The sequence below is a fragment of the Microbacterium aurantiacum genome (assembly GCF_002872075.1).
GTDB classification, from domain to species: domain Bacteria; phylum Actinomycetota; class Actinomycetes; order Actinomycetales; family Microbacteriaceae; genus Microbacterium; species Microbacterium aurantiacum_A.
On record NZ_PGGU01000006.1, the window covers coordinates 227259 to 284239 of the forward strand.

A 56981-nucleotide genomic window follows, 5' to 3' on the forward strand; every position below is an offset into this window, starting at 1 on the left:
CGACGGCACCGACGTCACTCTCCTCGCCTACGGCGCGGCGGTTCCGCTCGCACTGGAGGCGGCCGACGCCGCCGCCGAAGAAGGCCGCAGCGTGCAGGTCGTCGACGTCCGCTCGCTCTCGCCCTTCGATGACGCGACCGTGACCGCGGCGGTGCGATCGACCGGTCGCGCCGTCGTGATCGCCGAGGCCCCGGGATACGTCTCCGTGGCCTCCGAGATCCAGGCGCGGGTGTCCGAACGCTGCTTCGAGTACCTCGAGGCTCCGGTGCGCAAGGTCACCGGATTCGACGTTCCCTTCGCACCGCCCAAGCTCGAGCACTGGTACCTCCCGGATGTCGATCGGGTACTGGATGCCATCGACTCCCTGCACTGGGACGAGGAAGCATGAGCACTCTCCTGACACAGGTATTCCGGCTGCCGGATCTCGGTGAAGGCCTCACCGAGGCCGGTCTCGTGCAGTGGCTGGTGGCCGTCGGCGACACGATCGTCACGGACCAGCCGATCGCCGAGGTCGAGACCGCCAAGAGCGTGGTCGAACTGCCCTCGCCCTTCGCCGGAGTCGTGACCGCGCTGCACGGCGCGGCCGGTGACACGATCGACGTCGGTGCGCCGGTTCTGGAGGTCGCGGCCGCAGGCGCCCCCGACGGAGATCTGCGCGTTCCTCGGACGGATTCCGGCGAAACGTCCGAAGAACGTGCGGAAGTCCGCAGAACGGATGCCGCGAGGGCGCCGTCGAACGAGCAGGAGGCGTATCGCGAGGAGGAGCGCGCCGGCTCCGGCAACGTCCTCATCGGCTACGGCACCTCCGAGCGCTCGGCGAAGGGTCGGCGGCGGCGACCGGCATCCGCATCCGCATCCGCTTCCGTCACGGCATCCGCACCGGCACCGGCAACGCCATCCCCCGTCGTCGAGCGAGCTGCTGTCGAGACCGAGCGCGCAGCTCCCGCGGATCGCCGGCCGGTGGCCGTCCGCTCTCCGCTGGTGCGCCGGCTCGCGCGCGATCTCGGCCTCGACGTGCACGCGCTCACCCCCACCGGACTCGACGGGGTGATCACCCGCGCCGACGTTCTGCGCGCAGCCGTCGACGACGCCGTGGACGGCGTGGCCGCGCACCATCGCGGCACCTCCTCCGCTACCGCCGGCGAGCTCGACGGGCTCCCGATCCTTTCCCGCGAGCGGATGTCGCCGCTGCGCAAGGCCGTGAGCGCCAAGCTCAGCCGCAGCCGCGCCGAGATCCCGGAGGCCACCGTCTGGGTCGACGTCGATGCGACGGCACTGTGGGAGCTTCGGGGCCAGATGGCGCCCGACGGCGGAAAGGCGCCTTCGCTCACCGCGCTCATCTCCCGCTTCGTGCTGCTGGCCCTCGAGGAGCACCCGGTGCTCGCCTCCCGCCTGAGCGAGAGCGGCGACGAGCTGATCACCTTCGACGGCGTGAACCTCGGCGTCGCCACAGACACCGAACGCGGCCTGATGGTTCCGGTCATCCCTCGGGCGCACGCCCTCACTGTCGAGCAGTTGGACGCGGCGCTGCGAGAACTCAGCGCCACCGCCCGCGCGGGTGCGATGCCGCCGCAGCGCCTCCGCGGCTCGACGTTCACGCTGAACAACTACGGCAGCCTCGGCGTCGACGGCTCGGCAGCGATCATCAATCATCCCGATGTCGCCATTCTCGGGATCGGCCGGATCATGGAGCGGCCCTGGGTCGTCGAGGGGCAGATCGTCGTGCGCCGCATCGCCCAGCTCTCGCTGGTCTTCGACCACCGCGTCTGCGACGGCGGCTACGCGGCCGGGTTCCTTCGCCGCGTGACCGAGCTCATCGAGCATCCCCTCCGCGTGTTCGGGAGGGTCTGATGCCCACCCACTCGCCCTGTCGACGAACGGAGGCGCGATGACCGAGGTGTTCCTCGTCGGCGGTGTGCGCACACCGATCGGGCGGTACGGCGGTTCGCTCGCGAGCGTGCGCGCGGATGATCTCGCGGCGCTCGTCGTCCGTGAGGCCGTGGCCCGCGCCGGCCTGCCCGGCAGCGCGATCGACGAGGTCATCCTGGGAGCTGCGAACCAGGCCGGCGAGGACAACCGCAACCTCGCCCGGATGGCCGTCCTGCTCGCGGGGCTGCCCGATGACATTCCCGGGATCACCGTGAACCGCCTCTGCGCCTCCGGTATGTCCGCGATCGCCATGGCCGCACAGGCGATTCGCGCCGGTGATGCCGAGGTCATGGTCGCCGGCGGCGTCGAGTCGATGACACGCGCTCCCTGGGTGCAGGCCAAGCCGGAGCGCGCCTGGGCGAAACCGGGCGAAGCCTTCGACACCTCGATCGGATGGCGCTTCACCAACCCGCGCCTCGCCGCGCGTGACAAGGCGACGTTCTCGATGCCGGAGACGGCGGAGGAAGTCGCCCGCCGCGACGGGATCACCCGCGAGGACGCCGACGCCTTCGCCCTGCAGAGCCAGCGCCGCGCGATCGACGCGATCGACGCGGGGCACTTCGAGGCCGAGATCGTCGGCGTTCCGACGCGCACCGGCGACGTGACCGTCGACGAAGGACCACGCCGCGACACCAGCCTCGAGGCGCTGGCAGCGCTCCGCCCTGTCGTCGCGGGTGGCGAGGTCGTCACGGCCGGCAACTCGAGTTCGCTGAACGACGGCGCCTCGGCGATCGTCGTCGCGAGCGCTGACGCCGTCCGCCGCTACGGTCTGGTCCCCCGCGCCCGCATCGTGACCGCGACCTCTGCGGCGCTGGCGCCGGAGATCATGGGCCTCGGGCCGGTGCCCGCGACCGAGAAGGCGCTGCAGCGCGCCGGCCTCCAGGTCGCCGCCATCGGCGCCGTCGAACTCAATGAGGCCTTCGCCACGCAGTCGCTCGCGTCGATGCGCCGTCTCGGTCTGGATCCGGCGACGGTCAACCGCGACGGCGGCGCGATCGCCCTCGGTCACCCCCTGGGATCGAGCGGATGCAGGATCGTGGTCACGCTCCTCGGAAGGATGGAGCGCGAGAACGCCGGGCTCGGCCTCGCGACGATGTGCGTGGGCGTCGGCCAGGGCACGGCCATGATCGTGGAGCACCTCTGATGACCCTGCACATCGACGGGCACGATGACCGCGTCGTCGCCACACTCAACCGCCCGGAGAAGCGCAATGCGATCGACCAGGAGACGATCGACGCGCTGCACGCGCTGTGCGCAGAGCTCGAGGAGAAACCGCGCACGCTGATCCTCGCGGGCGCTGGCGGTGTCTTCGCGGCCGGTGCCGACATCGCCCAGCTGCGTGAGCGCACCGCTGCCGACGCTCGCAGAGGGATCAACGCGCTGGCGTTCATCCGCATCCGCGAGCTTCCGATGCCCGTGATCGCCGCGATCGACGGCTATGCACTCGGCGGCGGCGCCGAGCTCGCCTACGCCGCCGACATCCGCATCGGCACCCCGGCGCTGCGTATCGGCAACCCGGAGACAGGACTCGGGATCATCGCGGCCGCCGGTGCCACCTGGCGTCTGCCCGAGATCGTCGGCGAGGCTCGTGCGGCCCACCTGCTGCTCACCGGTCGCACCCTCGACGCCGACGAAGCCCTGGCCTGGGGGCTCGTCTCGGCGATCCATCCGGCGGACGAGCTCCTCCGAGAAGCGCACGCCATCGCCGACCGCATCGCGGCGAACGATCCGCTCGCGACGCAGTACACCAAACGCGCGCTGCACGCGCCTCGTGCCGGGCATCCGGCAATCGAGCTCGCGCTGCAGGCCGAGCTGTTCGAGTCCCCGGCGAAGCACGAGCGGATGACCGACTTCCTGGAGAGACGAGCACGAGCATGAACCTTGAGAAGCAGGCGCCCGCCGATGTCGGCGTGCTGGGAGGCGGGCGCATGGGGGCCGGCATCGCGCACGCGTTCCTCCTCGCCGGATCGCGCGTGCGCGTGGTCGAGCAGGACGCGAGCAGTGCGGATGCCGCCGCGCAGCGCATCGTCGAGAGCGTCGGCCGCTCCGAGGAGAGGGATCACGCTCTCGACGCCTCGGAGATCCTCGGGCGCCTGGAATGCGGTGCCGATCCCGGCGCGTTCGGCACCTGCGACCTCGTCATCGAGGCCGTGCCGGAAGACCGCGCTCTGAAGGAGTCCTCGCTCGCTCGCGCCGAAGCCGCCATGCCCGAGGGCGCCGTGCTCGCCTCCAACACGTCCTCGATCTCCATCGATGATCTCGCCTCGACGCTCCGGCACCCCGGCCGCTTCCTCGGGCTGCACTTCTTCAATCCGGTCCCGGTCTCTCTCCTCGTCGAGATCGTGCACGGCGAGACGACCGATCCGATCGTCGTGGACGATGCCCGCCGCTGGGTGCGAGCGCTGGGCAAGACCCCGATCGTGGTGCGCGACTCCCCCGGCTTCGCCTCGTCGCGTCTGGGTGTCATGCTCGGGCTCGAGGCCATCCGGATGCTCGAGGAGGGCGTCGCGAACGCCGAAGACATCGACGCGGCCATGACCCTCGGCTACCGGCATCCGGTGGGCCCGCTGCGCACCACCGACATCGTCGGGCTCGACGTGCGACTCGGCATCGCCGAAGAGCTGGCCGCGACCCTCGGCGCACGCTTCGAACCCCCGGAGCTGCTGCGCGCGCTGGTCGCCGAAGGAAAGCTCGGCCGCAAGAGCGGTGAAGGCTTCTACACGTGGATCTCAGCACGATCCGAGAACGGAGATGGACAATGACCGGCATGCTCCCCAGCTATGTGGAAGGCGACTGGTGGACCCCCGCCACGGCCGCAGCAGCGACCGAGGTGCGCGATGCATCCACCGGCGAGGTCGTCGCCCGCGTCAGCACAGAGGGGCTCGACCTCGACGGGGCCCTGGAGTATGCCCGCACCGTGGGGCAGACGAGCCTCGGGGCGCTGACCTTCCACGAGCGTGCCGTGCTGCTGAAGAAGTTCGCCCTCGCTCTGACCGAGCGCAAGGCCGAGCTGTATGCGATCTCCTCGCGCACCGGGGCCACGAAGACCGATTCCTGGGTCGACATCGACGGCGGCATCGGCGTGCTCTTCTCGTACTCCGGCAAGGGCCGGCGGGAACTGCCGAACGGCACGGTGTACGTCGACGGCCCCGTCGAACAGCTGTCCAAGGACGGTTCATTCCTCGGACGGCATATCTACACGCGACTCACGGGCGTCGCGGTGCAGATCAACGCCTTCAACTTCCCCGTGTGGGGGTCGCTGGAGAAGTTCGCCCCTGCCTTCCTCGCCGGCATGCCCACGCTGGTCAAGCCCGCGACGCCGACCGGCTACCTGGCCGAGGCATTCGTGCGGATCCTCGTCGAATCCGGACTGCTGCCGGATGGTTCGCTGCAGCTGGTGAGCGGCAGCGTGCCGAGTCTCTTCGACCATCTGCGACTCGGTGACATCGTCGGCTTCACCGGCAGCGCCTCGACGGCGGAATCGCTGCGCGCGCACCCGGCCGTGCAGACCGGCGGCGTGCGCTTCACGGGTGAGACCGATTCGATCAACGCCTCGGTGCTCGGCACGGATGCCGTCGAAGGCACCCCGGAATTCGACGCCTACGTCCGCCAGCTCGTCACCGAGATGACGACGAAGGCCGGCCAGAAGTGCACGGCGATCCGGCGGGCGATCGTGCCGACGGGGTCGGCGGATGCCGTGATCGACGCCGTGCGGGCGCGCGTCGCCGACAGGGTCGTGCTCGGCGACCCCCGTGCGGACGGCGTCACGATGGGGCCGCTCGCGTCGACCGTGCAGCGCGACGAGGTGCTGCGGCAGGTGCGGAAGCTGACGGAGGCCGGCGGGCGGATCGTCGTCGGCACCACGGATGCTCCCGCGGTGCGTCATGAGGACGGCACCACCGCACCTGCCCCCGACGGCGCCTTCCTCTCGCCCGTGCTGATGCAGTTCGACGATCCGGCCGCCGAGGCGGTGCACACCGTCGAAGCGTTCGGACCGGTCTCGTCGCTGCTCACCTACGACACCACCGCTGAGGCGGCGGCTCTCGTCGCCCGCGGTGGCGGCTCACTCGTGACGAGCATCGCGACGCACGACCCGCTGCAGGCAGTGGAGCTCGCGGCCGCGATCGCGCCGTTCAACGGACGGATGCTGCTGCTCGACCGCGACGACGCCCGTTCGTCGACCGGTCACGGATCTCCCCTGCCGAATCTCGTGCACGGCGGGCCCGGCCGCGCCGGCGGCGGCGAGGAGCTCGGCGGCATCCGCGCGGTGCTGCACCACATGCAGCGCACCGCCGTGCAGGGATCGCCGGAGATGCTCACCGCCCTCACCGGCGTCTGGCACGCCGGTGCGGCCGCGAACAGCGACGGTCGGCATCCGTTCCGCAAGTCGCTCGCAGAGCTCCGCATCGGCGACCAGATCGTCTCGGCATCACGCGAGGTGACGCTCGACGACATCGAGACCTTCGCGCACTTCACGGGCGACACGTTCTACGCGCACATGGACGAGGAGGCCGCTGCCGCGAACCCGTTCTTCCCCGGCCGGGTCGCGCATGGCTATCTGCTCGTCTCCTGGGCGGCCGGCTTGTTCGTCGATCCGGAGCCGGGGCCCGTGCTCGCGAACTACGGTCTGGAGAACCTGCGCTTCCTCACTCCGGTGTCGCCGGGCGACAGCATCCGCGTCGACCTGACCGCCAAGCAGATCACCCCGCGCGAGACCGACGAGTACGGCGAGGTGCGCTGGGACGCCATCATCCGCAATCAGAACGACGAGACGGTCGCCACGTACGACGTGCTGACCCTGGTGTCGAAGGAGTAGCCGCGGGGGCAGATCTCAGCCGTGCAGCGCGAGGACGAACGGCAGCACCTCGGTCGCGCCCGCCTGCCGGAGATTGCGGGCGGCCACGGTCAGCGTCCACCGGCTGTCGGCCTGGTCGTCCACGAGCAGCACGGGTCCCGGTGGCACGTCGAGTCCCTCGGCGGTGAACCGGTCCCAGAGCCCGGCGAGCCGGAACGCGCTGTTGCCGCCCGGCTGGCCGGTGGGGCCACCGCCCGCGTGAGCGAGCGCGCCGAGATAGGGCAGGCGGCCGACCTCGGCGATTCCGCGGGCGAGCGAATCGACCAGGAGCGGCCGTGACCGCGACGGCATCGCGACGACGGCGACCGGTCTCTCCGCCCAGCCCCAGTCGGCGAGAACCCGCACGCAGGCGGCGAGCACCTGGGGCGAGACGGCCGCATCAGGGGCGCCCGACGCGAACAGCTCGCGCAGGGCACCGCCCCAGCCGAGGTCGGTGAGACGGGCGAGGGCTCGGCCTTCGCCGGCCTGCTCGGCGGGAGGGATGCGTCCCTTGACCGGTGCGCCGAGGCGATCGGCGCCGGTGGGCCACTGCCGGCGCGGGTCGATGGGGACGCCGACCCGGTCGAGCGATTCAGCGGCGGAGGTGGTCGCGGACGCCGCGATCTCGCTCGGGAACCAGATGCCGGCGCAGTTGTCGCACCGCCCGCACGGCACGGCCGTGTCGTCATCGAGGGAGCGCTGGAGGAACTCCATGCGGCATCCATCGGTCTGCTCGTAGTCGATCATGTGCTGCTGCTCGGCGACGCGCTCGGCCGCGATGCGCGCATACCGCTCGGCGTCATACGTCCATGGCTCGCCCGTGGCGACCCAGCCGCCCTGCACCCGGCGCACCGCGCCGTCGACGTCGAGCACCTTCAGCAGCAGTTCGAGCGGCGTGCGGCGTATGTCGACCATCGCTTCCAGCGCCGGCGTGGAGACCGGGGCGTCGCCGAGAGCGGCGATCACCCGCTCGGCGCGCTCCTGATCGGGCATCGATGCGGTGGCGAAGTAGTGCCAGATGTCGCGGTCCTCGGTGCCGGGCAGCAGCAGTACGTCGGCGCTTTCGCTCGCCCGTCCGGCACGGCCGACCTGCTGGTAGTACGCCACCGGCGATGACGGCGCTCCGAGGTGCAGCACGAAGCCGAGATCGGGCTTGTCGAAGCCCATGCCGAGCGCGCTCGTCGCCACCAGAGCCTTCACCTCGTTGCGCTTCAGCATCCCCTCGGATTCCTCGCGCTCCTCGGTGTCGGTCTGTCCGGTGTACGCGCGCACCTCGTGTCCGCGCTCACGGAGCAGGCGGGCAGTGTCGACCGCCGCCGCGACGGTGAGGGTGTAGATGATCCCCGAGCCGGGCAGATCGTCGAGATGACTGAGCAGCCATGCCAGCCGGCTCGACGAGTTGGGCAGCCGCAGCACGCCGAGGCGGAGGGAGGCGCGGGCGAGGGGCCCGCGGATGGTGAGGACATCCGCGTTGTCGCCGGTGCCCAGTTGCTCGGCGACATCCGCCACGACGCGGCTGTTCGCCGTCGCGGTCGTCGCGAGCACCGGAACCTCGGCCGGCATCTGTGCGATCAGGTCGCGCAACCGGCGGTAGTCGGGCCGGAAGTCGTGCCCCCAGTCGCTGATGCAGTGCGCCTCGTCGACGACGAGCATGCCGATCCGCTGCACGAGCGCCGGGAGCTGCTGCTCGCGGAACGCGGGGTTGTTGAGCCGCTCGGGCGACACGAGCAGCACGTCGACCTCGTCGCGGTCGAGCTGCGCGAGCACATCGCTCCAGGCATGGGCGTTCGTCGAGTTGATCGCCACGGCACGAACGCCCGCCCGCTCGGCAGCTGCGATCTGGTCCCGCATGAGCGCCAGGAGCGGCGAGACGAGCACAGTGGGGCCCGCACCCTGCCGGCGGAGCAGCAGCGTCGCGACGAAGTACACCGCCGACTTGCCCCAGCCGGTGCGCTGCACGACGAGCGCACGACGGCGCCCCTCGACCAGGGCCTCGATCGCCTCGTACTGCCCGTCGTGGAAGTCGGCGTCGGAGCGGCCGACGAGTTCCCGAAGGGCGGCGAGAGCGGCGCTGCGGGTGGGCGCGATCGAGGTCATCACCCCACTCTGCCTCACGCGACCGACACGACCCTGGGGTTCAGGCCTTCACAGAGCGCAAACGGCTCGATCCCGGACGGATATCGAGCCGTTTGCGCTCTGTGAACGGTCAGAGGGCTCCGGCCAGCACCGCGGATGCCGCCGCACGCGCCTCTGCGGCCGAAGGCGCGGCAAGCGCGTCGGCGGCGGCACGACGGCAGTCCTCCGCGCTCACCTCGGCGAGCGCGGCCGCGACGCGGCCCAGTGCCCGCGGAGTCATCGACAGGCTCGTGGCGCCGAGGCCGACGAGCACCGGCGCGAGCGCGGGGTCTCCCCCGGCCTCACCGCAGACGCCGACGGCCTTTCCCGCGGCGCGGCCTGCTGCGCCCACCGCGCCGATGAGACGCAGCACCGCCGGCTGCCACGGGTCGTTGAGGTCGCCGAGGTCGCTGAGCAGACGGTCCGCCGCCATCGTGTACTGGGCCAGGTCGTTCGTGCCGATGCTCACGAAGTCGACGATCTCGAAGAGCTCGGCCGCGAGCAGCGCGGCCGACGGCGTCTCGATCATGATCCCGACGCGCTCCAGGCCCGCAGCCCGGCATCGAGAGGCGAAATCGCTCGCCTCCTCGACGGTCGACACCATCGGCGCCATCACCTCGACCTGCGCCGACTCCGACGACGCGGCGCGCGCCAGCGCGCGCAGCTGATCGTCGAGCAGGGCCGGAGATCGCCGGGCGATGCGCAGCCCGCGAACGCCCAGCGCAGGGTTGTCCTCATGGCCGGCGTTCGCGAACGGAAGAGGCTTGTCGCTTCCCGCGTCGAGTGTGCGCACGACGACCTTGCGCCCCGGGAACGCGGCGAGCACCCCGCGGTACGCCGCGACCTGCTCGTCCACGGTCGGAGCGTCGCTGCGATCCAGGAAGCAGAACTCGGTGCGGAACAGCCCCACTCCCTCGGCGTGCGCGGCTGCGGCCCCGTCGGCGTCCGCAGCTCCCCCGACATTGGCGAGCAGCGGGATCGATTCGCCGTCGGCAAGTGCTCCGGCGCCGTCGAAGTCGATCACGACGGACGCCGCCCGGGCGGCCTCGATGCTCGACTCACCCGGATCGACCTCGACCGTGCCGCGATCCCCGTCGACGAGGACGACGATTCCCGCCTCGATCGCTCCGGCTCCGGCGACTCCGACCACGGCGGGCAGCCCGAGCGAGCGGGCGATGATCGCGGTGTGCGACGTCGGTCCGCCCTGCTCGGTCACCAGAGCGACGCAGTTGCCACCGGTGAGCGCCGCAGTGTCGGCCGGTGCGAGATCGGTTGCGACGAGCACGAAGGGCTCCTCCCGGGCCGGCACACCGGGCATCTCGAGGTCGAGGATCTCGGCGATGATGCGGTCGCGCACGTCGCGGATGTCGGCTGCGCGCTCCGCCATCCGTCCGCCGAGCGCCTCCAGCCCGCGTTCGTGGGCGGCCGCCGTCTCCCAGACGGCTCGAGCGGCGGTCACACCTTTCGTGCGCACGAGCGCGGTCGCTTCGGAGACCAGCTCAGGATCGGATGCCAGCAACCGGGACGCGTCGAGGATCGCCCGCGCCTCGCCCGAGGCATCGGCAGTGCGTGAACGCAGCTCGTCGGCGACGGCGACCGCCGCCCACTCGATGCTCATGGCTTCGGCGGCGCGCTCGGCCGGATCGATGACGATACCGGCCTCGGGCTCCGGAATGGACGGCGCGAGATGCACCACCGATGCCGCGGCCACCCCCGCGCTCACCCCGCGTCCGCGCAGTACCGCGCCGGAGGCGATCGGGGCGGAGGGCGCAGCCGGCTCCTTCGGGCTCGCCGCGGATTCGCGTGCCTCGGTCCCTTCACCAAAGCCGTCCTCGAAGAGCGCAGCGAGGCGCTCGAGCGCAGCTTCTCCCGCCGCTCCGGCTGCGCGCAGTTCCAGTCGCTGCCCCTGCCGGGCACCGAGCATGAGCAGGCGCGAGAGACTGACGGCAGAGGCGTCGGGCCCGTCGGGCAGGCGGCGCAGTCGCACCGTGACCCCGGCGGACGCCTCCGCGATGAGGGCGGCGGGGCGGGCGTGGATGCCGAGCGGATTGCGCACCGTCACGATGCGCACCGCGGCGCCGTCCGAATCCCGCACCTGGTCGTCGGGCACGGTCGGCGGATCCGATCGAGGCGAAACCCCCGTCTCGTCGTCGGCCGTCTCCCCGAGCTGCCCCGTCTTCGCCCCGAGGGCCGCTGTCGCCTCCTCGGCGACGCCGTCGAGCGATGATCCGGCCGCCGCCGACACGACGGCTGCCAGCAGTCCCTCGACGAACGGGGCCGGAACCAGCCGCACCGGTACGTCGCTGCCGCGGAGCTCGAGCGCGAACTCGGCGCTGAGCACCGCCGAACCGAGATCCATCAGCACCACGACTCCGTCGCAGTCGCTCGCGAGTTCGTCGATCGCCGCCGCCACCGCCACCGCGTCGGTTCCGAGGATCGGACTGCCGTCGGCATCCGTCCCCGCCCCTGCCGCGACCTGCACACGCACGCCCCCGCCGGGCACCATCTGCAACGCGAGTTCCAGCGCTGCCTCTCCGAGCCGGGCGCTGTGCGAGACGGCGACGATGCCGATCATCAGGACGCGATCGTCGCGGCGAGGGTCTCGAACAGGATCGCCGTGGAGGCCGCACCCGGGTCGAGGTGCCCGACGCTGCGTTCACCCAGATAGCTCGCCCTGCCCTTGCGGGCGACGAGCGGGAGGGTGGCGTCGCGGCCCGTCGCCGCCGCATCCGCCGCAGCACGCGCGGCATCCGCGAGACCCGCCCCGCCCGCGATCGCCGCGTCGAGCGCATCGACGGCAGGGGCCATCGCGTCGAACATCGTCTTGTCGCCGGCCTCGGCCTTGCCGCGGGCGACGATGCCGTCGAGCCCGGCCCGCAGGGATGCGGCGAGCGCAGCGGCATCGAGCTCGGTCACGGGGCCCGCGGCCATGCCCATCCGCAGGAACAGCGTGCCGTAGAGCGGACCGCTGGCTCCGCCGACCGAGCTGACCAGCGTCATCCCGACGACCTTGAGCAGTTCGTCGACGCTGGCCGGTGCTCCGGTGGCGTCGAGCTTCTCGGCCACGGCGTTCATACCGCGCGCCATGTTCGCTCCGTGGTCGGCGTCGCCGATGGCCGAGTCGAGTTCGGTGAGCCACTCGCGCTTCTCGACCACGGCGTCGCGGTAGCGCGTGATCCAGTCGAGAAGGCTCTTCGTGTCGATCGTGTCTGTCATGTCGTCTCTCTCACAGGTGTCGTTCGGGCTCCCGTCGCGAATATGCCCGGAATCCGACGCAGTTTCCGGGCTTTTTCGCGACGGGAGGGAGGGTGTCAGATGCCCCAGCGGAGCCCTGGGGTGTTCACGGGAGCATCCCAGAGGCGCAGCAGCTCGTCGTCGACCTTCAGGACCGTGACCGAGCATCCGGCCATGTCGAGCGACGTGATGTAGTTGCCGACCAGGTTGCGCACGATCTGCACGCCGGCCTTCTCCAGCAGCGCGGCGACCTCGGCGTACATCAGGTAGAGCTCGATCTGCGGCGTGCCGCCCAGTCCGTTGAGCATCACGATCGCGGGTCCGGCGAAATCGAGATCGGCGAGGATCGGCTCGACCAGCTGGCGGGCGATGTCGGATGCCGGTGCGAGGGGCTCGCGGTGGCGACCGGGTTCGCCGTGGATGCCGATGCCGATCTCCATCTGGTCCTCGGGCAGATCGAACGTGGGCTTGCCCGCAGCGGGGACGGTGCAGCTGGTGAGCGCCATGCCCATCGAGCGGCCCTGGCCGTTGATCCGCTTGGCGAGTTCGACGACGGATGCCAGGTCCTGTCCCTCCTCGGCAGCGGCGCCGACGAGCTTCTCGATCAGCACGGTGAGTCCGACGCCGCGGCGGCCGGCGGTGTAGAGCGAATCCTGCACGGCGACGTCGTCGTCGACGATGACCGTGCCGACCTCGATGCCCTCCATCGAGGCGAGTTCGGCGGCCATCTCGAAGTTCAGCACGTCGCCGGTGTAGTTCTTCACGATGTGCAGCACGCCGGCGCCCCGGTCGATCGCCTTCGTGGCGGCCTGCACCTTGTCGGGTGTGGGAGAGGTGAAGACCTCCCCGGCGACGGCGGCGTCCAGCATCCCGACTCCGACGAAACCGCCGTGCAACGGCTCGTGGCCGGAACCGCCTCCGGAGAGGACGGCGACCTTGCCCTGGTCCTTCGGCGTCGCGCGCGTGATGACGTGGTTCTCGAAGTCGACGGCGAGCTCGGGATGAGCGAGGCTCACTCCCCGCAGCGACTCGACGAGCACGTCTTCCGGCGCGTTGATGAGCTTCTTCATCGTGCGATCTCCCTTGATCTCAATTCCGCAAAATCGGAACGCTTTTCGTTAATGTCGAATATGCTCGGGCCGTGGTCGGTTGTCAAGACCAACCTCAACACGCATGGGAAACACTCGGTTCGACGAGGAACCGGAGAGAGGAAGCGCCATGATCCAGGCCATCGATCGTGCCGCGAAGGTGCTCGAACTGCTGCAGGGCGCCCGTCATCTCGGCATCACCGATCTCGCTGTCGCGCTCAGCCTGCCGCCGTCGACCGTGCACGGGATCGTGAAGTCTCTGCGCGAGCACGGACTCGTCGCGAAGGAGCGGGGCGGGCAGCGCTACATGCTCGGCCCGACGCTTCTCAGGTTGAGCAACGTGTACCTCGACACGCTCGATGTGCGCGCGCGAGCGATGCGCTGGACGCAGGAGCTCGCCCGGCGCACGAGCCTGTCTGTACGTCTCGGCGCTCCGCACTTCCACGAGGTGCTCGTCATCCATCACAATCTGCGCCCGGACGACAGCCAGCAGATGCTCGAGACCGGTGTCGCCATCCCGGCGCATGCCTCCGCCCTGGGCAAGATCCTGCTGGCCTACGACATCGGCTTCCAGCGCACCGTGTTCGAGCGGCCGCTGCAGAGCCTCACGGGCGACACGATCACGGATGTCGCGCGGCTGACCCTCGACCTGCCGGCGATCGCCGAGCGAGGCACTGCGACCGAGGTCGATGAGGCCGTGCTCGGCGAGTCATCCGTCGCGGCCCCGATCGCCGACGCCTCGAACGACATCGTCGCCGCCGTCGCCGTGGTCCTGCCGTCGACCCGGCTGCCGGCACCGGATGCCGTGCTCGACGCGCTGCGGGAGACCGCCCGGAACATCTCCCGCGAGCTCGGTGCGACATCCTGGCCGCCCCGCGTGGCGCCGGCCGAGGACTGATACCCCCGCGTGCGTTCGGAGAGCGCAAACGGCTGGATCCGAGGCGATTATCGAGCCGTTTGCGCTCTGTGAACGCCCGAGGCCCGTTAGCGTTGAGGCAGCGAGGAGGACCGATGATCAACACCCTGAGGGCGGAGGCCGACTCGCTGCTGCCCGAGTTGATCGCGCTCCGCCGACGACTGCACGCGACGCCGGAGACCGGATTCCACCTTCCCCTGACGCAGGCCGCGGTGCTCGAAGCGCTGGCACCACTCGGGCTGGAGATCACCACCGGCACGGATCTGAGCTCCGTCATGGCGGTGCTGCGCGGATCGTCGGAAGGCCCGTCCGTTCTGCTGCGCGCAGACATGGACGCCCTCCCGATCACCGAGGCCACCGGACTCCCCTACGCCTCCACGAACGGCTCCATGCACGCATGCGGCCACGACATGCACACCGCCGGACTCATCGGCGCCGCCCGCCTGCTGGCGGAAAGACGGAACGAGATCGCCGGCTCGGTGGTGTTCATGTTCCAGCCCGCGGAGGAAGCGGGTGGCGGCGCCGCGCTGATGATCCGCGACGGGGTGCTGGATGCTGCGGGAGTCCGCGTCGAAGCGGCATACGGCGTGCACGTCGGTCCGGGCGTCCACGGGCGATTCCAGACGAAGCCGGGCCCGATCATGGCCGGTTCGAACGCGATCAAGGTCCGCATCCGCGGGCGAGGCGGCCATGGCGCCCGCCCGCATCTCGCGGTCGACCCGGTGCCTGCGGTCGCCGAGCTCGTGCTCGCGCTTCAGAACTGGGTGACCCGCCGCTTCGACGCCTTCGATCCGGTGGTGCTCACCGTGACGAAGCTGTTCGCCGGCGACGTGCTCAACGTCATCCCCGACGAGGCCGGGTTCTCGGCGACGCTGCGCACCCTCTCGGCCGCCTCGATCGCGACGGTGCAGCGCGAGCTTCCGTCGTTCGTCGAGCACATCGCCGCAGCGCACGGATGCACAGCCGAGGTGGAGGTGATCGTCGGATACCCGGTGACCGTGAACAGTCATGCCGAGACCGCATCCGCGATGGAGACCCTCCGCGCGATGTTCGGAGGCGGCCGCGTCGAAGAACTCGATTCTCCGTTCATGGCCTCCGAGGACTTCTCGTATGTTCTCGCCGAGGTTCCAGGCGCGTTCGTGTTCTTCAGGACGACGCCGGCCGGACTCGACCCCGCTGAGGTGGAGATGAACCACTCCCCTCGCGCGATCTTCGACGATGGCCTGCTCGCGGATCAGGCCGCGGCGCTGGCGGCGCTCGCTGCGAGTCATGTCGGACGACGACCGGAGGTATCCGCGTGATCACCCGCGAACTGGCCATCTCACTGCGGGACGCCGGACTGACCTGGCAGCCCGACAGCGGCGACCGCTTCCAGCTCGACCTGCCGGATGACGTCGAACATGAAGCCGAGGCCGAGATCTTCACGGTCAGCGAGATGACGATCGAGGCGCGCCGCACGCCGAGCGGCACCGACCTCGCCTTCAACGGCACCACCGAGTGGGCGCTCGACGCGGTCACTCTCGAGGACGCTGTCTGGCTGCCTCGCGAGGACCAGCTCCGCGATCTGCTGCGCGGAACATTCCGCCGGCTCGTACGCCTCGACGACGCCTTCGTGGTGGAGATCGAGATCGCCGGCGAGACGCTGGAGTTCGAGCATCCGGACCCCTCGGAGGCATACGGACGGGCGCTCCTCGAACTCATCTCGCGCTCGCACTGAGCGGCGCTTGAACGGGGCGCCACCCTGTGCAAGAATTACCTAACGATCGGTCAGTAAAGAAGCGCCGAACCGTCCAGGAGTCGATGATGACCAGCCCCGCAGATCTTTCCGTCGTCGAGGACGACACCTCGGAGCAGCAGCGCCTGTTCGATGAGCTCATCGCGCACGAGCAGCGCATCGAACCGCGCGACTGGATGCCCGATGCGTACCGCAAGACGCTGATCCGCCAGATCTCACAGCACGCGCACTCCGAGATCATCGGCATGCAGCCGGAGGGCAACTGGATCACCCGCGCGCCCAGCCTGAAGCGCAAGGCGATCCTGATGGCGAAGGTGCAGGATGAGGCAGGCCACGGCCTCTACCTCTACTCCGCCGCGCAGACGCTCGGCATCACCCGCGACGAGATGATGGATCAGCTCATCTCGGGCAAGGCGAAGTACTCGTCGATCTTCAATTACCCCACCCCGACCTGGGCGGATATGGGTGCGATCGGCTGGCTCGTCGACGGTGCCGCGATCTGCAATCAGGTGCCGCTCTGCCGCGCCTCGTACGGACCGTATGGTCGCGCCATGGTGCGCGTCTGCAAAGAGGAGTCGTTCCACCAGCGCCAGGGCTTCGAGATCCTGCTGACCCTCATGCAGGGCACCGAGGAGCAGCGGCAGATGGCGCAGGATGCGGTGGACCGGTGGTACTGGCCGAGTCTGGCCATGTTCGGCCCACCCGATGACCAGTCCCCGAACTCGGCGCAGTCCATGGCCTGGAAGATCAAGCGGTTCTCCAACGACGACCTGCGCCAGCGCTTCGTCTCGATGCTCGTACCGCAGGCCGAGATCCTCGGCGTGACGCTTCCCGACCCCGAGCTGCGCTTCGACGAGGAGACCGAGCAGTACGAGATGGGCGAGATCGACTGGGACGAGTTCTTCGAGGTGCTCCGCGGGAACGGCCCGTGCAACGCCGAGCGGCTGGAACGACGCCGCAGCGCCCACGACGAGGGCGCCTGGGTGCGCGAGGCCGCCGCGGAGTACGCCCGCAAGCAGGCCCTGAAGACGAAGGCTGTGGCATGATGACGACGCCCGGCGCCACTCCCTCCGAACCGTGGCCGCTGTGGGAGGTCTTCGTGCGCGCGAACCGCGGGCTCAGTCACGTGCACGTCGGCTCCCTGCACGCCCCGGATGCCGAGATGGCCATCCGCAACGCCCGCGATCTGTACACGCGCCGCGGCGAGGGCGTCTCGATCTGGGTGGCCCCGGCGGATGCCATCACCACGAGCGACCCGGATGCGAAGGGCGCCTACTTCGAGAGCCCGGCGGGCAAGAACTACCGGCACGCCGTCTACTACACGGCATCCGAGGGGGTGCCGCACCTATGAGTGAGAACGACTCCCCGCACGGCGACGTGATGGTCGAGGAGCTCCGCCTCGCGCAGGAGCTCGCCGGCACCGGCGCTCGGGCGGCCTCCGCCGACATCGCCGAGTACGCACTGCGGCTCGGCGACGATGCCCTCATCCTCTCGCAGCAGCTCGGCGACTGGATCGCGCGCGCGCCCGAGCTGGAGGAGGACGTCGCTCTCGGCAACATCGCCCTCGATCTGCTCGGCCACGCCCGCTCGTTCCTGCACTTCGCCGGCTCATTCGACGGGCGCAGTGAAGACGACCTCGCGTACTTCCGCGATGAGCCGGAGTTCCGCTGCGCGTGGATCGTGCAGCAGCCGAACGGCGACTTCGCGCAGACGATCGCCCGCCAGTTCGTCGTCGCGACCTACATGTTCGAGCTCTACTCGGCGCTGGTGTCGAGCAGCGATGAGACCGTCGCCGCCATCGCGGCGAAGGCCGTCAAAGAGGTCGACTACCACCGCGACCACGCCGTGCAGTGGATGCTCCGGCTCGCCGGCGGCACCGAGGAGTCGCGCGCCCGCATCATCCGTGCGGTGGGCGACGTCTGGCCGTACGCGGAGGAGCTGTTCCGCGATGACGAGCTGATCGACCGGCTCGGCGATGCCGCCGTGCGGCCATCGTCGCTTCGCGCCGGCTTCGACGCCGTCGTCGAGACGGTGTTCACCGAGGCCGAGTTGTCGGTCCCCGCAGTCGCCGCATCCTCCGCGGGCGGACGGCGGGGCTCGCACTCGGCGATGCTGGGGCACATCCTCGCCGAGATGCAGGTGCTCGCACGACGGCATCCGGGGGCGACATGGTGACGCACACGACCCGAAGCCGGTCGCGCACCCGCGACCAGGCATGGAAGATCGCGGCGGCCGTCGCCGACCCGGAGGTCCCGGTGCTCACCATCGAAGATCTCGGCGTGCTGCGCGCCGTCGAGGTCGACGGCGATCGCGTGCGCGTCGACATCACGCCGACATACAGCGGCTGCCCTGCGATGGACACGATCCGCGACGACGTGATCCTCGCGCTCACGGCAGCCGGCTTCGCCGAGGTCGAGGTGCGCCTGGTGCTCTCCCCCGCGTGGACGACGGACTGGATGACGGATGCCGGCAAGCGCAAGCTCTCCGAGTACGGCATCGCTCCGCCCTCGGGTCGTGCGGCGGTCAGCACCGGACCGATCCGGCTCGCCATCAGCGTCCGCTGCCCGCGCTGCGGCTCGCTCGACACCCGCGAGGCCTCTCGCTTCGGCTCGACCTCCTGCAAGGCGCTGTTCGAATGCCGCGCCTGCCTCGAGCCCTTCGACCACTTCAAGGTGCACTGAGATGTCGCTGTTCACCGCCACCCCGGCATCCGCATCGACACCGCCGCACCGCGCGCAGACCGTGCCGGCGAAGAAGCGCGCCCGCTTCCACACGCTGGCGGTGCACGAGGTGCGCCCGCTCACCGACGATGCCGTCGAGGTCACCTTCACCGTGCCCGCGGCGCTCGCCGACGAATACGACTACCTTCCCGGACAGTACGTCGCCCTGCGCACGAGGATCGACGGCGTCGAAGTGCGCCGCTCGTACTCCCTGTGCCGTGCCCCCGATCACCGGACGCCCGAAGATCGGGTCGCCGGACGCGGCACCCGTCTGAGCGTCGCCGTCAAGCGCGACGAGGGCGGGCTCTTCTCCACCTGGGCACAGACACAGCTGCGCCCAGGCGACACGATCGACGTGATGAGCCCGCAGGGCACCTTCACCTCCGCGCTGGGCGATCTCGACCACCGCCACGTCGTCGGCATCGCCGCGGGTTCCGGCATCACCCCCCTCATGTCGCTCGCCCACACCGTGCTCGCGGCATCCGACACCGCCCGCTTCACCCTGCTGTACACCAATCGCTCCACCCTCGACGTGATGTTCCTCGAGGAGCTCGCCGATCTCAAGGACCGCTATCCGACCCGGCTCACGCTGCATCATGTGCTCTCCCGCGAGCAGCGCACAGCGCCGGTGCTGTCGGGGCGGATCGACGAGGAGAAGCTGCGCACGATCTTCGGCGTCCTCCTTCCTCCGGAGACCGTGGACGAGTGGTTCCTCTGCGGCCCGCTCGCGCTCGTCGACCTCTGTCGCGAGGTGCTCGCCGATGTCGGCGTCGACCGCGCGCACATCCGCTTCGAGCTGTTCACCACCGGCGACGAGCCGGCTCGCGCGGCGCGGCCGGTGCAGGTGCGTGCGGGCGAGAAGACCGTGCGGATCGAAGTGACGCTCGACGGCGTCTCCTCGACCGTGGAGAGCCCGGTCGATGCGCACGAGTCGGTGCTCAATGCGGCACTCCGCGTGCGCCCTGACGCCCCCTTCGCCTGCGCAGGTGGCGTCTGCGGCACCTGCCGCGCACGGGTGGTGGAGGGCAGCGTGACGATGACCGAGAACTACGCCCTGGAACCCGAGGAGCTCGCCCGCGGATTCGTGCTCACCTGCCAGTCCCACCCGACCAGCGACCGCCTGGTCGTCGACTACGACGTCTGACCCGGAGGAACCCATGATCGAGATCTCCATCGCCGGCGACGTCGCCACCATCGTGCTGAACGCACCCGAGCGGCTGAACGCGCTCGACGAGCAGGCCCTGCACGGTCTCGGCGTGGCATACGACGAGGCCGAATCAGCGGGCGTCCGGGCCCTGGTGCTGCGCGGCGAGGGGCGGGCGTTCTGCGCCGGCCGCGACATCTCCGATGTCGATCCGCGCGACGACGACGTCATGGGATACCTCGACGGCCTGGTCACGCCTCTGCTGAAGCGCATGTCGGCGTTCCCGGCGCCCACCTTCGCCGTCGCGCACGGCGCCTGCCTCGGGGTCGGCCTCGGCCTGCTCATCGCCACCGATGTCGTCTACGTCGCCGAGAACGCCAAGATCGGCTCGCCGTTCGCAGCGCTCGGCGCCACGCTCGACTCGGGCGGCCATGCCCTGTTCGTCGACCGCCTCGGCGCGCACAAGGCCCTCGATCTCATCTACACGGGGCGCCTGATGAGCGGCACCGAGGCCGTTGAATCCGGGCTGTTCTCCCGGGTCCTGCCCGACGACGAGGTCGTGTCGGCGACGACGGATGCCGCGGCCGCCGCTGCGCGAGGGGCGACCGCGGCCTTCCTCGCCAGCAAGCGACTCATCGCCCGTATCCGCGACGAGCGCCTCGCGCTCTGGGAATCTGTCGGCATCGAGAACGCCGCGCAGGCCGCGCTCTGCGACACCGACGACTACCGCGAGGGCTTCGCCGCGTTCCGGGAGAAGCGGAAGCCGGATTTCACCGGGCGGTGACGTCGCTCACGGGTGCCGCATGCCTGGCGCGCGACTTGTTCCTCTCGTCCGGGAACAGCGCCCGCAGCATCCGGACCCAGCGGGTGCGATGTCGCGGCCTCGGGACGGACCGGCCGGCGAGAAGGTCCTCGACATCATCGAGCAGCTCTTCGAGCACGGCGTCGTGCAGCGGGATGAGCACGTGGAGCAGCAGCCGAGACGCCCGCCGGATCACGAGTTCGTGAACGAGTTCGTCTCCCTCACGGCGAAACTCGTGGAACCCCTCGACCTGCGACATCGTGAAGACGAATCGGAAGCGCGAATCCTCGACCTCCGAGACGACGTAACGCACGGCGCCGTGCCCGCCGGCTGATCCCACGGTGATTCCCCGGTCGAGCAGCATCGGATCCCAGCCGTCCCCCGGCCAGACTCCACTGCCCGGATCGGCGACCTTGAGCGCCAGCTCCCACGCGGCGTCGATGTCGGAATACGGGCGCCGGTGCACGTTGCTGATGTCGTTCGCGATTCGTGTCGTCCAGGTCATGCGATCACCGTAGCAGTAAACGAATCCATATTCTAGAACCGGCGCTCGCTACCCATGAGCCGGTGCGGGGTGATTGAATCGCCATGTGCCTCGCCCCTCTCGTTTCACCACCGACGACGTGCTGGATGCCGCCCTGCAGTCCATCGCAGAAAAAGGCCGAGACGTCACGATCTCGATGATCGCGGACCACCTGGGCGGTCCCGTCGGATCGATCTATCACCGGTTCGAATCCCGCGACGAGATCCTCGTCCGGCTCTGGCTCCGCTGCGTCCGCCGTTTCCAGGCCGCGTTCATCAGCGCAGCGGAAGACAACGACGACCCGTTCGAGGCTCTGCTGGCCTGCGCCGTGTCCATACCGCGCTTCTGCGCCGAGCACCCTGCGGAAGCGGTCGGCCTCACCCTGTACCGGCAGGAGCGACTCCTCGCGACCCTCCCCTCCGGGGCCCTCCGTGACGAGGTCGCCGGAATGAACATAGACGTGATGGAACTGATGACCACGCTCGCGCGACGACAGTATCCGGACGCACGGGACGCCGTGGAACGCGTCGACCTCGCCATCCGGGTGATCCCATACGGCATCGTGCGGGGGCTGCTCGGCGGTCCGATCCCTGCGCTGATCGAACCGGCCGTGATCGCCGCCGCGAAAGCCGTCCTCTCCGCCGACACCACGACGACTCCTCCGCCACACTCTGGATCGGCTTCGCCCGCCTCCTGACCCTGTCCGGCGTCGGATGCCGGTGGCAGAATGCGAGGATGATGCTCGCGGACGCCGTCACCACGACCGAGGAGGTCGCGGCCACGTCGTCGCGACTGGCGAAGATCGAAGCCCTTGCCGGGCTGCTCCAGCGCGCAGCCCCCGACGAGGTCCTCCCCCTCACCGGGTTGCTGCTCGCGAGTCCTCGTCAGGGCCGGCTGGGAGTCGGCTGGCGCGGAATCTCCGCCCTTGACGTCTCGCATGCGGATGCCCCGACGCTGAGCATCGCGGACGTCGACGTCGCTCTGACCGTTCTGGCGGCGGCATCCGGATCCGGCTCCGCGACCGCACGGAACCGGCAGCTGTCGGATCTCGCTGCGCGCGCGACGGCGGAGGAATGGGATTTCCTCGCCCGCGCCATGCTCGGCGAGCTGCGCACGGGTGCGCTCGGAGGCGTGCTGCTGGACGCGATCGTCCGGGCCTCCGGGCGCGCCCCCGCTGCGGTCCGTCGCGCCGCGATGCTCTCCGGGGATCTCGGCGAGACCGCGCTTCTCGCGCTCACCGGCACCGCCGAGCAACTCGACGATGTCCGTCTGGTCGTCGGCCGCCCGGTGCTGCCGATGCTCGCGGCGACCGCTGCGACGCCCACGGCGGCGCTCGAGATCACCGGCGAGGCCTCCGTCGAGTACAAGCTCGACGGCGCGCGGATCCAGGTCCACCGACGCGGTGATGAGGTCGGCGTCTACACTCGCAGCCTCGCCGACATCACCCATCGGGTGCCCGAGATCGTCGAGATCGTGCGCCGCCTTCCCGCGCGCGACCTGATCCTCGACGGCGAGACGCTCTCGCTCGATGAGGACGGCGGACCGCGGCCGTTCCAGGAGACCATGTCGCGGTTCGGCGCCGACGTCTCCCGCGAAATCGTCCTGCGCCCATGGTTCTTCGACCTGCTGCATGTCGACGGACGCGATCTCATCGATGAGCCGCTCGGCGTGCGCCTGGCCGAACTCGACCGGATCGCCGGCGAGTGGCGGATGCCCGGCATCATCACGGACGACGCGGATGCCGCCGAGCGGCTGTCGCTCGAGGCACTCGCCGCCGGGCACGAGGGCGTCGTCGTCAAGGCGACGGACTCGCCGTACATGGCCGGGAGACGCGGCAAGTCCTGGGTCAAGGTCAAGCCGGTGCACACCTACGATCTCGTCGTGCTCGCCGCGGAGTGGGGTTCGGGTCGCCGACGAGGCTGGCTGTCGAACATCCACCTCGGCGCACACGATCCAGACGGCGAGTTCGGCGAACCCGGAGGATTCGTCATGGTCGGAAAGACCTTCAAGGGCCTCACCGACGAACTGCTGCGGTGGCAGACCGAGACGTTCCCCGCGCACGAGACGCACCGCACCGGGGCCGCGGTCTTCCTGCGTCCGGAGATCGTCGTGGAGATCGCGATCGACGGCGTGCAGCGATCGCCCCGCTACCCGGGCGGCATCGCCCTGCGTTTCGCGCGCGTGAAGCACTACCGACCGGACAAGTCGCCGACGGATGCCGACACGATCCAGACCCTGCGCGGACTCCTCCGCGGCTGACCCGGCACGGTCTCCGCGGGCTCACGCCGACGGCGGCAGACCCAGGTCCTCTTCGCGCACCGTGCCCGGGAACGACCAGGGGAAGTTGATCCAGAGATCGGTGTCCTTCCAGGCGAAGTCCGGCTGGATGATCGTCGAGGGCTTCGTGTAGATCGTCACCGAACGGACATCCGCGCCCTTCTCCTGGAGGAGCTGCACGGCGAGGGCGAGAGTGCGTCCCGAGTCGGCGACGTCGTCGACGAGCAGCACGCGGCGCCCGTCGAGGTACGCCATGTCGAGCTCGGGCGGCAGCACCTCAGGAGCATCCAGAACGGTCCCGATGCCCGTGTAGAACTCGACGTTGATGGCACCGCAGTTCTTGGCGCCGAGGCCGTAGGCGATGGCACCCGCCGGGAGCAGACCGCCACGTGCGATCGCCACCACGACCTCCGGTTCGAACCCGGAGGCGAGGACGCTCCGCGCGAGATCGCGCGTCGCCGTGCCGAAGCCATCCCAGGTCAGCGTCTCGCGCTCGATCAGTGCATCACTCAAGGACTCGTCTTCTTCCGCCGTCATGGTCTGTGCTCCCCTACTCTCGCACGCGCCGAATCCGACGCGCAGAGCACCTCATCCGAGCCGGGTCAGTTCCACCGAGACGAACAGCTCGGATGCGCTGGGCCCCGCATAGACACCTCGAAGCGGAGCCACGTCGGCGTACTCGCGTCCGTGTCCGACGTACACATGGGATTCGCCGATCTCGGTGAGGTTCGTCGGGTCGTATCCGCGCCACTCACCGGAGTACCACTCGACCCAGGCGTGAGATTCTCCGACGACCGGCTGCCCGATCGGTGCGCTCGGGTCAGGGTGCAGATAACCCGACACGTAGCGTGCGGGAATGCCGGCCGCCCGCAGCACACCGAGGGCGACATGCGCGATGTCCTGGCACACGCCGGAGCGCGCAGACCACGCATCGCGCGCCGTGGAATTCACACCGGTCACGCCGCTCCGGTACTCCATCGCCTCGCCGACCGTGCGGCAGATCGCGAGGGCCGTCTCATCGAGCCCGCCGCCCCCGGCCTCGATGCGCAGGGCGAGGTCGATCATGTCCGCATCCGGAGCTGTCGCCGGAGTCTGCGCGACGCACTCCGCGAGTGCCAGCGACATCGGGATCCGCGCCGCGACCTCATCCCAGTCCAGACTCGGCCCCGTGGGAGGCACCGGTCGCACGTCGACGACGCTCGTCGCCGTGACCGACAGCATCTGGTGCGGGACGAGCACCTCGAATGTCGACACTCGCGTGTCCCAGTAGTCCGAATACGAATGCTGCGTCGCGGTGGCCGATATCTCCAGGCTCGCCTGCAGGACGAACTGTCCTTCTCGCGAGTGGGGCAGCATCCGCGCTTCGTTGTACGACGCCGTCGCCGGTTGCTCGTAGCGGAAACCCGTCCGATGGACGATCCGCAGCCGGCTCACAGTGCCTCTCCGATCCATACGGGCATGGCGATCGACGGGAAGTACCGTTCTCGGACGGCGTCGCTCGCCCTGGACACCCCGACCTGGACCTCCTCCATGCTCTCGGACAGGTAGTGGACGATGTCGCCGATCGGCCGGTACTCCAGCTCGGACCGCATCCGGCCGAGCACCTGATGGGCGCGGCCCGGTGCCCCGAATGCACCCGCGGGATCGATCCCGCGAAGGCACTCCTCCGCCTGCAGCACGCTCGACAGGACGGAGCGGGGGAACAGCCGGTCGACGAGTAGGAACTCCACTGCGGATGCCGCCGTCGGCACCGCCCGATGGCTCCGCAGGTGCGCCTCGTAGGCCCCGCAGCTGCGCAGAAGCGTGGTCCAGCTCGGCCCGCCGGCATCGGTGAGCGAACGCGTCGCGAGCAGCCGCGCGGTCATGTCGGCCCGCTCGATGGACCTCCCCAGCACGAAGAAGTGCCAGGCCTCGTCTCGGCTCGTCGACGAGTCGACGACGCCGAATGCCAGCGCCGACCTGTCGCGCACCCAGCGGAAGAACGGGTGGGTCTTGTCGGAGGCGATGCGGCGCGGCATCCGCGCGTGCGATTCGTTCAGCGTCTCCCAGAGATCGGTGGAGATGATCTCCCTCGCCCGCCGTGCGTTCTCTCTCGCTGCGACGATCGAGTGCCCGATCGAGGCCGAATGCTCACGATCGAGTGCGAGCAGCCGCATCACGTCGTCGCGATTGAGGGCCGTCGCATCGTCGACCGTCGTGCCCATGACCGACAGCAGCGCGCGACAGGCGGTGTCCTCGTCCACCCACGGATCCTCGAGCAGGAGCTGCAGATGCACGTCCAGGATGCGGGCGGTGCCGTCGGCCCGCTCGATGTAGCGTCCGATCCAGAACAGGGCCTCGGCGATGCGACTCAGCATGAGGGCTCCTGTCGCTGCTGTTGCTGTTGCTGTTGCTGCTGGTGATGTCGCAACTCGACGTCTTCGTCCTGCGGAGAGGAGAGGAACGGCGTGTACGGCTCCCTGCGCGACGGGGAGACCGTCGCGATCGCTCCGGTCGCGAGCGACACCTCATCGGATGCCGGATCCGACCCGCCCGCGACCGTCACCGTCGGTCCGGTCAGCAGCGAGGGGTCCAGGACCCAGGTGTCCTTCGACCCTCCGCCCTGGCTCGAGTTCACGACGAGCTGCCCTTCCGGCAACGCCACGCGGGTCAGCCCACCGGGAAGAACCCAGATGTTCTCGCCGTCGTTGACGGCGAACGGTCGCAGATCGACGTGCCGCGGACGGAAGCCGTCTTCGACGAGTGTCGGGATCGTCGACAACTGGACCACGGGTTGGGCGATCCAGCCGCGCGGATCGGCGAGGAGCGAGCGACGCAGTTCCTCGAGCGTCTCCCGGGAGGCATCCGGTCCCACGACGAGCCCCTTGCCGCCGGAGCCGTCGACGGGCTTCACCACGAGCTCGTCCAGGCGGTCGAGCACCTCCTCCAGCGCCTCGGGTTCCTCCAGCCGCCAGGTGTCGACGTTCGGGATGATCGGCTCCTCGCCGAGGTAGTACTCGATGAGCGCGGGAACGTACGTGTAGACGAGCTTGTCGTCGGCGACGCCGTTGCCCACCGCGTTCGCGATGGTGACGTTGCCGAGCCGCGAGGCGAGCATGAGTCCGGGCGCCCCCAGCACGGAGTCAGGGCGGAAGTGCTGCGGATCGAGGAACTCGTCGTCGACTCGGCGGTAGATGACGTCGACCCGCGTGGGACCGGCGGTGGTGTGCATCCACACGCGTCCGCCCGAGCAGAAGAGGTCACGGCCCTCGACGAGCTCGATGCCCATCATCCGGGCGAGCAGCGTGTGCTCGTAGTAGGCCGAGTTGTGCACGCCGGGTGTCAGCACCACGACGGTCGGGTGATCCACGCCCTGCGGTGCAGCCGCCCGCAGCGCCTGCAGCAGCCGGCCCGGATAGTCGACGACGGGTCGCACGCGGAGACTGGTGAACAGCTCGGGAAGGGTCTGCGCCATCACCCGCCGGTTCGCGAGCACGTAGCTGACACCACTGGGCACGCGCACATTGTCCTCGAGGACTCGCCAGGCGCCGTTCTCATCGCGGATGAGATCGATGCCCGCGACGTGGATGCGCACACCGTTCGCACCCACGATTCCGGCCGCCTGGCGGTGGAAGTGCGAGGAGGAGCTGATCAGGGACGCAGGGATGACGCCGTCGTGAAGAGCAAGCTGCGGACCGTAGACATCGGCGAGGAACGCCTCCAGTGCGCGGACCCGCTGCGTGACGCCCGACTCCACGTAGCGCCAGTCGTCTGCGGCGATGACGCGTGGCACGACGTCGAGCGGGAACGGCCGCTCCTCCCCGGCGAAATCGAAGGTCACCCCCTGAGCGAGGTACGAGCTGGCCAGCGCATCCGTCCTGGCACGCAGCTCCGCGTCGTCCATCGCAGCCAGTGCGGGATACATGTCCCGGTACGGGGCGCGCACCTCCGCGCCACCGGGGAGCACGTCCGCCGGGAACATCTCGTCCCATGCACGAGGTCCGGGCCCGGTCGGGCCACGGCGAGAGGTGTATCCGTTGAACAGCGACTCCATGGCCGCATGCTCCCGCGTCGCGGTTTCGCCCGTGTTACGGCATGAAGTCAGTGTGTCGCCGGGATGAGGCGCGGTAGAATTCCGATGTCCGGTACGACGTTTGCCGGTGTCCGAAAAAGGGACACGAAGCGCTTCGCGAAGATGCGGGGGCGAGACACATACGGATCCCTCCGTTCCCGTCTCGAAAGGCTTTCGCATGCCCACCGTCTCCGCACACGTCGCGCTCACCCTCGCCCAGCACATCGACGCCGTCTTCGGGGTGATGGGGAACGGCAACGCCTACTTCCTCGACGCCATCGTGAGGCAGACGGATGCCGTGTTCACAGCCGTGCGCCACGAGCAGGGTGCCGTCGTCGCCGCCGACGCGCATTTCCGCGCATCGGGGCGGATCGCCGCCGCGACATCGACTTACGGCGCCGGCTTCACGAACACCATCACCGCGCTGGCCGAGGCGGTGCAGGCGCATGCCCCGCTGGTGCTCGTCGTCGGAGACGAGCCGACGTCGGGTCCGCGTCCGTGGGACGTCGATCAGATCGCCCTCGCCTCGGCGGTGGGCGCCCGAACGTACACGGTGGGACGGGCGGATGCCGCGGCCACCACCGTCATCGCGATCGAGCACGCTCTGACCTACCGGGTGCCCGTCGTGCTGGCGATCCCCTACGACGTCGCCTCGCTGGAGGCCGGCTGGGTACCGGCGGCGCCGGCGCCTCGCATCCCGGCTCCGCTCACCCCGAAGGGCGAGTTCGCCGAGGGGATGCTGGCGGAGATCGCCGCCGCGCTGCGCGGTGCCGAACGCCCGCTCCTGCTCGCCGGCCGAGGGGCCTGGCTCGCGGGGGCACGCGACGCGCTGGGCGCGTTGGCGGAGGCCACCGGAGCCCTCACCGCATCGTCAGCGCTCGGGCGCGGCGTCTTCCCGGCCGCGCAGTACGACCTCGGCGTCGCCGGCGGGTTCGGAGCCGACGGCGCCATGTCGCTCATCCGCGAGGCCGACGTGGCGGTCGTGTTCGGAGCATCGCTCAACCAGTTCACGATGCGCTTCGGCGAACTGTTCGCACCGGGCACCCGCATCTACCAGGTCGACATCGCGCCGACCGCGACCCACCCGCATGTCGGCGGTTTCGTGCGCGGCGATGCCCGGCTGGTCGCCGAGAAGCTGGTGCGACTCGTCGGCCCCCGCGCGTCGGCGCCGTGGCGGGAGACCGTCGACGTCGCATCGGCTCGCGCGTACGCGGAAGGCGACGACCTCGCGCCCGACGGGCGCCTCGACCCGCGCTCCGCCGCACGCCGGATCGCCGAGCTCCTGCCGCAGGATCGCGTCGTCGTCTCCGACGGCGGCCACTTCATCGGCTGGGCGAACATGTACTGGCCGGTGCGCTCCCCTGACCGGATGATGATGATCGGCACGGCGTTCCAGTCCATCGGGCAGGGCTGGCCGAGCGTCGTCGGAGCGGCTCTCGCGCGCCGTCGGTCGACCGTGGTGCTGACGTCGGGCGACGGCGGCGGGCTCATGGCGATCGCCGACCTCGAATCCGCCGTTCGTGCCGCCGGAGGTCGCGGCATCGCGGTCATCTGGAACGATGCCGCCTACGGCGCCGAGGTGAATCTGTACGGACTCAAAGGCCTCGCGGAGGGGCCGATGCGCATCCCCGAGGTGGACTTCGCCGCGTTCGGCGCCGCCGTCGGGGCCGAAGGCGTCGTGGTGCGCACGCTGGACGACCTCGATCGGCTGGCGACGTGGGCTGAAGAGGATGCGGCGTCCCGCCGCTTCCTGCTGCTGGACCTGCGCATCTCCGGTGACATCGTCGCGCCGTACCAGCAGGAGATCATCCGCGTGAACTCCTGAATGCAGGCGAACGGCTGTTGCGAGCGGACTGGGCGACCCTTCCGGGCGGACGCACGCTCCCTCGCCACGCGACCGAGGGTCCGCAAGCTTGACGGCGCACCGCTCTCAGTCAGTGAGCGGGCCTCTTCCTCGGTCGTTGAGCGAGGAAGGCGAGCCGTAAAAGGTTCGCTCCGAGACCGAGTTCGGCCAGGCATGATACGACTCGGACGCGGCGCACCCTCACCACGCGACCGAGGATGTGCGAGCTGAACGGCGTGCCATTCTCGGTTCGCCACGCGACCCTCTTCATCGGTCGTTGAGCGAGCGGAGCGAGACGAAACGCGCCTCCTGCCTCGGTCGTTGAGCGAGCGGAGCGAGACGAAACGCGCCATCATCGGTCGGGCTCCAGAAGTCGTGAAAAGTTTCTCTGATCTGCTGGTTTTCGGGGTTGGAATGTCGGTGGCCCCCTGTTGAATGGAGGCATGAACAACCCGTTGGCTCTCCTGGATCAGGTCGTCTCCGACCTCGACCGGGTGCTGGGTGCGGATGGGTTCGGGTCGTTGTCGGATGCCGACCGGATGAACGTGCTCCGCGTCGCCGGGGACGCGTTCCGCCGCATCGAGGCGGTCGTCGTGGAGACGGCCTCTGGTGCCGAGCCGGGATTCTCCGATCAGTTCGGATGCCGGAACATGAACGAGTTGCTGCAACGTGTGCTCCGTGTCGATGCGTCGGGGGCGGCGCGGGTCGTGAAGGCCGCGGACCTCGTGCATCGGGACGTGGAGCTGACGTCCGGGGCACCGCTGCCGGCCCGGTGGCCGGCGTTACGGGACGCGATGCGGGACGGGACCATCGGGGTCGCCGGACTGCTCGCCGCGACCGGACCGATCGATCGTGCCGGTGCCCGGATCGGGCTCGCCGATCGGCTCCGCGCCGATGCGGAACTGGCGAACCAGGCCCGCGGGTATGTGCTCGCCAGCACCGACGCTGCCGATGCCGACGCCGATGGAGATGCCGACAGCGCCGATGCCGATGCTCGGGTCCCTGAGCTTGTCGAAGGGCCCGGACCCGACGATGCCGCCCCGACCGCAACGCCGGAGGACTTGAAGCAGTTCGCGCAACTGGTCGCGATGTATCTGGACCCGGACGGATCCGCCCCGTCAGCGGCGGAAGCATCCCAGGGCAGGTCGTTCACCATCGGCCGGCTCCACAACGGGACGTACCCGGTCCGCGGGAACCTGCTCCCCGAGGTCTACGCCCAACTCCAGTTGCTCTTCGACGCGCAGCTGAACCCCAAGACCACGGGCCCGACGGACCTGGGTGTGCAGTTCCGGCCCTCTGACGAGATCGACAGCGACGGCAGCGACGGGGATCCCTTCAACAAAGATCCGCGGAATGTGATCGACCCGCGCACCCGCCCGCAGAAACAGCACGACGCCCTCGCCACCGCACTCGGCATCGCCGCCCGGCATGACGAGATGCCATCCCTGGGTGGTGCGGCGCCAACCCTGGTCGTGCACGTCGACGCGAAAGACTTCGCCGAAGATGACCGGTGGGCGACGATCTCCGGCATCGACACCCCCGTCTCCGCCACCGTCGCCTCCCACACCGCCTGCACCGGAACAGTCCAACGTGTCCTGTTCGACGAGGGCCGCATCATCGGGATCAGCGTCACCGACCGCGTCTTCACCGTCCACCAGAGACGGGCAATCATCGCCCGCGACAAGGAATGCCTCATCCCCGGCTGCCACGTCCCCGCCACTTGGTGCGAAATCCACCACGTCACCGAACACGCCCGCGGCGGACCCACCCACACCGACAACGGAGTCCCGCTGTGCTGGCACCACCACCGCACCCTCGACACCTCCGGATGGGAGATCCGCACCACGAACGGCATCCCCCAGATCCGCGGACCCGCATGGTGGGACCCCACCCGACAATGGCGCACCCCACGCCCCACCCTCCAAACGCTCACCCGCACCTGATGGGCGGGTCCCTCTCCGAGCGTGCGCCCCGGCACTGGGGCCCTGGGTCGGTTCGGCTCGGCACTCCATAGTCGGTGCTCCGCCGCCCCGGGCTTCAGGCGGCGTATCCGCCTCTTGAGGTCGCGCTCAGAATCGGATCCGTGGCACGCAGTGCCCCGCGGCGGTCAGTTCAGCCGCTGCTGCAGGTGGACCGTGATGGTGTCTCCGGCTTGCTTTCCAAGTTCGCGGCGCAGCTTCGCGGCGACCGGGAGTTTGTGGGTACCGTCACCGAGGGCCATGAACGAGCTGGTGAACGGAACCCCGTCCATCGTTCCCGTGACCTTGACGAGGCCGCGCGTGCCGAAGTACTCGGCGGAGTCGTCGAGCTTCACGTAGGTCCAGCCGCCCTTTGCGTCGCTCTGCAGCAGCACAGCACTGAACGTGCGGTCGATCGGACCAGGAGAGGTGATCGCGGACATGAGACTTCCCTTCGCTTCAGTGGACGTCGCTTCAGTAGGCGTCGCTTCAGTGGATGAGCCCGAGGACGAGCGCCACGAGCAGCAGCTTGAGCAGCCAGTCACCGGCGTGGATGGCCGCGGTCTGCCACGGCACGCGCTCCCAGATGATCGAGCCGGTGAGCAGGACGAGCGGGAACGCGATCCACAGCACGACCGCCAGGAGCACAGCGCCGGGCAGCGTCAGCATGCCGGCCTGCGCAGCGACCCAAGCGAACGCTGCACCCACGACCGCCGTGCGCAGCAGCTCAGTGACCACCTTCCATACAGCGGGTTTCCCTCGGTCGATGAGGCGGTCGCCGAGCGCCCGCTTCTCGATGGGAGTGGTGACGATGTAGTAGATCGAGCTGAGGATGAAGGCCGCGACGGCGGCGACGGCGATACCGAGTGCGATCATGATGACCCTCCTTTAGTACTTGCCAGTACTCTAATGCGCGCCGGGAGTACTGTCCAGTACTATTTTGGACATGCCTGATGCAGCACCCCCATCTCGCGGCCGGCCAGGTGGCAGCCGCGGCACCGATCTGCTCGCCATCGCCCGCGAGATCTTCCTCGCGCACCAGTACGCGGGGACGACGATGGATGCCGTCGCATCCCGCGCTCGGATCTCCAAGCAGACCCTCTACCGGCAGTACCCGTCGAAGGAGGAGCTGTATGCGGCCGTCGTCCACGACTGGGTCGACCGCGGGCGCGATGCGATGAGCCCGCATCTGCAGAAGCTGACGTCGTCGCAAGACATCCGAATCGGATTGCTCGACCTATCCAGAACTCTCCAAGCCGCGGTACTGAGCCGCCCCGTCCTCCAGATGCGCACACTGATCACCGCCGAGGCCGAGCGGTTCCCCGACGTCGCGGCCGACTACGTCCGGCGCAGCTGGGATCGCAACCAGACGCTGCTCGCTGAGGCATTCGAGCAACTGGACGGGCGAGGGCTCCTGCGCATCGCCGACGCGCAGATCGCCGCCGAGCAGTTCACCTGGCTCTCTCTCGCGGCCCCACTGAATCGCCTGACCCTCACCGCGGGAGCAGCCGCATATACGCCGGAACAGCTGGAGCACCTCGCTGAGGAGGCCGTGGCCACGTTCCTCGACCGGTACGGAGACCGATGACGGCATCCCTCCGCGCCATCACGATCGATCCTCCGATCGATCAGTCGAGGTCCTCGATGCCCTGCAGCCGTACCTGCTCGAGATCGAGGCGCGCCGAGATGCGACGCACGATGAGGTCGTCGACCGTACCCGCCCGACGAAGCCCGTGCAGAACCTCTCGCTTCTGCTCGAGCATCGCGAGCTTCAGCCGCGAATACTCCTCATGGCGCACCAGCGGCGAGCGCTGCAGCATGTCGACATCGGCCGAGGTCGCCACCATCTGAAGCGTCCCTCCTTCCGGGAGAACCGTCGCACCTCCGACGCCGCCGGTCGTCTCGTCAGCGCCGTCGGCCGTCGATGCCAGCGGATCAGGAGCATCCAGCATGCCCTCCATCGCCACCACCTCGGCGTCGATCAGCGCACGCTCCCGGGCCATCGCACGCGCGTTGGCCAGCTCGAGCATCTCGTAGCCCTCGCGGCGGACCCTGTCCCGCATCTCCGCACTGATCTCGTGCTCGGATGCGAGCCGATCGAGCGCGGCCATCGCTGCGCCCGAGATCGCTCGTTCGGCGAGTTCGTACTCCTCGTCCTCGCCGTGGTCCTCAGGGAATCCTGCCCAGCGCACCACGGCCGGGAGCATGGGGCCCTGCACGAGCAGACTCAGCAGGATCACGCCGGCGGTGACGAACACGACTTCGTCGCGACCGGCCAGGGGGGACCCGTCGGATGTCGTGAACGGCACCGACAGCGCGATGGCGAGCGATACCGCGCCGCGCATGCCGGCGACCGTGCTCACGACTTGCGCCCGGGTGCGCAGCCCCCGGGCGTGGACTGTGCCGCCTCCGATGCGCTGGAACGGCACGGAGAGGAGCTGGAACACGAAGCGCACGACGAGCAACGTGACCCAGACCGCGACGGTCGTGAGCACGAGCCATCCGACGGTCCGCGCGGAGGTCTGGTGGATGACCCACTGCACCTCGAGGCCGATGAGCACGAAGAGTGCGCCGTTGAGCAGGAAGACGCCGAACGGCCAGACCGATTCGGCCTGGCGGCGGGAAGCGGCCGTGGTGATCTGCGGGCGGACGAATGCGACGACGAGGCCCGCGACGACGACGGCCAGCACTCCCGAGGCGTGCCCCATCTCGGCGAGCAGGAACGCGGTGAAGGGAACCAGCAGCAGGGCGACGTTGATGGCCATCGTCGTGCGCACGCGCCGCAGCAGAAGCCAGGCCGCGGCCGCCACGATCGCCCCGGCGGCGATGCCGCCGAGGTAGGAGACGATCACGGTCATGGTGACGGTGAGGGGCGTGATGTGGCCGCCGACGGCCAGCGAGACCGCGATGGCGTACAGCACGAGGGCCGTGCCGTCGTTGGTGAGGCTCTCCGCCTTCAGCTTCATGAAGCCACGCCGAGGCAGCAGCCGGCCGAGGGCTGCGACGGCCGTGGCATCCGGCGGCGCGACGGCGGCTCCGAGGATGAGCGCGATCTCCCAGGGCAACCCCAGGAGAACCGCCACGCCCGCGACGGCGAACGCCGAGGCGACGACGAGCAGCGTGCTCATCGGAAGGATGTAGCGGAAGTCGCGGCGGATCGAGCGCAGCGACGTCGTGAGGCTCTCCCAGAACAGCATCACGGGCAGGAAGAGAAGCAGCACCGTCTCCGGCGGCAGCTGGATCTCCCGCAGCGCGGGCACGAAGCCCAGCAGCAGGCCGAAGACGACCAGGACCAGCGGAAGCGCCACCCGCAGCCGCGGCGCCAGCATCGTCCCCACCAGGATCGTGAGCCCGAGGAGGACCGTGATCTCGAGACCTTCCATGCGACCGCTCCTCATCTGCCGTGCGCCGGCGAATGCGCGCACGTGCTCAGAGCACAGCATCCGCAGAGGACACGGTATTCCCGTGACGCGTTCGGCGGAAGGACTCGGGCTGGCCTTCCCACAGAGCCCTTCCGCCGATCGCGGCCGCCGTCAGCTCTGCGCGCTGTAGTCCGGCAGCTCCTGAAGCGTCCACGTGTTCCCATCCGGATCGTCGAAGGTGACGAAGCGACCCCATGCCTGCTCGTCCACGCCCTGCGCCTCGACTCCGAGACCGCGCAGGTGCGCCAGTGCCTCATCGGCATCCGGGACCACGACCTGGATCGTGTTCTGCATACCGGGTTCGAGGGTCCCCTCCCCCAGCCCGGTCCCGAACGCGATCGAGCACGCGGATCCGGGCGGCGTCATCTGCACGAACCGCAGCCCCTCCATCGGCGTCTGATCATGGTCGGCGTTGAAGCCGATCTTCTCGTAGAAGTCCTTCGACCGGTCGACATCCGACACCGGTACGAAGATGAGCTCGATCTTCCAGTCCACAGCGCACACCCTCCTGGCGGGCGCGGTCGCCCGTCCGCGTCCAAACTACGACGCAGCCCCGGCACAGCGCCAGGGGTGTCCGACGCGAAGGACGACGGTCAGATCCAGCCCTTGTCCGATGCCGTCCGCACCGCCTGTGCCCTGTTTACGGCCCCGGTCTTGCCGATGGCCGCCGACAGGTGATTGCGCACCGTCCCCGCCGACAGGAACACCTCGGCTGCGATCATCGCCGCCGACCGCCCGTCGGCCGCCAGCCGCAGGATCTGCTGCTCCCGGTCGCTGAGCGGATTCGCGCCCTCGAACAGGCTCTCCTCCGCGAGGGCGGGATCCAGCACCCGAAGGCCGGCGTGCACGCGACGCACAGCCTCGGCCAGCTCCTCCGCCGGGGTGTCCTTGACGATGAATCCGCTGGCTCCGGCATCCAGCGCCGACCGCAGGTAGCCGGGCCTCGCGAACGTCGTGACGATCAGGACTCGCGTGCCCGGACTCGTCGCGCGAACGCGTCGCGTCGCCTCGACGCCGTCCATTCCTGCCATCTGGATGTCCATCAGGCACACATCGGGCGCGAGCTCCTCCACCAGCCGCACCGCCTCGGCGCCGTCCCCCGCAACGCCGCACACCTCCAGGTCTTCCTCGAGTTCCAGGAGCGCGGCCATCGCCCCGCGCACGAGCGCCTGGTCATCCGCGATCACCAGGCGGATCCCGCCGCGATCCTCCTCGGAACGGGTCACCATGTCAGTTCCACCCGCGTTCCCGAGTTCGCGAGGGGCCGCACCGTCAGCGCCGCGCCCGCCGCCGCGGCGCGCTCCCTCATCCCCCGGATGCCGTTCCCCTCGCGATCCCCTGGTCCGGCACCGTCATCCTCCACGACCAGCGAACCGGGTGCTATCAGCACCCGCACGGCTCGCGCCCGGGAGTGCCGGAGGGCGTTCGTCGTGGCCTCCCGCAGGATCCAGCTCGCCGTCAGCGACTGCACCGGCGACAGCGCGCTCGGCGCCCCTTCCACCCGCACTCGAATCTCTGCGGACTCGAGGGCTGCCCGACTGGCCGCCAACTGCTCGACGAGCGTGGCCCCACGCGCCTCGGTGACCGAGGCGCGGACCCCCGCGATCGCCTCGGCGGTGAGCGCCTCGATGTCGGCGAGTTCGGCCTTCGCCCGTTCCGGATCGGACTCCATGAGGCGCCGCACCAGCTGCGCCTTCAGCCCGACCACCGTGAGCGAGTGCCCGATCAGATCGTGCACATCGCGCGCGACCGCCTCGCGACCCTCGCTCGTCGCCAGCTCGAGGCCGAGACGTTCCGCCTGGGCCGACCGGACGATGAGCCAGGTCGACACTGTGTTCACCACGCCGAGCAGACCGACGATCGCGAGCAGCGAGAGGTAGTCGATCCCACCCGGGATGAGGAAGACGCACAGCGCGGTGACCGCGACGGCTCCGACGGTGGCGATCCAGTGCCATGTCCGCGTCAGGCCGTACGAGGCGAACGACATGATGAACGGCAGAAAGCTCAGCGCCGAGCCGCCCTCCGCGGGAATCGAGAGCAGCGCGCACACGATCAGCGCCGCAAACGTGGCCCACTGCCGCACGGACGGAGTCTTCCCGAGCCCGCCTCCCCCGCGCATGCCGTGCATGAAGCCGGCGACGTACAGGACGATGAAGGCCACGAGCGTCACCCAGCCGACGATGATCCACGCTACGGGGGCGGTCGAACGCAGCAGTGCGAGCACCGGGTAGATCAGGAAGACCAGCCAGATCACCGCCATGAGCCAGCCGAACCGCGCCCATGGATCGTTGGCGGCAGACGAACGCGCTCCGGCGCCCGACCACGCGGCAGGTGGAGCGCCCGCAGCGGCGAACTGCGCGGCCGATCGAGATGGACCGGCCGATGCCGCTCCATCTCGAGGGGGTGGTCGCATCATCATTCCAACCTACTGGCGAGTCCGTGAGCGCTTCATGCCCGCCGCCACCAGCACCGCGAACACCACCAGCCAGACGACGACGTTCAGGAGCAGCATCCACATCGGGTCGCTCTGCCCTGTGGTGAGCGTGCCGTCGGTGAGCGGCCATCGACTCAGGGCGACGAAGCCGTACAGCGGGGTGAACCGTGCGATGTCGAGCATGACTCCGTCGAGAGGCATGAACACGTTCCCGAAGAAGGCGAAGAAGGTCATCGAGATGGAGGCGAGGGCCGCGGCCGAATCCGAGCTGAAGAACAGCCCGACGCCGAGCCCGAACAGGCCGTAGATCAGGCCGAGTCCGAGGATGATCCCGGCCGTCGCCGCCCATCGCCACATGTCGTCGACCTGGGCGCCTGTCAGGGCTCCCGCGGTGAACACGGCCACGAGCGCCAGGGCGGCGAAGCTGACAGCGGTGAGCAGCTTCGTGGCCGCATAGCCGGCGGTCGTCAACGGTGTCATCGCCAGCTGGCGCCCCCAGCCTTGCTTCGCCTCTGTCGCCGCGAGCGAGGTGAGCGAGCTCATGGCGACCGCCGTCCCGTACGCCGCCATCGAGGTCATGACGTAGAACGAGACGTTCCCGTTGCCGGCGGAGAGAGTGCCGTATCCCATGCCCGCGCCGAACAGGAGGTACATCGCCACGGGCATGCCGAGGGTGAAGGCGAGCGTGTAGGGGTTGCGAAGCTGCCGGACGCCCTCGATACGCAGCATCGTCGATGAGATCAGCATGGTCAGTCCTCCGTGAGTGCCGTGAAGGCGGTTTCGAGTGTGGGAGCGGCGATCTCCAGGTCATGCGCGCCGGCGGCGAGCAGCGCGCGGGCGACGGCGTCGGAGTCGGATGCCCGCAGGCTGAGTCGATCCGCATCCAGCCGCACGTCGACGACTCCGGACATCGCCCGCAGCGAGGCGACGAGATCCGCCGACCCACCGGCCGCGACGGATGCGGAGATCGTGCGTTCCCCCAGACCGGCGCGCAGCCGCGCCGTCGGGGCATCGGCCACGATCGTGCCGCGATGCATCACCACCGTGCGGTGGGCGAACTGCTCCGCCTCTTCGAGATAGTGGGTCGCGAAGATGATCGTGCGGCCGGCATCCGCATCCGCTCGCATGACGTCCCAGAAGTGGCGTCGTGCCGTGACGTCCATTCCCGCCGTCGGCTCGTCCAGCACGAGGATGTCGGGATCGGAGACCATCGCGAGTGCGAACTTCACACGCTGCTGCTCACCACCGGAGCACTTCGACACACGGCGCCGGGCGAGGTGCACGAGATCGGCCCTCGCCATGACCGAGGCGACCCGGGCCAGGGCCGCGGCACCATACAGAGACGCGATGAGCCGGACGGTCTCCTGCACCGTCAGATCCGACAGGAGGCCGCCGGTCTGCAGCACGGCGGCGATCGATCCGCCCGCCGTCGCACGGTCGGGCGTCGAGCCCAGCACGCGCACCGTGCCCTCGCTCGGCTCGATGAGGCCGAGGAGCATGTCGAGCGTGGTCGTCTTGCCCGCGCCGTTCGGTCCGAGCAGGGCGACGACCTCGCCACGACGCACGGTCAGGTCGACGCCGTCGACCGCCTGGACGCGCCGCTCGCCGCCACCGAAATGACGGCGGACCCCGGTGAGTTCGATGACGATGGAGCTGTCTGCCGACAGGTCGGCGGTCGGCCGCTCGGCGACCTGCGTCGCCGAGCCGTGCGCTGGTGTCGTGTTCATACCTCCAGCGTGGTCGCCCGGCGGCCACGGCGCCGGACGGCGATGTCACGTTCTCGGCATGACACCTGTCATGCGATCGCTCGGTCCGCTCCTGTTCGCGAGAGGGACGGCTCAGCGGGCCGGCAGCAGCGCGCCCTCGAGGAACCCTTCCAGAGCTGCCGCTGCCGATAGCGGTAGCACAGCGGCGACATACTGATCCGGGCGTACGACGACGACGACGCCGTCGCGCGACAGCTCCCGCTCGGCGAAGATGTCGGCGCTGGTCCATACGGTCGGGCCGGCCGCGTAGACCTTCTCCCAGTCGGTCAGGCCCAGCGGCCCGGTCTTCGGCAGGAACAACTCCGGTGCCGAGGTGATCTCGAACTCGTCGTACCGCTGCTGATAGACCGCCTTCACATCGAAGACGGCATCCGGGTCGGCATCCGCAGGAGTGAACCGGGCGAGCACGGGCGCGACGGCCTCGGCCCACGACCGGAGCGCGTCGCCCGACGCGTCGGCGAATGCGTAGATCCGCCAGCGGCCGTCCGCCTTCGCGTGGTGCCCGAGATGCACGGCGTTGCCGTCGCACACCCGGGTGACCTCGACCGACTTGAAGCGCTTGCCGAGCGGGAAGCCGGCGGCGAGCCCCTGGTGCTCGTCATCCGCCACGATCTCCGACCTGCCGTACTGCGTCATGAACCCCGACGGGAACTCCGCTGTGGCGAGGTAGTAGGTCGCGAGGTCCTGCGGGTCGGAGATCTCCCCTGGCTTGCGCGCCATCAGCGCCGACCATTCCTTGTCGAAGTCGATGAGCTGCTGCGCCACCGGCTTGCGCTCGGCGGAGTACGTCGCGAGCAGCGACTCCGGACTGCGTCCGGTGAGCACCGATCCCAGCTTCCAGCCGAGGTTGAAGCCGTCCTGCATCGAGACGTTCATGCCCTGTCCGGCCTTGGCGCTGTGCGTGTGGCATGCGTCGCCGGTGAGGAACACGTGCGGGGTGCGCCCTGAGCCGTCGATCACATCGTCGAAGCCGTCGGTGACCCGATGCCCGACCTCGTAGACGCTGTGCCAGGCGACCTGCTTCACATCGAGGGTGTATGGATGCAGGATCGCATTGGCCCTGCGGATGATCTCGCCGATCGGCGTCTGCCGCACCCGATGGTTGTCATCGCCGGCGACCTCGCCGAGGTCGATGTACATGCGGGAGAGATAGCCGCCCTCGCGCGGGATGTGCAGGATGTTGCCCGCCTCGGAATTGATCGCGCACTTGGTGCGCCAGTCCGGGAAGTCGGTGTTGACGACCACATCCATGACTCCCCAGGCATGCGCCGAGAAGGCGCCGACGTGCGTGCGTCCGATCGCGTCGCGGACACCGCTGCGCGCGCCGTCGCAGCCGACGACGTACTTCGCCCGCACGGTCCGCTCCTCGCCGGCGCGCTCGCCGGCCACATGCCGCAGGCGCACCTCGACCGGGTACTCGCCGACCTCGTGCACCACGAGACCGGCGAACTCCACGCCGTAGTCGGGGACGATCCGGCCCGGTCCGTGCGCCGCCGCCTCGGCGAAGTAGTCGAGCACGCGCGCCTGGTTCACGATCAGATGCGGGAACTCGCTGATCTTCAGCGCGTAGTCCTCGGTCCGCGAGGTGCGGATGATGTTCTGCGTGTTCGCGGGATCCGGTGCCCAGAAGTTCATCCAGCCGATGTTGTACGCCTCGGCGACGATCCGCTCCGCGAATCCGAACGCCTGGAAGGTCTCGACGCTGCGGGGCTGGATGCCGTCGGCCTGGCCGAGGACGAGTCGTCCGTCGCGCTTCTCGATGATGCGGGTGCTGACATCCGGGTACTGCGACATCTGCGCGGCGAGGAGCATGCCGGCGGGGCCGGAGCCCACGATGAGCACGTCGAGCTCGTCGGGGAGGTCGGATGGGCGATCGAGGCCGATGCCCGCGGCATCCTGCACGCGCGGGTCCCCGGAGACATAGCCGTGGTGGTGGAACTGCATCGTCGTCGATTCCTTCCGACTGCTTCGTCAGTCTTGCTTCCCCGAACCGCTTGTTCTATATTCGAACATGCCGTTCTACTATTGAACACATCGTATGCGCACACCCCTCTGAGCACAAGAGAGCGAAGCAATGACTGAGCCCGGATCACCCGCCTCGCAGACCCTGAGTCGCGGCATCCGGATCCTCGAGATCCTCGCCGACGCGCGCGGCCCGCTGGCCATCGACGAGATCTCGACGCGTCTCGGGGTGCATCGTTCGATCGCCTACCGCCTGCTGCGGACCCTCGAGGATCATCGACTCGTCGGCCGCGACGCGGCCGGCGCCGTCAGCCTGGGTGCACGGATGGCCGCACTCGCCGCGGGCGTCGCACACGACCTCCAGGCCGAGGCGCTGCCCGAACTCACCGCGGTCGCCAACGACCTCGGCATGACCTGCTTCCTCGCCGTGCTCGACGGCGAGGAGTGCATCACGCTCGCGAGCGTCGAGCCCCGGCACGCCGTCGCCAGCGTCGCGCAGCGCCCCGGCGCCCGGCATCCGGTCACCGCCGGCGCGCCCGGCAAGGCGATCCTCACGCAGATCCCGTCGTCGGACTGGAACGCGGATGTCGACGCGCGTCTGCGGGCAGAGGTCGAGACGACGAGCCGACGCGGCTACGCGACAAGTCACGACGAGGTGATCCCGACCGTGCAGTCCGTCGCCGTGCCGCTCGTGCTCCGCGGGCACCGACCGGCCGCGATCGCCGTCGTCCACGTCGCCACCTCTCTCGACGACGCGGACATCGCCGCCCGCCTGCAGCGTTCGGCATCCGTCATCCGCGAGGCACTCGACGGCTGAGCGGCCGCATCGGAGCCAGGGGGATGGATTCCGACGGTTCCGCAGCCCGCGGACCGGCGGAATCCATCCCCCGCCAGGCTCAGGCCCGCGACATCCCGTAGATCGGGCTGACGGCCTGCTCCGCTTCATGGTCGGGGCCGAGCGGGATGCCGGAGCGGTCGCGCAGCAGCAGCGTCGCGATGAGGCCGAGCACGGTCATCCCGGCGAGGTACCAGGTCACCGCGTCGGTCGAGCCCGTCGCCGCGACGATGGCCGTGGCGATCGTCGGAGCGAACGCACCGCCGGCGATCGCACCGATCGCGTACGAGATCGAGACACCGGAGAACCGGATGGATGCCGGGAACAGCTCGGCGTAGAGCGCCGCCTGCGGCCCGTAGGTGAATCCGAGGCCGATGGTGAGGATCGCGAGACCCGCGAACAGGGGCAGGATCTCGCCGGTGTTCACCAGCGGGAACAGGGCGAACACGCCGCCGAGCTGAAGGACCCAGCCGATGATGTACGTCGTACGGCGTCCGATCCGATCCGAGATCCATCCGGCGAAGAGGGTCGAGATCAGCCACGTGACGGCCGATCCGGCGACCGCCCACAGCACCGGCCCGCGCTCGAGCCCGATCGAGCCCTCGGGGTTGGTGGCGTAGCCCTGGATGTAGCCGCCGGTCGTCATGTAGCCGACGGCGTTGTTGCCTGCGAACACGAGCGCGGCGATGACCACGAGGAGCGCGTGCTTGGCGAAGAGCTGCACGATCGGCATCCGCGCCTTCTCCTTGCGCTCGGCGAGCTCCGCGAACACCGGGCTCTCCTCGACCTTGCGCCGCACGTAGTAGCCGACGAGGATCAGCACGACGCTGAGCAGGAACGGGATGCGCCAGCCCCAGGCGAGGAACTGGTCCCCCGGCGCGATGACCGTCATCAGGGCCATGACGCCCGAGGCGAGCAGCAGGCCGAGCGGCACGCCGATCTGCGGGGAGGCGCCGAAGACGCCGCGCTTCGCCTTCGGCGCGTGCTCGACGGCCATCAGCACCGCGCCGCCCCACTCGCCGCCCGCCGAGATCCCCTGCAGAATGCGCAGGAGCACCAGCAGGATGGGCGCCATCATTCCGATCGCCTCGTAGGTCGGCAGCATGCCGATCAGCGCGGTCGCCGCGCCCATGAGGATCAGCGTCCACATCAGCACGGTCTTGCGTCCGAGCTTGTCGCCGAAGTGACCGGCGAGGAATGCCCCGAGCGGTCGGAACAGGAAGCTGACGCCGACGGTGGCGAAGCCGATCAAAGCGCTGTTCTGCCCGAGCGGGGCGAAGAAGAGCTGCCCGAACACGAGCCCGACGGCTGTGGCGTAGATGAAGAAGTCGTACCACTCCACAGTGGTGCCGACGACGGTGGCGAAGACGACGCGGCGACGATCGGCCGCGGTCGCGATGGTGCCGGTGGGAGTGAACCCACCCTGTGACTGCCCGCTCATGGGGTGTCTCCTTATGGTTGTGACGGCGTTGTCACGGCATGCGCATTCGGCGCTTGCCGAGGGATGACACGATGATATATGATTTCAAATACGACGCACAAGGCGTCCCAGACGAGCGCGAGGAGGCGCCAGTGACGGTTCCCGGTGAACGCCCCGGCAAGATCATCGCCATCCATCTGAGCTACGCCTCCCGCGCCGACCAGCGCGGCCGGCGCCCGGCCGCCCCCTCCTACTTCTTCAAGCCGGCAAGTTCCATCGGCATCACCGGCGGCACCGTCGAGCGGCCCGCCGGCACCGAGCTCCTCGCCTTCGAGGGCGAGATCGCCCTCGTCATCGGCACCGCCGCGCGCCACGTCTCCCAGGCCGACGCCTGGGATCACGTCGGGTGGGTCACGGCATCCAACGACCTCGGCCTCTACGACCTCCGTGCGAACGACAAAGGTTCGAACGTCCGCTCCAAGGGCGGTGACGGGTTCACCCCGCTCGGCCCTGAGTTGATCGACGCCCGCTCCGTCGCTCCGGATGCCCTGCGCGTGCGCGCCTGGGTGAACGGCGAGCTCCGCCAGGACGACACCACCGCCGGACTGATCTTCCCCTTGACGCAGCTGGTCGCCGACCTCTCCCAGCACTTCACACTGGAGCCGGGCGACGTCATCCTCACGGGAACCCCGGCCGGGTCGTCCGTCATCGTGCCCGGCGACGTCGTGGAGGTGGAGGTGGATGCACCGGATGCGCCGGGTGCGCCGACCTCAGGACGCCTCGTCACGACCGTCGTCCAGGGCGAGGTGCCCTTCGACCCGGAACTCGGTTCGCTCCCCGCCGTCGACGACCTGCAGCGCACCGAAGCCTGGGGGTCCCGTGAGGAGGCCGGGCTCGCCCCGCTCTCCGAGGAATCGGTCCTCTCCCCCGAACTCCGCGCGAAGCTGATGGAAGCGCCGACCGCCGGCCTCTCCGCCCAGCTGCGCAAGCGCGGTCACCACTCCTGCTTCATCGATGGCGTCGCGGCGAACATCCCCGGCAGCAAGATCGTCGGCACCGCCAAAACCCTCCGGTTCGTGCCGTTCCGCGAAGACCTGTTCAAGACCCACGGCGGCGGCTACAACGCCCAGAAGCGCGCGTTCGATGCCGTGAACGAGGGCGAGATCATCGTGATCGAGGCCCGCGGCGACGCCAGCACCGGCACGCTCGGCGACATCCTCGCGCTGCGCGCCATGGCGCGGGGAGCCGCCGGCGTCGTCACCGACGGCGGCGTGCGCGACTTCGACGCCGTCGCGGAGATCGGGCTGCCTGTCTTCTCGAAGGGCGCGCATCCCTCCGTCCTCGGACGCAAGCATGTGCCCTGGGACTTCGACGTCACCATCGCCTGCGGCGGCGCCAGCGTGCAGCCCGGCGACATCATCGTCGGCGACGGCGACGGCGTGATCGTCATCCCGCCCTCTCTCGCCGAGCAGGTCGTCGACGACACGCTCGCGCAGGAGGTCGAGGACGCCTGGATCGCCGAGCAGGTCGCCGCAGGCAACCCGGTCGACGGCCTGTTCCCGATGAACGCCGAGTGGCGCGCACGCTACGAAGCCGAGATGGGTTCGCGATGACCGACCTCGCCACTCTCAGCAAGTCCGAGCAGGCGTACGCCTGGATCCGCTCGCGCATCTCCGGGCACACGTTCGGGCCTGGATACCGGCTGGTCCTGGGACCGATCGCCGATGAGCTCGGCATGAGCGTCGTGCCCGTGCGCGAGGCCATCCGCCGGCTCGAGGCCGAAGGGCTCGTGACGTTCGAGCGCAACGTCGGCGCGCGGGTCACACTCGTGGACGAGACCGAGTACGCGCACACGATGGAGACGCTCGGCGTCGTCGAAGGCGTGGCCACCGCGCTCTCGGCCCCGTTCCTCGACGAAGCGGCGCTCGACGCCGCCCAGGCCGTCAACGACCGGATGGCGCGGCTGCTCGAGCACTTCGACGCGCACCTGTTCACCGAGCTGAACAGGCAGTTCCACTCCCTGCTCTTCGAGCCGTGCCCGAACCCGCACCTGCTCGACCTCGTGCACCGCGGCTGGTCCCGGCTCTCCGGCATCCGCGACTCCACCTTCGCCTCGGTTCCGGGCCGTGCCACGCACTCGGTCGCGGAGCACACGCAGATCCTCGACCTCATCCGATCCGGCGCCGACCCCCTCGAGATCGAACTCGCCGCCCGCAACCACCGCTGGCGCACCAAGGACGCATTCCTCGACGCACTGCACTCCCGTTCCCGTCATTCCTCCGGAGGAGACTCATGACCGCTTCACGCATCCCCACTGACCTGCCCGACCACATCCAGCACTACATCGACGGTTCCTTCGTCGATTCGGTCGACGGTGACACGTTCGACGTGCTCGATCCGGTGACCAACAAGACGTACACGACGGCAGCGGCCGGCAAGAAGGCCGACATCGAGCTCGCCGTCGCCGCGGCGAAGCGCGCGTTCGAGGAGGGCCCTTGGCCTCGGATGCTGCCGCGCGAGCGCTCGCGGGTGCTGCACCGCATCGCCGACATCGTCGAATCGCGCGATGCCCGCCTCGCCGAGCTCGAGTCCTACGACTCGGGCCTGCCGATCACGCAGGCGCTCGGCCAGGCGCGTCGCGCCGCCGAGAACTTCCGCTTCTTCGCCGACCTGATCGTCGCGCAGGCCGACGACGCGTTCAAGGTTCCCGGCAAGCAGATGAACTACGTCAACCGCAAGCCGATCGGCGTCGCCGGGCTCATCACGCCGTGGAACACGCCGTTCATGCTCGAATCCTGGAAGCTCGGGCCTGCACTCGCGACCGGCAACACCGTCGTACTCAAGCCCGCCGAGTTCACGCCGCTGTCGGCATCCCTCTGGGCCGGCATCTTCGAGGAGGCGGGCCTCCCCCGCGGCGTCTTCAACCTCGTCAACGGCCTCGGCGAAGACGCCGGCGACGCGCTCGTGAAGCACCCGGACGTGCCCCTCATCTCCTTCACCGGCGAGAGCCGCACCGGACAGATCATCTTCGGCAACGCGGCCCCCTTCCTCAAGGGCCTGTCGATGGAGCTGGGCGGCAAGTCGCCCGCCGTCGTCTTCGCCGATGCCGACATCGAGGCCGCGGTGGATGCGACGATCTTCGGCGTCTTCTCCCTCAACGGCGAGCGCTGCACGGCCGGTGCCCGCATCCTCGTGGAGCGGTCGGTCTACGACGACTTCGTCGAGCGCTACGCGGCGCAGGCGAAGCGCGTGAAGGTCGGCTACCCGAACGACCCGGCCACCGAGGTCGGCGCCCTGGTGCACCCGGAGCACTACGAGAAGGTCATGAGCTACGTCGAGATCGGCAAGACGGAAGGGCGCCTCGTCGCCGGCGGCGGCCGCCCCAACGAGTTCCCCGAGGGCAACTTCGTGCAGCCGACGGTGTTCGCCGACGTCTCCCCCGACGCCCGGATCTTCCAGGAGGAGATCTTCGGCCCGGTCGTCGCGATCACGCCGTTCGACTCCGACGAGGAGGCGCTCGCGCTCGCGAACAACACGCGCTACGGCCTCGCCGCCTACATCTGGACGAACGACCTCAAGCGCGCGCACAACTTCGCCGGCGCCGTCGAGGCCGGCATGGTGTGGCTGAACAGCAACAATGTGCGGGACCTCCGCACCCCGTTCGGCGGCGTGAAGGCGTCCGGTCTCGGCCACGAGGGCGGCTACCGCTCGATCGACTTCTACACCGATCAGCAGAGCGTGCACATCACGCTCGCGGCCCACTCGCACAACCCCACCTTCGGCAAGAACTGACCTCATACCACCCCTCCCGTCGCGAAAAAGCCCGGAATGACAGCCGGAAAGCGGGCTATTTCGCGACGGGAGCTCACGCAAGGATGCTGACATGACCGACAAGACTGCGAAGACGCTGACCTCCTCGGGCTACTACGTGTCGCAGGAGGCCCCCATCCGGGCCGACAACCCCGTCGCGACGCCTGCCGCCACACCCCCCGATGTCCTGCGCTGCGCGTACATGGAGCTCGTCGTCACCGACCTGGCGGCCTCACGCGTCTTCTACGTCGACGTCCTCGGCCTGTACGTGACCGAAGAGGACGACGAGGCGATCTACCTGCGCTCCACCGAGGAGTTCATCCACCACAACCTGGTTCTGCGCAAGGGGCCGATCGCCGCCGTCGCCGCGTTCTCGTACCGCGTGCGCACCGCCTCGGACCTCGACCACGCCGTCGCGTTCTACACCGAGCTCGGCTGCGACGTCCGGCGCAACGAGACCGGCTTCGTCAAGGGCATCGGCGACTCGGTGCGCGTCGTCGACCCGCTCGGCTTCCCCTACGAGTTCTTCCACCAGACCGACCACGTCGAGCGGATGTCGTGGCGCTACGACCTGCACACCCCCGGCGAACTGGTGCGGCTCGACCACTTCAACCAGGTCACCCCCGACGTCCCGCGCGCGGTGAAGTTCATGCAGGACCTCGGCTTCCGCGTCACCGAGGACATCCAGGACGACGAGGGCACCGTGTATGCGGCATGGATGCGGCGCAAGCCCACCGTGCACGACACCGCCATGACCGGCGGCGACGGACCGCGGATGCACCACGTGTGCTTCGCCACGCATGAGAAGCACAACATCCTCGCGATCTGCGACAAGCTCGGCGCACTCCGCCGCTCCGACGCGATCGAACGCGGCCCCGGCCGGCACGGCGTGAGCAACGCGTTCTACCTGTACCTGCGCGACCCCGACGGTCACCGCGTCGAGGTCTACACCCAGGATTACTACACCGGCGACCCCGACAATCCGGTCATCACCTGGGACGTGCACGACAACCAGCGCCGCGACTGGTGGGGCAACCCCGTCGTGCCGTCGTGGTACACCGAGGCATCCCTCGTGCTCGACCTCGACGGCAACCCGCAGCCCGTCGTCGCCCGCACCGATTCGAGCGAGATGGCCGTGACCATCGGAGCCGACGGCTTCTCGTACACGCGGCCCGACGAGGGCGAGGCGTCGATGCCCGAGTACAAGCAGGGCGAGTACAAACTGGGCCACCAGCTGTGACGCTTCCCACCGAGACCATCGCTCAGATCGCGGCCGAGCTGGCCGAGGCCGACCGCGCGCACAGTGTGATCCCGCGCATCACTGCACGCTTCCCGGATGCGACCGTCGAGGACTCGTACGCGATCCAGGGCGTCTGGCGCGATTCGCAGATCGCGGCCGGCCGCCGGCTCGTCGGTCGCAAGATCGGTCTCACCTCGAAGGCGATGCAGCAGGCGACCGGCATCTCGGAGCCGGATTACGGCGTGATGTTCGACGACACCGTGTACGAGTCGGGCGCCGAGATCCCGGTGGACCACTTCTCGAACGTGCGTATCGAGGTGGAGCTGGCGTTCGTGCTGAAGCATCCGCTCGCAGGTCCCGACTGCACACTCGACGACGCGCTCGCCGCGATCGACTACGCCGTCCCCGCTCTCGAGGTGCTGAACTCGCACATCGAGCTCGAGGGCCGAACGATCGTCGACACGATCAGCGACAACGCGGCGTACGGCGCCATGGTGCTCGGGGTCGTGCACAAGCGCCCCGATGAGATCGACCTTCGCTGGGTGCCCGGCGTGCTCTCCCGCAACGGCGAGATCGAGGAGACCGGGGTCGCCGCCGGCGTGCTCGGCCACCCGGCCACCGGCGTCGCCTGGCTGGCGAACAAATTCCACCAGCACGGCGCGCGTCTGGAGGCCGGGGAGATCATCCTGGCAGGATCGTTCACGCGCCCGATGTGGGTGTCGCGCGGCGATGAAGTGCTGTGCGATTACGGACCGATGGGAACAATCCGATGCCGCTTCGTCTAGCCCCGTCGTTCCGCGAGCAGCTCGCGGGCTCCGGCCACCCCTTCGTCGGCATGTGGGTGTGCTCCGGCAGCCCGCTCCTGGCGGAGGTCGCTGCGGGATCCGGACTGGACTGGCTGCTGATCGACATGGAGCACTCGGCGAACACGCTCGAGAGCGTGCAGCTGCAGTTGCAGGCCGTCGCCGCGTATCCGATCGTCCCGCTCGTCCGGGTGCCGTCCAATGACGCCGTCGCGATCAAGCAGATCCTCGACCTCGGCGCGCAGAACCTCATCGTTCCGATGGTCTCGTCCGCCGACGAGGCGGGCACGGCGGTCGCCGCGACCCGCTACCCCCCGGAAGGCGTGCGGGGCGTGGGCAGTGCACTCGCGCGCAGCGCGCGCTGGAACCGCGTCGACGGCTATCTGCAGGACGCCGCGCAGTACACCTCGCTCACCGTGCAGATCGAGACGGCCGCCGGAGTGGATGCTGCCGCGGAGATCGCCGCGGTCCACGGCGTCGATGCGGTCTTCGTCGGCCCGTCCGACCTCGCAGCGTCGATGGGACTCCTGGGCAAGCAGACCCATCCCGACGTCATCGCCGCCGTCGAGCGGGTCTTCGCCGCGGTCAAGGCTGCCGGCAAGCCGGTCGGCGTGAACGCCTTCGACCCGGCCGCAGCCGACGCCTATCTCGAGGCCGGAGCGGACTTCGTGGCCGTCGGCGCCGATGTGGCGCTGCTCGCCCGGGCATCCGAGGCACTGGCGACCCGGTTCATTCCGGCATCCGACGGGGCAGACCGCGGCAGCTACTGACGTTCGCCACTTTCGAAGAGCGCAAACGGCTGCATCCGGGCCCCATATCGAGCCGTTTGCGCTCTTCGAACGCCGCGCGGCGCCATGACAGGATGGCAGAGTGATGCTCAGAAACGAGGCGCCGACGCCTGCGAGGCGCCTGGGCGCGATGCAGGACCGCAACTTCCGCTGGTTCTTCCTCGCCAGGGCGATCACGCTCATCACCGGCTCGATGTCGTCGATCGCTCTGGCATTCGCCGTACTCGATATCGACAACGACGCACGTTCGCTCTCCCTCGTGCTCGCCGCCTTCACGATCAGCAACATCGTCTTCGTGCTCTTCGGCGGAGTCATCGCCGACCGGCTGCCGCGGGCGCTGATCATCCAGTCCTGCTATGTCGTCGACATCCTCTCCATCGGGGCGATCGCGGCTCTGCTGTTCACCGGAACGGCGACGGTTCCGTCGATCGCGATCCTCGCCGCGGTCAACGGAGCATCCACGGCCTTCGTGCTGCCCGCGATGCAGGGACTCATCCCGCAACTGACCACGCCCGAGCACCTCCAGCAGGCGAACGCGATGCTGTCGTTCGTCCGCTCGATGGTGACCATCGGCGGGCCGATCATCGCCGGGGTGCTCGTCGCCACGGCCGGTCCCGCCTGGGCGATGGTCGTGCAGGCCGCCGGATGGGTGATCGCGATCCCGATCCTCGCCCTCGTGAAGCTGCCCCCTCCCGCGCACGGCGGCGGAACGACCATGTTCCACGACCTGCGCATCGGCTGGCAGGAGTTCTGGAGCCGATCGTGGCTGTGGGTCATCGTGCTCGCCTTCATGGTGATGAACGCGATCCATGTCGGCGCCTGGGGCGTCGCCGGCCCGTACATCGCGAAGAACAACGATCTGCTGGGCATCAGCGGCTGGGGCTGGGTGGTCAGCGCCGAGGGCGTCGGCGTGCTCCTGATGACGCTGATCCTGATGTGGTTCCCGCTGAAGAAGCCGCTGCGCTACGGCATGATCGGCATGGCTGCCTTCGCCATCCCGCTCACGGTTCTCGGCGTGCATCCGGCGGTCGTGCTGCTCGCGATCGCGGCGTTCATCGCCGGAGCGGGCGCAGAGGTGTTCAGCACCGGCTGGAACCTCGCGATGATGGAGAACATCCCGGGCGAGAAGCTCTCCCGGGTCTCCAGCTACGACATGCTGGGCAGCTTCGTCGTGATGCCGATCGGCACGCTCATCTACGGCTGGCTGATCACGCATGCGGATGCCGCAACTGTGCTGATCACATCGGGCATCGTGTACGCCGCGGTGGCACTGGCCACGCTGGTCGTGCCGAGCGTGTGGCGGATGGGGCGCCCGACGGATGCGGCGCCGGAGACCGCCGCCCGCTGACGCGAGGCGAGATGCTGGCGCATTCATAGCGACGCGCGCCAGACTGGGGGCATGACCTTCGCCGCACTCCAGCCGCTCGCCGACCGGGCGATCCTGTTCACCTCGCTCCGCCAGGACGCGCTCTCCGCCGCCGCCGATGCGCTCGGCGAGCACCGCTGGGATGCAGACATGCAGGCCGGCACGCTCACGTTCACCGCGAACGCCGACCCGAGCCGCCAGCTCGTCACGCGCGCGCACCTCATCGCCACGATCGCTCCCGGCCCGCGCTCGCTGCTCTGGGCGTGGGCGCACCCGCGTGGCGACGCCGGAGGTCTCGCCGCGCAGCTGCAGGCGTACGGCGCCCAGCACGGCGTCGCAGAACTCACCTCGCCCGAGCTCGCCTTCCCCGCTGATGTCGATGCCGACGTCGACGGCTGGATCTCCCGGGCCGCCCACACCGTCGGCGGCGTCGCCGTTGAGCTGACCGGCCGGTCGCCGTACTACTCCGCTCCGGTCGGCGGGGGCACCCGGGCCGTCTTCCTCCTCGATGCCCCGCTGCCGCCGCTCACCGTCGCCGATGCGATGATCGCGCTCCCCCGCATCCTGTCCGGCCTCGCTCTGGCCGATGCACGGACCGCCGTCTGGGATCTCGCGCGCCTCGCGAGCTGGACGCTCACCTGGACCGACGAGTCGTTCAGCGGCGCGACCGTCACCGATGCCACCGGATCCGCGACGTTCCGCTTCGACGAGCACGCACGCATCGCCGGCATCGAGAGCACGGTCGGCCCTCAGGCGCCGTGAACACGCCCGTCCAGATCAAGGAAGTCGCATGAAGAACGCCATCGTCCGCTTCGCCTCGCTCTACGTCTTCAATGTCGCGGTGCTGCTGCTCATCGGGCTGCTGATGACGAACGTCCGCGTCGGATGGGACGCGCTCTGGGCCTCGGTGATCCTCACCCTGGCCGCACTCTTCGTGAAGCCGGCGCTGGCAGCGGTGTTCCGCCGGTCCGCCGCGAAGTCGTCCGCCAGCCGCACGCGCGTCGGCGAGAAGGTCGTGCAGTACGGGCTCGTCTACGTGGTCGAGCTGATCATCTGGGTGCTGACGGTGTGGCTGAGCGGCGTCAGCGTCGCCGGATTCTTCTGGGGCTACGTACTGCCGCCGCTCGGCCTGCTGCTCGGCTGGGTGATCTACGACCAGGTCGACGACCGGCTGCATGCGAAGGCGTCGGAGGTCTACGACACGGTCCAGTCGCGGGTGCAGGGATCCCGGAGCGGCTCCGCCACGCCTGCTCCGGAATCGCCGCAGACCGCTGCGGGGCGCGCCGAGCTGAACGACGGTCTCACCCCGGAACAGCGGCGGATGCTGGACGAGCTCTAGTCGCGACCGGAGGCCACGAGCCGCTCGGCGGCCTCGACCACGTTCGTCATGAGCAGCGCGACCGTCATCGGGCCGACCCCGCCGGGGTTCGGCGAGATCCACCCAGCCACCGACGCGACGTCGGGATGCACATCGCCGAAGACCAGGCTCTTGCCCGTCTCGTCATCCGCTTCCCGCGTCACGCCGACATCGAGCACGGCCGCGCCGGGCTTCACGTCTTCGGCGCGGATGAGGTGCTTGACGCCGGCCGCCGCGACGATGACGTCGGCTTCACGCAGGTAGCGAGGCATGTCGACGGTACCGGTGTGCGTGAGCGTGACCGTGGCGTTGATGTCGCGGCGGGTCAGCAGCAGGCCGATCGACCGCCCGATGGTGACGCCGCGTCCGACGACGACGACGTGCTTGCCCTTGAGGTCGTAGTCGTTGCGCAGGAGCAGTTCGATGACGCCGCGCGGGGTGCACGGCAGCGGCGTGTGGATCGGCGCGTTGACGTTGAGCACGAGCCGGCCGAGGTTGGTCGGATGCAGGCCGTCGGCGTCCTTCGCCGGATCGATCCGCTCGAGGATGGCGTCGGTGTCGATGTGCTTCGGCAGCGGAAGCTGCACGATGTAGCCGTGGCAGTCGGGGTCGGCGTTGAGCTCGTCGATGAGCGCCTCGACGTCAGCCTGCGTGGCATCCGCCGGCAGCTCGCACTGGATCGAGTTCATCCCGATCGCCTCGGATTGCCGGTGCTTCATGCCGACGTAGAGCTGCGACGCCGGATCGGCGCCGACGAGCACCGTGGCGATACCGGGGATGATGCCAAGCGCACGCAGTGCTGCCACGCGCTCGGTGAGCTCGGCCTTGATGGACGCGGCTGCGGCCTTGCCATCGAGGATCTTCGCGGTCATGTCGTTTCTCTTCCTACTGGTCCCCACGCGCCGAGTGCACGACTTGGCACCGAGTGCACGGCTTCTTCACGTCGAGAAGCCGTGCACTCGCCGCGATCCCGTGCACTCGACGCGGCGGGATCGCGGATGCTGCTTACTGCTGCAGGTCGGGGTACAGCGGGAACGCCGCGGCGAGCGCGTCGACACGGGCGCGGAGCGCCTCGACGTCTGCGCCCGGCAGAAGCGCCAGGGCGATGACGTCGGCGACCTCTGTGAACTCGGCGTCGCCGAAGCCACGCGTGGCGAGCGCCGGGGTGCCGATGCGCAGGCCCGAGGTCACCATCGGCGGACGCGGGTCGTTCGGGACGGCATTGCGGTTCACGGTGATGTGGATCTCGTGCAGGAGGTCCTCGGCCTGCTTGCCGTCGATCTCGGCGTCACGCAGGTCGACGAGCACCAGGTGCACGTCGGTGCCGCCGGAGCGCACGCCGATTCCGGCGTCCTTCACATCCTGCTGCGACAGGCGCTCGGCGATGAGCGAGGCGCCGCGCAGTACGCGCTCCTGACGCTCCTTGAACTCCGGGGTGCCGGCGAGCTTGAACGCGGTCGCCTTGGCCGCGATCACGTGCATGAGCGGGCCGCCCTGCTGGCCCGGGAACACGGCCGTGTTGATCTTCTTCGCGAGGTCGGCGTCGTTCGTGAGGATGAAGCCCGAACGCGGGCCGCCGATCGTCTTGTGCACCGTCGAGGAGACGACGTGCGCGTGCGGCACCGGGTTCGGGTGCAGACCCGCGGCGACCAGGCCGGCGAAGTGCGCCATGTCGACCCAGAGGAGCGCGCCGACCTCGTCCGCGATCTCGCGGAAGGCGGCGAAGTCGAGCGTGCGCGGGTAGGCCGACCAGCCGGCGATGATGACCTTCGGCTTGTGCTCGACGGCGAGGCGACGAACCTCGTCCATGTCGATCGTCGAGGTCTCGGGGTCCACTCCGTAGGCGACGATGTTGTAGAGACGGCCGGAGAAGTTGATCTTCATGCCGTGGGTGAGGTGGCCGCCCTGGTCGAGGGAGAGGCCGAGCAGGGTGTCACCGGGGCGCGCGATCGCGTGCAGCACGGCGGCGTTCGCGGTGGCGCCGGAGTGCGGCTGCACGTTCGCGAACTCCGAGCCGAAGAGCTCCTTGGCGCGGGCGATCGCCAACTCCTCGGCGACGTCGACCTCTTCGCAGCCGCCGTAGTAGCGGCGGCCGGGGTAGCCCTCGGCGTACTTGTTGGTGAGCACCGAGCCCTGCGCCTGCAGGACGGACACGGGAACGAAGTTCTCGGATGCGATCATCTCGAGGAACGTCTGCTGACGCTTGAGTTCGCGGTCCAAGACCTGGGCGATCTCCGGATCGACCTCGGAAAGGGGGGCGTTGAAGTAACGATCGGTCATGACGTGCTCCTCTGACAACGGATTCGAAAGGGTGGTCCTCATCGGCCCAGGCGCGCGGTCGAATTCCGTGGTCAGCCGCTCCCCGGTGGTAGTCCACCCAGACGCCAGTCGCGACGGTTACGAGCATAGCGGATTCCTCCAGCGCGTCTGGCCCGGCGCAGGGTAGGTTTTGTTCATGGTCCTTACCCATTCCCTTCCGCTCGTCCCCGTGCCCGCATCCGCCGCCGCCGGAGACGGACGGATGCCGCTCACCGACGCAGCGCGAGTGCACGGCGACTCCCCCGCCGCGGCTCAATTGATCGATGCCATCGAGCGCCGCACCGGCATACGCCCCTTCCCCGGCGATGGCACCACGAAACCAGGCGACATCACGTTGCGGATCGACCCGACCGCCGCAAAAAGTGAGGGCTACACCCTCCACGTCGGCGACCGCGCCGAGATCGTCGGCGCCGACGAGGCCGGTCTCTTCTACGGCGTCCAGACTCTCCTGCAGCTGCTTCGTGAAGAGGACCAAGGCTGGAGCCTCCTCCAGGCCGACATCTCCGACGCTCCGCGATTCGGCTACCGCGGCGTGATGCTCGACGTCGCCCGGCACTTCTTCGGCGTCGACGACATCAAGAAGTACATCGACAGCACGAGCGCCCTGAAGTTCAACCACCTGCACCTGCACCTCAGCGATGACCAGGGGTGGCGCATCCAGATCGACTCCTGGCCCCTGCTGACCGAGCGCTCCTCGAGCACCTCGGCGAACGGCGACCCCGGCGGCTTCTACACGAAGGACGACTACCAGCAGATCGTGGAGTACGCGGCATCGCGCCACATGATCGTCGTCCCCGAGATCGACCTGCCCGGTCACACCCACGCGATCGGCGTCGCCTACCCCGAGCTCGTCGAGGCCCCGGTGATGAACGACGAACTGATCGCCGACTCCGAGCGCCTCGGGCAGCCGCTGCCCGTCGCGGGCGAGAGCTACCTCGGCTGGGGCGTCGGTCACTCCAGCGTGCGCATCCACGAGGAGCGCACCTACGACTTCGTGCGCGACGTCGTCCGCGAGCTCGCAGAGATGACTCCCGGCCCCTACATCCACGTCGGCGGCGACGAGTCGCACGGCACCTCCCAGCAGGACTTCGACCATTTCGTCGCACGCGCCACGGCGATCGTCGTCGAAGCGGGGAAGGTCCCGGTCGCGTGGCACGAGGTCGGCGCCGCTGCCGGCATCGCCGAGGGAACCGTCGGCCAGTACTGGGGCATGACCGTGCCCCAGGGATCCCACGCCGCCGAGGCGGCGCACTTCGTCGAGCGCGGTGGGGCGCTGATCCTGTCGCCGGCGAACGTCGCCTACCTCGACATGAAGTACAGCGCAGACTTCCCGTTCGGACTCGCGTGGGCCGGCCTCGTCGATGTCCGCACGGCGTACGAGTGGGAGCCCGCGTCGGTCCTCGACATCCGCGATGATGCGATCCTCGGCGTCGAGGCGCCCCTGTGGAGCGAGACGACCCGCACGATGGCAGAGGTCGAACAGCTCGTCTTCCCTCGCGTCGCGGCGCAGGCCGAGATCGCCTGGTCGCCGAAGGATGCTCCGGAACGCGCCTGGGAGTCCTTCCGCGTGCGCGTCGGCTCGCTCGCCCCGCTGTGGAAGGCTGAGGATATCGCGTACCACCCGGCCGCCGAGATCCCCTGGAGCGAGCGATGAGCGTCCATTCCACCGAGACCGGTTCGCTGGTCATCCACTCCGCCCGCGTCGTCGATCGCGGCGAGCTTGTCGAAGACGCCTGGGTGCGCTTCGAGGACGGCCGGATCGTGGCGCGCGGCACCGGTTCGGATTGGTCGACAGCCGACGAGGTCGTCGACGCGACCGAGGTCGCCGGAAGCGGCGCGCTGCTCACACCCGGCTTCGTCGACATCCACGGACACGGCGGCGTCGGCGCCGCATTCGACGACGGCGTGGACGCCATCCGCACCGCTCGTGCCCTGCATCGCGCGCACGGCACCACCCGCGCCGTGGTCTCCCTGGTCACCGCTTCACTCGACGACCTCGCCCGCAGCGTCAGCGAGATCGCCGACCTGATGACGACGGATGCCGACATCCTCGGCTCGCATCTGGAGGGTCCGTTCCTCGACCCCGGACACCAGGGCGCGCACGAGCCCACGCTGCTGCGCGCACCGGCACCGGCAGACGTCGCACGCCTGCTCGAGGCCGGTCGCGGCACCGTGCGGCAGGTGACCATCGCCCCCGAACTGCCCGGCGGGCTGGACGCGATCCGGCAGATCGTCGCGGCCGGCGCGGCGGCTGCCGTCGGTCACACCGACGCGGATGCCGAGATGGCTC

At 69.4% G+C, this 56981-nt stretch carries 53 protein-coding genes and 1 riboswitch (2 of these 54 cut by a window edge); of the genes, 32 read left to right on the plus strand and 21 right to left on the minus strand.

Annotated features, from left to right (window positions below; all coding sequences use genetic code 11):
* The 6 genes in view from CUR96_RS06450 to paaZ are tightly spaced (at most 37 nt apart) and all read left to right on the plus strand, a layout consistent with a single transcriptional unit that may run on beyond the window.
* A protein-coding gene (locus CUR96_RS06450) for an alpha-ketoacid dehydrogenase subunit beta (RefSeq protein WP_180968963.1) crosses the window boundary here: on the plus strand, positions 1-388 show its final stretch. 641 nt of this gene lie to the left of the window's left edge; only the last 388 of its 1029 coding nucleotides appear in the window; its start codon lies beyond the left edge, outside the window; the stop codon is at positions 386-388.
* Positions 385-1851, plus strand: coding sequence for a dihydrolipoamide acetyltransferase family protein (locus CUR96_RS06455; protein WP_102192457.1), 1467 nt, complete (start codon positions 385-387; stop codon positions 1849-1851). Before CUR96_RS06450 ends, CUR96_RS06455 begins: the two co-directional genes overlap by 4 nt.
* Before the next feature lie 37 nt (positions 1852-1888).
* Positions 1889-3073, plus strand: coding sequence for a thiolase family protein (locus CUR96_RS06460; RefSeq protein WP_102192458.1), 1185 nt, complete (start codon positions 1889-1891; stop codon positions 3071-3073).
* The gene (locus tag CUR96_RS06465) at positions 3073-3807 is read left to right on the plus strand and encodes an enoyl-CoA hydratase/isomerase family protein (protein WP_102192459.1); all 735 of its coding nucleotides are present in this window, start codon (positions 3073-3075) and stop codon (positions 3805-3807) included. Before CUR96_RS06460 ends, CUR96_RS06465 begins: the two co-directional genes overlap by 1 nt.
* Positions 3804-4691 carry a 3-hydroxyacyl-CoA dehydrogenase family protein gene (locus CUR96_RS06470; RefSeq protein WP_102192460.1) on the plus strand — a complete coding sequence of 296 codons (888 nt, stop codon included), beginning with the start codon at positions 3804-3806 and terminating at the stop codon, positions 4689-4691. Before CUR96_RS06465 ends, CUR96_RS06470 begins: the two co-directional genes overlap by 4 nt.
* Entirely contained in the window at positions 4688-6745 is a 2058-nt protein-coding gene (paaZ, locus tag CUR96_RS06475; RefSeq protein WP_102192461.1) for a phenylacetic acid degradation bifunctional protein PaaZ, read from the plus strand. The genes CUR96_RS06470 and paaZ overlap by 4 nt, the downstream gene beginning before the upstream one ends.
* A gap of 15 nt (positions 6746-6760) precedes the next feature.
* Here paaZ and CUR96_RS06480 read toward each other — a convergent pair whose 3' ends face one another.
* The 4 genes from CUR96_RS06480 to dhaK form a co-directional block, all read right to left on the minus strand.
* Positions 6761-8860, minus strand: coding sequence for a RecQ family ATP-dependent DNA helicase (locus CUR96_RS06480; protein WP_102192462.1), 2100 nt, complete (start codon positions 8858-8860; stop codon positions 6761-6763).
* Between the two features lie 109 nt (positions 8861-8969).
* Positions 8970-11453, minus strand: a complete 2484-nt coding sequence (gene ptsP / locus CUR96_RS06485; protein WP_102192463.1) for a phosphoenolpyruvate--protein phosphotransferase — start codon at positions 11451-11453, stop codon at positions 8970-8972.
* Positions 11453-12094: a dihydroxyacetone kinase subunit DhaL gene (dhaL, locus tag CUR96_RS06490; RefSeq protein ID WP_102192464.1), complete on the minus strand. Its 642-nt coding sequence runs from the start codon at positions 12092-12094 to the stop codon at positions 11453-11455. Before dhaL ends, ptsP begins: the two co-directional genes overlap by 1 nt.
* Positions 12095-12189: 95 nt before the next feature.
* Positions 12190-13182, minus strand: a complete 993-nt coding sequence (gene dhaK / locus CUR96_RS06495; protein WP_102192465.1) for a dihydroxyacetone kinase subunit DhaK — start codon at positions 13180-13182, stop codon at positions 12190-12192.
* 148 nt (positions 13183-13330) lie between these two features.
* On the opposite strand from dhaK, the gene CUR96_RS06500 reads away from it, so the two are divergent.
* The 9 genes from CUR96_RS06500 (at position 13331) to CUR96_RS06540 (ending at position 20499) form a co-directional block, all read left to right on the plus strand.
* A complete protein-coding gene (locus CUR96_RS06500; protein WP_102192466.1) occupies positions 13331-14098 on the plus strand; it encodes an IclR family transcriptional regulator in 768 nt (255 codons plus the stop codon).
* 113 nt (positions 14099-14211) lie between these two features.
* Positions 14212-15417: a M20 metallopeptidase family protein gene (locus CUR96_RS06505; RefSeq protein WP_102192467.1), complete on the plus strand. Its 1206-nt coding sequence runs from the start codon at positions 14212-14214 to the stop codon at positions 15415-15417.
* Positions 15414-15833: a pilus assembly protein CpaE gene (locus tag CUR96_RS06510; protein ID WP_102192468.1), complete on the plus strand. Its 420-nt coding sequence runs from the start codon at positions 15414-15416 to the stop codon at positions 15831-15833. The genes CUR96_RS06505 and CUR96_RS06510 overlap by 4 nt, the downstream gene beginning before the upstream one ends.
* Before the next feature lie 86 nt (positions 15834-15919).
* On the plus strand, positions 15920-16897 hold the full coding sequence (paaA, locus tag CUR96_RS06515; RefSeq protein ID WP_102192469.1) for a 1,2-phenylacetyl-CoA epoxidase subunit PaaA: 978 nt from the start codon (positions 15920-15922) through the stop codon (positions 16895-16897).
* Positions 16897-17202: a 1,2-phenylacetyl-CoA epoxidase subunit PaaB gene (paaB, locus tag CUR96_RS06520; RefSeq protein WP_102192565.1), complete on the plus strand. Its 306-nt coding sequence runs from the start codon at positions 16897-16899 to the stop codon at positions 17200-17202. Before paaA ends, paaB begins: the two co-directional genes overlap by 1 nt.
* Positions 17199-18026, plus strand: coding sequence for a 1,2-phenylacetyl-CoA epoxidase subunit PaaC (gene paaC / locus CUR96_RS06525; RefSeq protein WP_102192470.1), 828 nt, complete (start codon positions 17199-17201; stop codon positions 18024-18026). Before paaB ends, paaC begins: the two co-directional genes overlap by 4 nt.
* Positions 18020-18532, plus strand: a complete 513-nt coding sequence (gene paaD / locus CUR96_RS06530; RefSeq protein ID WP_102192471.1) for a 1,2-phenylacetyl-CoA epoxidase subunit PaaD — start codon at positions 18020-18022, stop codon at positions 18530-18532. Before paaC ends, paaD begins: the two co-directional genes overlap by 7 nt.
* 1 nt (position 18533) lies before the next feature.
* Complete coding sequence (gene paaE, locus CUR96_RS06535; protein WP_102192472.1) at positions 18534-19715, plus strand: 1,2-phenylacetyl-CoA epoxidase subunit PaaE; 1182 nt, start codon at positions 18534-18536, stop codon at positions 19713-19715.
* A gap of 13 nt (positions 19716-19728) precedes the next feature.
* On the plus strand, positions 19729-20499 hold the full coding sequence (locus CUR96_RS06540) for an enoyl-CoA hydratase/isomerase family protein (RefSeq protein WP_102192473.1): 771 nt from the start codon (positions 19729-19731) through the stop codon (positions 20497-20499).
* On the opposite strand, the gene CUR96_RS06545 is transcribed toward CUR96_RS06540, so the two are convergent.
* The gene (locus tag CUR96_RS06545; RefSeq protein ID WP_102192474.1) at positions 20486-21022 is read right to left on the minus strand and encodes a hypothetical protein; all 537 of its coding nucleotides are present in this window, start codon (positions 21020-21022) and stop codon (positions 20486-20488) included. The genes CUR96_RS06540 and CUR96_RS06545 overlap by 14 nt on opposite strands.
* An 85-nt stretch (positions 21023-21107) precedes the next feature.
* Between CUR96_RS06545 and CUR96_RS06550 the strand changes: the two genes are divergently transcribed.
* A complete protein-coding gene (locus tag CUR96_RS06550; RefSeq protein ID WP_180968964.1) occupies positions 21108-21737 on the plus strand; it encodes a TetR/AcrR family transcriptional regulator in 630 nt (209 codons plus the stop codon).
* Positions 21738-21775: 38 nt separating this feature from the next.
* On the plus strand, positions 21776-23299 hold the full coding sequence (locus CUR96_RS06555) for an ATP-dependent DNA ligase (protein WP_102192476.1): 1524 nt from the start codon (positions 21776-21778) through the stop codon (positions 23297-23299).
* Between the two features lie 21 nt (positions 23300-23320).
* Here the strand turns inward: CUR96_RS06555 and CUR96_RS06560 are convergent, their stop codons facing one another.
* Genes CUR96_RS06560 through CUR96_RS06575 form a run of 4 tightly spaced genes read right to left on the minus strand, consistent with a single transcriptional unit; the run spans position 23321 to position 27350 of the window.
* Complete coding sequence (locus CUR96_RS06560; protein WP_102192477.1) at positions 23321-23854, minus strand: phosphoribosyltransferase; 534 nt, start codon at positions 23852-23854, stop codon at positions 23321-23323.
* A 51-nt stretch (positions 23855-23905) separates the two neighbouring features.
* On the minus strand, positions 23906-24751 hold the full coding sequence (locus CUR96_RS06565) for a transglutaminase family protein (protein WP_102192478.1): 846 nt from the start codon (positions 24749-24751) through the stop codon (positions 23906-23908).
* The gene (locus tag CUR96_RS06570) at positions 24748-25674 is read right to left on the minus strand and encodes an alpha-E domain-containing protein (protein ID WP_102192479.1); all 927 of its coding nucleotides are present in this window, start codon (positions 25672-25674) and stop codon (positions 24748-24750) included. The genes CUR96_RS06565 and CUR96_RS06570 overlap by 4 nt, the downstream gene beginning before the upstream one ends.
* Positions 25668-27350, minus strand: coding sequence for a circularly permuted type 2 ATP-grasp protein (locus CUR96_RS06575; protein WP_102192480.1), 1683 nt, complete (start codon positions 27348-27350; stop codon positions 25668-25670). Before CUR96_RS06575 ends, CUR96_RS06570 begins: the two co-directional genes overlap by 7 nt.
* 196 nt (positions 27351-27546) lie before the next feature.
* Between CUR96_RS06575 and CUR96_RS06580 the strand changes: the two genes are divergently transcribed.
* Together CUR96_RS06580 and CUR96_RS06585 are read left to right on the plus strand one after the other, a co-directional pair.
* Complete coding sequence (locus tag CUR96_RS06580) at positions 27547-29193, plus strand: thiamine pyrophosphate-binding protein (protein WP_102192481.1); 1647 nt, start codon at positions 27547-27549, stop codon at positions 29191-29193.
* Between the two features lie 461 nt (positions 29194-29654).
* On the plus strand, positions 29655-31154 hold the full coding sequence (locus CUR96_RS06585; RefSeq protein WP_102192482.1) for an HNH endonuclease signature motif containing protein: 1500 nt from the start codon (positions 29655-29657) through the stop codon (positions 31152-31154).
* A gap of 164 nt (positions 31155-31318) precedes the next feature.
* Here CUR96_RS06585 and CUR96_RS06590 read toward each other — a convergent pair whose 3' ends face one another.
* Both CUR96_RS06590 and CUR96_RS06595 read right to left on the minus strand, forming a co-directional pair.
* Positions 31319-31612, minus strand: a complete 294-nt coding sequence (locus CUR96_RS06590) for a DUF1905 domain-containing protein (protein ID WP_102192483.1) — start codon at positions 31610-31612, stop codon at positions 31319-31321.
* A 46-nt stretch (positions 31613-31658) separates the two neighbouring features.
* A complete protein-coding gene (locus CUR96_RS06595; RefSeq protein ID WP_102192484.1) occupies positions 31659-32045 on the minus strand; it encodes a DUF1761 domain-containing protein in 387 nt (128 codons plus the stop codon).
* Between the two features lie 70 nt (positions 32046-32115).
* On the opposite strand from CUR96_RS06595, the gene CUR96_RS06600 reads away from it, so the two are divergent.
* The gene (locus tag CUR96_RS06600) at positions 32116-32757 is read left to right on the plus strand and encodes a TetR/AcrR family transcriptional regulator (RefSeq protein ID WP_102192485.1); all 642 of its coding nucleotides are present in this window, start codon (positions 32116-32118) and stop codon (positions 32755-32757) included.
* 40 nt (positions 32758-32797) lie between these two features.
* Here the strand turns inward: CUR96_RS06600 and CUR96_RS06605 are convergent, their stop codons facing one another.
* The 7 genes from CUR96_RS06605 to CUR96_RS06635 all read right to left on the minus strand — a co-directional run bounded on the left by CUR96_RS06605 (position 32798) and on the right by CUR96_RS06635 (position 40735).
* The gene (locus tag CUR96_RS06605; protein ID WP_102192486.1) at positions 32798-34552 is read right to left on the minus strand and encodes a Na+/H+ antiporter; all 1755 of its coding nucleotides are present in this window, start codon (positions 34550-34552) and stop codon (positions 32798-32800) included.
* Between the two features lie 150 nt (positions 34553-34702).
* On the minus strand, positions 34703-35086 hold the full coding sequence (locus CUR96_RS06610) for a VOC family protein (protein ID WP_102192487.1): 384 nt from the start codon (positions 35084-35086) through the stop codon (positions 34703-34705).
* A gap of 98 nt (positions 35087-35184) precedes the next feature.
* Positions 35185-35820 carry a response regulator transcription factor gene (locus CUR96_RS06615; protein WP_102192488.1) on the minus strand — a complete coding sequence of 212 codons (636 nt, stop codon included), beginning with the start codon at positions 35818-35820 and terminating at the stop codon, positions 35185-35187.
* Positions 35814-37007: a sensor histidine kinase gene (locus CUR96_RS06620; protein WP_245861102.1), complete on the minus strand. Its 1194-nt coding sequence runs from the start codon at positions 37005-37007 to the stop codon at positions 35814-35816. Before CUR96_RS06620 ends, CUR96_RS06615 begins: the two co-directional genes overlap by 7 nt.
* A 9-nt stretch (positions 37008-37016) precedes the next feature.
* Positions 37017-37772: an ABC transporter permease gene (locus CUR96_RS06625; RefSeq protein WP_102192489.1), complete on the minus strand. Its 756-nt coding sequence runs from the start codon at positions 37770-37772 to the stop codon at positions 37017-37019.
* A gap of 2 nt (positions 37773-37774) precedes the next feature.
* Entirely contained in the window at positions 37775-38752 is a 978-nt protein-coding gene (locus tag CUR96_RS06630) for an ABC transporter ATP-binding protein (RefSeq protein ID WP_102192490.1), read from the minus strand.
* A 111-nt stretch (positions 38753-38863) separates the two neighbouring features.
* A complete protein-coding gene (locus tag CUR96_RS06635; protein ID WP_102192491.1) occupies positions 38864-40735 on the minus strand; it encodes an FAD-dependent monooxygenase in 1872 nt (623 codons plus the stop codon).
* 130 nt (positions 40736-40865) lie between these two features.
* On the opposite strand from CUR96_RS06635, the gene CUR96_RS06640 reads away from it, so the two are divergent.
* Positions 40866-41570 carry an IclR family transcriptional regulator gene (locus tag CUR96_RS06640; protein ID WP_102192492.1) on the plus strand — a complete coding sequence of 235 codons (705 nt, stop codon included), beginning with the start codon at positions 40866-40868 and terminating at the stop codon, positions 41568-41570.
* Positions 41571-41649: 79 nt separating this feature from the next.
* On the opposite strand, the gene CUR96_RS06645 is transcribed toward CUR96_RS06640, so the two are convergent.
* The gene (locus CUR96_RS06645; protein ID WP_102192493.1) at positions 41650-43029 is read right to left on the minus strand and encodes an MFS transporter; all 1380 of its coding nucleotides are present in this window, start codon (positions 43027-43029) and stop codon (positions 41650-41652) included.
* A 71-nt stretch (positions 43030-43100) separates the two neighbouring features.
* Here CUR96_RS06645 and CUR96_RS06650 point away from each other — a divergent pair, with 71 nt between their 5' ends.
* The 9 genes from CUR96_RS06650 (at position 43101) to CUR96_RS06690 (ending at position 52354) form a co-directional block, all read left to right on the plus strand.
* Positions 43101-44621, plus strand: a complete 1521-nt coding sequence (locus tag CUR96_RS06650) for a fumarylacetoacetate hydrolase family protein (RefSeq protein ID WP_102192494.1) — start codon at positions 43101-43103, stop codon at positions 44619-44621.
* A complete protein-coding gene (locus CUR96_RS06655) occupies positions 44618-45304 on the plus strand; it encodes a GntR family transcriptional regulator (RefSeq protein WP_102192495.1) in 687 nt (228 codons plus the stop codon). The genes CUR96_RS06650 and CUR96_RS06655 overlap by 4 nt, the downstream gene beginning before the upstream one ends.
* On the plus strand, positions 45301-46800 hold the full coding sequence (gene hpaE / locus CUR96_RS06660) for a 5-carboxymethyl-2-hydroxymuconate semialdehyde dehydrogenase (RefSeq protein ID WP_102192496.1): 1500 nt from the start codon (positions 45301-45303) through the stop codon (positions 46798-46800). Before CUR96_RS06655 ends, hpaE begins: the two co-directional genes overlap by 4 nt.
* Positions 46801-46891: 91 nt before the next feature.
* Entirely contained in the window at positions 46892-48058 is a 1167-nt protein-coding gene (gene hpaD, locus CUR96_RS06665) for a 3,4-dihydroxyphenylacetate 2,3-dioxygenase (RefSeq protein ID WP_102192497.1), read from the plus strand.
* On the plus strand, positions 48055-48843 hold the full coding sequence (locus CUR96_RS06670; protein ID WP_102192498.1) for a 2-keto-4-pentenoate hydratase: 789 nt from the start codon (positions 48055-48057) through the stop codon (positions 48841-48843). The genes hpaD and CUR96_RS06670 overlap by 4 nt, the downstream gene beginning before the upstream one ends.
* Positions 48828-49631 carry an HpcH/HpaI aldolase family protein gene (locus tag CUR96_RS06675; protein ID WP_102192499.1) on the plus strand — a complete coding sequence of 268 codons (804 nt, stop codon included), beginning with the start codon at positions 48828-48830 and terminating at the stop codon, positions 49629-49631. The genes CUR96_RS06670 and CUR96_RS06675 overlap by 16 nt, the downstream gene beginning before the upstream one ends.
* Before the next feature lie 103 nt (positions 49632-49734).
* On the plus strand, positions 49735-50997 hold the full coding sequence (locus CUR96_RS06680) for an MFS transporter (protein WP_102192500.1): 1263 nt from the start codon (positions 49735-49737) through the stop codon (positions 50995-50997).
* A 51-nt stretch (positions 50998-51048) separates the two neighbouring features.
* Positions 51049-51777, plus strand: coding sequence for a DUF6882 domain-containing protein (locus CUR96_RS06685; protein WP_102192501.1), 729 nt, complete (start codon positions 51049-51051; stop codon positions 51775-51777).
* 28 nt (positions 51778-51805) lie between these two features.
* Positions 51806-52354 carry a hypothetical protein gene (locus tag CUR96_RS06690; protein ID WP_102192502.1) on the plus strand — a complete coding sequence of 183 codons (549 nt, stop codon included), beginning with the start codon at positions 51806-51808 and terminating at the stop codon, positions 52352-52354.
* Here CUR96_RS06690 and CUR96_RS06695 read toward each other — a convergent pair.
* Together CUR96_RS06695 and glyA are read right to left on the minus strand one after the other, a co-directional pair.
* Positions 52351-53244, minus strand: coding sequence for a bifunctional methylenetetrahydrofolate dehydrogenase/methenyltetrahydrofolate cyclohydrolase (locus CUR96_RS06695; RefSeq protein WP_102192503.1), 894 nt, complete (start codon positions 53242-53244; stop codon positions 52351-52353). The two genes, CUR96_RS06690 and CUR96_RS06695, sit on opposite strands and share 4 nt — an antisense overlap.
* A gap of 133 nt (positions 53245-53377) precedes the next feature.
* Positions 53378-54652 carry a serine hydroxymethyltransferase gene (gene glyA / locus CUR96_RS06700; RefSeq protein WP_102192504.1) on the minus strand — a complete coding sequence of 425 codons (1275 nt, stop codon included), beginning with the start codon at positions 54650-54652 and terminating at the stop codon, positions 53378-53380.
* Positions 54653-54689: 37 nt separating this feature from the next.
* A riboswitch (ZMP/ZTP riboswitch) is annotated at positions 54690-54774 on the minus strand.
* 53 nt (positions 54775-54827) lie between these two features.
* Here glyA and CUR96_RS06705 point away from each other — a divergent pair.
* Positions 54828-56345, plus strand: coding sequence for a family 20 glycosylhydrolase (locus CUR96_RS06705; protein WP_102192567.1), 1518 nt, complete (start codon positions 54828-54830; stop codon positions 56343-56345).
* Positions 56342-56981, plus strand: the 5' portion of a protein-coding gene (gene nagA / locus CUR96_RS06710; RefSeq protein WP_102192505.1) for an N-acetylglucosamine-6-phosphate deacetylase. It continues 548 nt past the right edge of the window; 640 of the gene's 1188 nt are visible here — the first part of the coding sequence; its start codon is at positions 56342-56344; the stop codon falls past the right edge of the window. The genes CUR96_RS06705 and nagA overlap by 4 nt, the downstream gene beginning before the upstream one ends.

Coding starts and splice junctions, on each gene's coding strand:
- CUR96_RS06600 (WP_102192485.1), top strand. CDS start 32,116: ATGCCTGATGCAGCACCCCCATCTCGCGGCCGGCCAGGTGGCAGCCGC.
- CUR96_RS06620 (WP_245861102.1), bottom strand. CDS start 37,007: ATGATGCGACCACCCCCTCGAGATGGAGCGGCATCGGCCGGTCCATCT.
- CUR96_RS06470 (WP_102192460.1), top strand. CDS start 3,804: ATGAACCTTGAGAAGCAGGCGCCCGCCGATGTCGGCGTGCTGGGAGGC.
- CUR96_RS06575 (WP_102192480.1), bottom strand. CDS start 27,350: ATGGAGTCGCTGTTCAACGGATACACCTCTCGCCGTGGCCCGACCGGG.
- CUR96_RS06690 (WP_102192502.1), top strand. CDS start 51,806: ATGAAGAACGCCATCGTCCGCTTCGCCTCGCTCTACGTCTTCAATGTC.
- CUR96_RS06580 (WP_102192481.1), top strand. CDS start 27,547: ATGCCCACCGTCTCCGCACACGTCGCGCTCACCCTCGCCCAGCACATC.
- CUR96_RS06705 (WP_102192567.1), top strand. CDS start 54,828: ATGGTCCTTACCCATTCCCTTCCGCTCGTCCCCGTGCCCGCATCCGCC.
- CUR96_RS06505 (WP_102192467.1), top strand. CDS start 14,212: ATGATCAACACCCTGAGGGCGGAGGCCGACTCGCTGCTGCCCGAGTTG.
- CUR96_RS06680 (WP_102192500.1), top strand. CDS start 49,735: ATGCTCAGAAACGAGGCGCCGACGCCTGCGAGGCGCCTGGGCGCGATG.
- ptsP (WP_102192463.1), bottom strand. CDS start 11,453: ATGATCGGCATCGTCGCCGTCTCGCACAGCGCCCGGCTCGGAGAGGCA.
- CUR96_RS06630 (WP_102192490.1), bottom strand. CDS start 38,752: ATGAACACGACACCAGCGCACGGCTCGGCGACGCAGGTCGCCGAGCGG.
- CUR96_RS06540 (WP_102192473.1), top strand. CDS start 19,729: ATGATCGAGATCTCCATCGCCGGCGACGTCGCCACCATCGTGCTGAAC.
- hpaD (WP_102192497.1), top strand. CDS start 46,892: ATGACCGACAAGACTGCGAAGACGCTGACCTCCTCGGGCTACTACGTG.
- paaD (WP_102192471.1), top strand. CDS start 18,020: ATGGTGACGCACACGACCCGAAGCCGGTCGCGCACCCGCGACCAGGCA.
- CUR96_RS06590 (WP_102192483.1), bottom strand. CDS start 31,612: ATGTCCGCGATCACCTCTCCTGGTCCGATCGACCGCACGTTCAGTGCT.
- CUR96_RS06675 (WP_102192499.1), top strand. CDS start 48,828: ATGCCGCTTCGTCTAGCCCCGTCGTTCCGCGAGCAGCTCGCGGGCTCC.
- CUR96_RS06605 (WP_102192486.1), bottom strand. CDS start 34,552: ATGGAAGGTCTCGAGATCACGGTCCTCCTCGGGCTCACGATCCTGGTG.
- CUR96_RS06585 (WP_102192482.1), top strand. CDS start 29,655: ATGAACAACCCGTTGGCTCTCCTGGATCAGGTCGTCTCCGACCTCGAC.
- CUR96_RS06685 (WP_102192501.1), top strand. CDS start 51,049: ATGACCTTCGCCGCACTCCAGCCGCTCGCCGACCGGGCGATCCTGTTC.
- CUR96_RS06595 (WP_102192484.1), bottom strand. CDS start 32,045: ATGATCGCACTCGGTATCGCCGTCGCCGCCGTCGCGGCCTTCATCCTC.
- CUR96_RS06625 (WP_102192489.1), bottom strand. CDS start 37,772: ATGCTGATCTCATCGACGATGCTGCGTATCGAGGGCGTCCGGCAGCTT.
- dhaK (WP_102192465.1), bottom strand. CDS start 13,182: ATGAAGAAGCTCATCAACGCGCCGGAAGACGTGCTCGTCGAGTCGCTG.
- dhaL (WP_102192464.1), bottom strand. CDS start 12,094: ATGACAGACACGATCGACACGAAGAGCCTTCTCGACTGGATCACGCGC.
- CUR96_RS06500 (WP_102192466.1), top strand. CDS start 13,331: ATGATCCAGGCCATCGATCGTGCCGCGAAGGTGCTCGAACTGCTGCAG.
- CUR96_RS06455 (WP_102192457.1), top strand. CDS start 385: ATGAGCACTCTCCTGACACAGGTATTCCGGCTGCCGGATCTCGGTGAA.
- paaZ (WP_102192461.1), top strand. CDS start 4,688: ATGACCGGCATGCTCCCCAGCTATGTGGAAGGCGACTGGTGGACCCCC.
- CUR96_RS06650 (WP_102192494.1), top strand. CDS start 43,101: ATGATATATGATTTCAAATACGACGCACAAGGCGTCCCAGACGAGCGC.
- paaE (WP_102192472.1), top strand. CDS start 18,534: ATGTCGCTGTTCACCGCCACCCCGGCATCCGCATCGACACCGCCGCAC.
- CUR96_RS06570 (WP_102192479.1), bottom strand. CDS start 25,674: ATGCTGAGTCGCATCGCCGAGGCCCTGTTCTGGATCGGACGCTACATC.
- CUR96_RS06655 (WP_102192495.1), top strand. CDS start 44,618: ATGACCGACCTCGCCACTCTCAGCAAGTCCGAGCAGGCGTACGCCTGG.
- CUR96_RS06555 (WP_102192476.1), top strand. CDS start 21,776: ATGATGCTCGCGGACGCCGTCACCACGACCGAGGAGGTCGCGGCCACG.
- CUR96_RS06480 (WP_102192462.1), bottom strand. CDS start 8,860: ATGACCTCGATCGCGCCCACCCGCAGCGCCGCTCTCGCCGCCCTTCGG.
- paaB (WP_102192565.1), top strand. CDS start 16,897: ATGACGACGCCCGGCGCCACTCCCTCCGAACCGTGGCCGCTGTGGGAG.
- CUR96_RS06460 (WP_102192458.1), top strand. CDS start 1,889: ATGACCGAGGTGTTCCTCGTCGGCGGTGTGCGCACACCGATCGGGCGG.
- CUR96_RS06545 (WP_102192474.1), bottom strand. CDS start 21,022: ATGACCTGGACGACACGAATCGCGAACGACATCAGCAACGTGCACCGG.
- CUR96_RS06615 (WP_102192488.1), bottom strand. CDS start 35,820: ATGGTGACCCGTTCCGAGGAGGATCGCGGCGGGATCCGCCTGGTGATC.
- paaC (WP_102192470.1), top strand. CDS start 17,199: ATGAGTGAGAACGACTCCCCGCACGGCGACGTGATGGTCGAGGAGCTC.
- CUR96_RS06560 (WP_102192477.1), bottom strand. CDS start 23,854: ATGACGGCGGAAGAAGACGAGTCCTTGAGTGATGCACTGATCGAGCGC.
- paaA (WP_102192469.1), top strand. CDS start 15,920: ATGACCAGCCCCGCAGATCTTTCCGTCGTCGAGGACGACACCTCGGAG.
- CUR96_RS06635 (WP_102192491.1), bottom strand. CDS start 40,735: ATGCAGTTCCACCACCACGGCTATGTCTCCGGGGACCCGCGCGTGCAG.
- CUR96_RS06465 (WP_102192459.1), top strand. CDS start 3,073: ATGACCCTGCACATCGACGGGCACGATGACCGCGTCGTCGCCACACTC.
- glyA (WP_102192504.1), bottom strand. CDS start 54,652: ATGACCGATCGTTACTTCAACGCCCCCCTTTCCGAGGTCGATCCGGAG.
- CUR96_RS06645 (WP_102192493.1), bottom strand. CDS start 43,029: ATGAGCGGGCAGTCACAGGGTGGGTTCACTCCCACCGGCACCATCGCG.
- hpaE (WP_102192496.1), top strand. CDS start 45,301: ATGACCGCTTCACGCATCCCCACTGACCTGCCCGACCACATCCAGCAC.
- CUR96_RS06695 (WP_102192503.1), bottom strand. CDS start 53,244: ATGACCGCGAAGATCCTCGATGGCAAGGCCGCAGCCGCGTCCATCAAG.
- CUR96_RS06640 (WP_102192492.1), top strand. CDS start 40,866: ATGACTGAGCCCGGATCACCCGCCTCGCAGACCCTGAGTCGCGGCATC.